The sequence below is a fragment of the Maribacter sp. R86514 genome (assembly GCF_044597005.1).
Classification (GTDB): Bacteria; Bacteroidota; Bacteroidia; order Flavobacteriales; family Flavobacteriaceae; genus Maribacter.
This window is the reverse complement of the sequence record NZ_CP138999.1, coordinates 4,159,841-4,217,511: the sequence shown is the minus strand read 5'-3', so window position 1 is coordinate 4,217,511 and position 57,671 is coordinate 4,159,841. Positions and strand designations below refer to the sequence as shown.

The 57,671-nt window shown below is 35.6% G+C and carries 49 protein-coding genes, 1 tRNA gene and 1 riboswitch (1 of these 51 cut by a window edge); of the genes, 17 read left to right on the top strand and 33 right to left on the bottom strand.

Features of this window, described 5'->3' with window-relative positions:
- The 6 genes from thrA to metK all read right to left on the bottom strand — a co-directional run.
- A protein-coding gene (gene thrA, locus SJY30_RS18290; RefSeq protein ID WP_396633531.1) for a bifunctional aspartate kinase/homoserine dehydrogenase I crosses the window boundary here: on the bottom strand, positions 1–245 show its beginning. The gene continues 3,142 nt to the left of window position 1, outside the view; the window shows 245 of its 3,387 coding nt (coding positions 1–245); its start codon is at positions 243–245; the stop codon falls past the left edge of the window.
- Positions 246–367: 122 nt separating this feature from the next.
- Positions 368–1,642: an O-acetylhomoserine aminocarboxypropyltransferase/cysteine synthase family protein gene (locus SJY30_RS18285; protein ID WP_396633530.1), complete on the bottom strand. Its 1,275-nt coding sequence runs from the start codon at positions 1,640–1,642 to the stop codon at positions 368–370.
- Between the two features lie 140 nt (positions 1,643–1,782).
- Positions 1,783–1,886: riboswitch (SAM riboswitch) on the bottom strand.
- Positions 1,887–2,001: 115 nt separating this feature from the next.
- Positions 2,002–3,429 carry a rhomboid family intramembrane serine protease gene (locus SJY30_RS18280; protein WP_396633529.1) on the bottom strand — a complete coding sequence of 476 codons (1,428 nt, stop codon included), beginning with the start codon at positions 3,427–3,429 and terminating at the stop codon, positions 2,002–2,004.
- Between the two features lie 178 nt (positions 3,430–3,607).
- Complete coding sequence (locus SJY30_RS18275) at positions 3,608–5,551, bottom strand: CocE/NonD family hydrolase (protein ID WP_396633528.1); 1,944 nt, start codon at positions 5,549–5,551, stop codon at positions 3,608–3,610.
- Between the two features lie 385 nt (positions 5,552–5,936).
- Positions 5,937–6,134, bottom strand: a complete 198-nt coding sequence (locus SJY30_RS18270; RefSeq protein WP_396633527.1) for a hypothetical protein — start codon at positions 6,132–6,134, stop codon at positions 5,937–5,939.
- Between the two features lie 346 nt (positions 6,135–6,480).
- Complete coding sequence (gene metK / locus SJY30_RS18265; protein WP_396633526.1) at positions 6,481–7,737, bottom strand: methionine adenosyltransferase; 1,257 nt, start codon at positions 7,735–7,737, stop codon at positions 6,481–6,483.
- Positions 7,738–8,186: 449 nt separating this feature from the next.
- Here metK and SJY30_RS18260 point away from each other — a divergent pair, with 449 nt between their 5' ends.
- The 3 genes from SJY30_RS18260 to SJY30_RS18250 are packed head-to-tail and all read left to right on the top strand — an operon-like array spanning position 8,187 to position 10,386.
- A complete protein-coding gene (locus SJY30_RS18260; protein ID WP_396633525.1) occupies positions 8,187–8,801 on the top strand; it encodes a deoxynucleoside kinase in 615 nt (204 codons plus the stop codon).
- A 27-nt stretch (positions 8,802–8,828) separates the two neighbouring features.
- Positions 8,829–9,803, top strand: a complete 975-nt coding sequence (locus SJY30_RS18255) for an aminodeoxychorismate synthase component I (RefSeq protein WP_396633524.1) — start codon at positions 8,829–8,831, stop codon at positions 9,801–9,803.
- Positions 9,787–10,386: an aminotransferase class IV gene (locus SJY30_RS18250; RefSeq protein ID WP_396633523.1), complete on the top strand. Its 600-nt coding sequence runs from the start codon at positions 9,787–9,789 to the stop codon at positions 10,384–10,386. The genes SJY30_RS18255 and SJY30_RS18250 overlap by 17 nt, the downstream gene beginning before the upstream one ends.
- Positions 10,387–10,389: 3 nt before the next feature.
- Here the strand turns inward: SJY30_RS18250 and SJY30_RS18245 are convergent, their stop codons facing one another.
- Positions 10,390–11,391 (bottom strand): App1 family protein, encoded by a 1,002-nt coding sequence (locus tag SJY30_RS18245; protein ID WP_396633522.1) that lies wholly within the window; start codon positions 11,389–11,391, stop codon positions 10,390–10,392.
- Positions 11,392–11,625: 234 nt separating this feature from the next.
- Between SJY30_RS18245 and SJY30_RS18240 the strand changes: the two genes are divergently transcribed.
- Complete coding sequence (locus SJY30_RS18240; RefSeq protein WP_396633521.1) at positions 11,626–12,330, top strand: energy transducer TonB; 705 nt, start codon at positions 11,626–11,628, stop codon at positions 12,328–12,330.
- A 58-nt stretch (positions 12,331–12,388) separates the two neighbouring features.
- Here SJY30_RS18240 and SJY30_RS18235 read toward each other — a convergent pair whose 3' ends face one another.
- The 4 genes from SJY30_RS18235 to SJY30_RS18220 form a co-directional block, all read right to left on the bottom strand.
- Positions 12,389–14,815 carry a sodium-translocating pyrophosphatase gene (locus SJY30_RS18235; RefSeq protein WP_396633520.1) on the bottom strand — a complete coding sequence of 809 codons (2,427 nt, stop codon included), beginning with the start codon at positions 14,813–14,815 and terminating at the stop codon, positions 12,389–12,391.
- Between the two features lie 105 nt (positions 14,816–14,920).
- Positions 14,921–15,448, bottom strand: a complete 528-nt coding sequence (locus SJY30_RS18230) for an inorganic diphosphatase (protein WP_036156327.1) — start codon at positions 15,446–15,448, stop codon at positions 14,921–14,923.
- A 72-nt stretch (positions 15,449–15,520) separates the two neighbouring features.
- Positions 15,521–18,022, bottom strand: coding sequence for a DUF5686 family protein (locus SJY30_RS18225; RefSeq protein WP_396633519.1), 2,502 nt, complete (start codon positions 18,020–18,022; stop codon positions 15,521–15,523).
- Between the two features lie 106 nt (positions 18,023–18,128).
- Positions 18,129–19,106 (bottom strand): pyruvate dehydrogenase complex E1 component subunit beta, encoded by a 978-nt coding sequence (locus SJY30_RS18220; protein WP_396633518.1) that lies wholly within the window; start codon positions 19,104–19,106, stop codon positions 18,129–18,131.
- 173 nt (positions 19,107–19,279) lie between these two features.
- Between SJY30_RS18220 and SJY30_RS18215 the strand changes: the two genes are divergently transcribed.
- From SJY30_RS18215 to egtD, 7 genes are all read left to right on the top strand, one after another.
- Positions 19,280–20,020, top strand: coding sequence for an electron transfer flavoprotein subunit beta/FixA family protein (locus SJY30_RS18215; RefSeq protein ID WP_396633517.1), 741 nt, complete (start codon positions 19,280–19,282; stop codon positions 20,018–20,020).
- 37 nt (positions 20,021–20,057) lie between these two features.
- Positions 20,058–21,026 (top strand): electron transfer flavoprotein subunit alpha/FixB family protein, encoded by a 969-nt coding sequence (locus SJY30_RS18210; protein WP_396633516.1) that lies wholly within the window; start codon positions 20,058–20,060, stop codon positions 21,024–21,026.
- An 84-nt stretch (positions 21,027–21,110) separates the two neighbouring features.
- Positions 21,111–21,740 carry a bifunctional nuclease domain-containing protein gene (locus tag SJY30_RS18205; RefSeq protein ID WP_396633515.1) on the top strand — a complete coding sequence of 210 codons (630 nt, stop codon included), beginning with the start codon at positions 21,111–21,113 and terminating at the stop codon, positions 21,738–21,740.
- Between the two features lie 17 nt (positions 21,741–21,757).
- Positions 21,758–23,218 carry a NupC/NupG family nucleoside CNT transporter gene (locus SJY30_RS18200; RefSeq protein ID WP_396633514.1) on the top strand — a complete coding sequence of 487 codons (1,461 nt, stop codon included), beginning with the start codon at positions 21,758–21,760 and terminating at the stop codon, positions 23,216–23,218.
- A gap of 169 nt (positions 23,219–23,387) precedes the next feature.
- Complete coding sequence (locus SJY30_RS18195; RefSeq protein WP_396633513.1) at positions 23,388–24,212, top strand: thymidylate synthase; 825 nt, start codon at positions 23,388–23,390, stop codon at positions 24,210–24,212.
- A 71-nt stretch (positions 24,213–24,283) separates the two neighbouring features.
- Complete coding sequence (egtB, locus tag SJY30_RS18190) at positions 24,284–25,444, top strand: ergothioneine biosynthesis protein EgtB (RefSeq protein WP_396633512.1); 1,161 nt, start codon at positions 24,284–24,286, stop codon at positions 25,442–25,444.
- A gap of 16 nt (positions 25,445–25,460) precedes the next feature.
- Positions 25,461–26,429: an L-histidine N(alpha)-methyltransferase gene (gene egtD, locus SJY30_RS18185; protein ID WP_396633511.1), complete on the top strand. Its 969-nt coding sequence runs from the start codon at positions 25,461–25,463 to the stop codon at positions 26,427–26,429.
- 77 nt (positions 26,430–26,506) lie between these two features.
- Here the strand turns inward: egtD and SJY30_RS18180 are convergent, their stop codons facing one another.
- Both SJY30_RS18180 and SJY30_RS18175 read right to left on the bottom strand, forming a co-directional pair.
- The gene (locus tag SJY30_RS18180) at positions 26,507–26,803 is read right to left on the bottom strand and encodes an isoamylase early set domain-containing protein (RefSeq protein ID WP_396633510.1); all 297 of its coding nucleotides are present in this window, start codon (positions 26,801–26,803) and stop codon (positions 26,507–26,509) included.
- 150 nt (positions 26,804–26,953) lie between these two features.
- Positions 26,954–28,036, bottom strand: coding sequence for an aminotransferase class V-fold PLP-dependent enzyme (locus SJY30_RS18175; protein ID WP_396633509.1), 1,083 nt, complete (start codon positions 28,034–28,036; stop codon positions 26,954–26,956).
- A 54-nt stretch (positions 28,037–28,090) separates the two neighbouring features.
- Between SJY30_RS18175 and SJY30_RS18170 the strand changes: the two genes are divergently transcribed.
- Both SJY30_RS18170 and SJY30_RS18165 read left to right on the top strand, forming a co-directional pair.
- The gene (locus SJY30_RS18170; protein WP_396633508.1) at positions 28,091–28,492 is read left to right on the top strand and encodes a 2TM domain-containing protein; all 402 of its coding nucleotides are present in this window, start codon (positions 28,091–28,093) and stop codon (positions 28,490–28,492) included.
- 11 nt (positions 28,493–28,503) lie between these two features.
- Entirely contained in the window at positions 28,504–29,004 is a 501-nt protein-coding gene (locus SJY30_RS18165; RefSeq protein WP_396635343.1) for a dihydrofolate reductase, read from the top strand.
- On the opposite strand, the gene murI is transcribed toward SJY30_RS18165, so the two are convergent.
- The gene (gene murI, locus SJY30_RS18160) at positions 28,991–29,779 is read right to left on the bottom strand and encodes a glutamate racemase (protein WP_396633507.1); all 789 of its coding nucleotides are present in this window, start codon (positions 29,777–29,779) and stop codon (positions 28,991–28,993) included. The genes SJY30_RS18165 and murI overlap by 14 nt on opposite strands.
- A gap of 1 nt (position 29,780) precedes the next feature.
- Entirely contained in the window at positions 29,781–31,454 is a 1,674-nt protein-coding gene (gene pafA / locus SJY30_RS18155; RefSeq protein ID WP_396633506.1) for an alkaline phosphatase PafA, read from the bottom strand.
- A 111-nt stretch (positions 31,455–31,565) separates the two neighbouring features.
- Between pafA and SJY30_RS18150 the strand changes: the two genes are divergently transcribed.
- Both SJY30_RS18150 and SJY30_RS18145 read left to right on the top strand, forming a co-directional pair.
- Positions 31,566–32,303, top strand: coding sequence for an MlaE family ABC transporter permease (locus tag SJY30_RS18150; RefSeq protein ID WP_396633505.1), 738 nt, complete (start codon positions 31,566–31,568; stop codon positions 32,301–32,303).
- Complete coding sequence (locus tag SJY30_RS18145) at positions 32,303–33,070, top strand: ABC transporter ATP-binding protein (RefSeq protein ID WP_396633504.1); 768 nt, start codon at positions 32,303–32,305, stop codon at positions 33,068–33,070. Before SJY30_RS18150 ends, SJY30_RS18145 begins: the two co-directional genes overlap by 1 nt.
- Here SJY30_RS18145 and SJY30_RS18140 read toward each other — a convergent pair.
- From SJY30_RS18140 to porV, 9 genes are all read right to left on the bottom strand, one after another.
- Positions 33,067–34,536 (bottom strand): DUF389 domain-containing protein, encoded by a 1,470-nt coding sequence (locus SJY30_RS18140; RefSeq protein WP_396633503.1) that lies wholly within the window; start codon positions 34,534–34,536, stop codon positions 33,067–33,069. The two genes, SJY30_RS18145 and SJY30_RS18140, sit on opposite strands and share 4 nt — an antisense overlap.
- Before the next feature lie 5 nt (positions 34,537–34,541).
- Positions 34,542–35,621 carry a mannose-1-phosphate guanylyltransferase gene (locus SJY30_RS18135; protein ID WP_396633502.1) on the bottom strand — a complete coding sequence of 360 codons (1,080 nt, stop codon included), beginning with the start codon at positions 35,619–35,621 and terminating at the stop codon, positions 34,542–34,544.
- A gap of 1 nt (position 35,622) precedes the next feature.
- Positions 35,623–36,225: a SprT-like domain-containing protein gene (locus SJY30_RS18130; protein WP_396633501.1), complete on the bottom strand. Its 603-nt coding sequence runs from the start codon at positions 36,223–36,225 to the stop codon at positions 35,623–35,625.
- A gap of 2 nt (positions 36,226–36,227) precedes the next feature.
- The gene (locus SJY30_RS18125) at positions 36,228–36,908 is read right to left on the bottom strand and encodes an SDR family NAD(P)-dependent oxidoreductase (RefSeq protein ID WP_396633500.1); all 681 of its coding nucleotides are present in this window, start codon (positions 36,906–36,908) and stop codon (positions 36,228–36,230) included.
- Positions 36,908–37,945, bottom strand: coding sequence for a M28 family metallopeptidase (locus SJY30_RS18120; protein WP_396633499.1), 1,038 nt, complete (start codon positions 37,943–37,945; stop codon positions 36,908–36,910). The genes SJY30_RS18125 and SJY30_RS18120 overlap by 1 nt, the downstream gene beginning before the upstream one ends.
- An 85-nt stretch (positions 37,946–38,030) precedes the next feature.
- Positions 38,031–39,671, bottom strand: a complete 1,641-nt coding sequence (locus SJY30_RS18115; RefSeq protein ID WP_396633498.1) for a 2-oxo acid dehydrogenase subunit E2 — start codon at positions 39,669–39,671, stop codon at positions 38,031–38,033.
- A 4-nt stretch (positions 39,672–39,675) separates the two neighbouring features.
- Complete coding sequence (gene pdhA, locus SJY30_RS18110; RefSeq protein ID WP_396633497.1) at positions 39,676–40,674, bottom strand: pyruvate dehydrogenase (acetyl-transferring) E1 component subunit alpha; 999 nt, start codon at positions 40,672–40,674, stop codon at positions 39,676–39,678.
- A gap of 189 nt (positions 40,675–40,863) precedes the next feature.
- Complete coding sequence (cdd, locus tag SJY30_RS18105) at positions 40,864–41,349, bottom strand: cytidine deaminase (protein ID WP_396635342.1); 486 nt, start codon at positions 41,347–41,349, stop codon at positions 40,864–40,866.
- 127 nt (positions 41,350–41,476) lie between these two features.
- Positions 41,477–42,625 (bottom strand): type IX secretion system outer membrane channel protein PorV, encoded by a 1,149-nt coding sequence (porV, locus tag SJY30_RS18100; protein WP_396633496.1) that lies wholly within the window; start codon positions 42,623–42,625, stop codon positions 41,477–41,479.
- A 438-nt stretch (positions 42,626–43,063) separates the two neighbouring features.
- Between porV and gldJ the strand changes: the two genes are divergently transcribed.
- Complete coding sequence (gldJ, locus tag SJY30_RS18095; RefSeq protein WP_396633495.1) at positions 43,064–44,731, top strand: gliding motility lipoprotein GldJ; 1,668 nt, start codon at positions 43,064–43,066, stop codon at positions 44,729–44,731.
- Between the two features lie 62 nt (positions 44,732–44,793).
- On the top strand, positions 44,794–46,071 hold the full coding sequence (murF, locus tag SJY30_RS18090) for a UDP-N-acetylmuramoyl-tripeptide--D-alanyl-D-alanine ligase (protein WP_396633494.1): 1,278 nt from the start codon (positions 44,794–44,796) through the stop codon (positions 46,069–46,071).
- 20 nt (positions 46,072–46,091) lie between these two features.
- Here the strand turns inward: murF and SJY30_RS18085 are convergent.
- The 9 genes from SJY30_RS18085 to SJY30_RS18045 all read right to left on the bottom strand — a co-directional run bounded on the left by SJY30_RS18085 (position 46,092) and on the right by SJY30_RS18045 (position 57,483).
- Positions 46,092–46,166, bottom strand: a tRNA-Val gene (locus tag SJY30_RS18085).
- A 92-nt stretch (positions 46,167–46,258) separates the two neighbouring features.
- Positions 46,259–47,530, bottom strand: coding sequence for an Nramp family divalent metal transporter (locus SJY30_RS18080; RefSeq protein WP_396633493.1), 1,272 nt, complete (start codon positions 47,528–47,530; stop codon positions 46,259–46,261).
- Positions 47,531–47,621: 91 nt separating this feature from the next.
- Complete coding sequence (locus SJY30_RS18075) at positions 47,622–48,323, bottom strand: FadR/GntR family transcriptional regulator (protein WP_396633492.1); 702 nt, start codon at positions 48,321–48,323, stop codon at positions 47,622–47,624.
- Between the two features lie 221 nt (positions 48,324–48,544).
- Complete coding sequence (locus tag SJY30_RS18070; RefSeq protein WP_396633491.1) at positions 48,545–49,522, bottom strand: polysaccharide lyase family 7 protein; 978 nt, start codon at positions 49,520–49,522, stop codon at positions 48,545–48,547.
- A gap of 10 nt (positions 49,523–49,532) precedes the next feature.
- Complete coding sequence (locus SJY30_RS18065; protein ID WP_396633490.1) at positions 49,533–50,447, bottom strand: polysaccharide lyase family 7 protein; 915 nt, start codon at positions 50,445–50,447, stop codon at positions 49,533–49,535.
- 10 nt (positions 50,448–50,457) lie between these two features.
- Positions 50,458–51,900: a hypothetical protein gene (locus tag SJY30_RS18060; protein ID WP_396633489.1), complete on the bottom strand. Its 1,443-nt coding sequence runs from the start codon at positions 51,898–51,900 to the stop codon at positions 50,458–50,460.
- 151 nt (positions 51,901–52,051) lie between these two features.
- On the bottom strand, positions 52,052–52,873 hold the full coding sequence (locus SJY30_RS18055; RefSeq protein ID WP_396633488.1) for a PKD domain-containing protein: 822 nt from the start codon (positions 52,871–52,873) through the stop codon (positions 52,052–52,054).
- Positions 52,874–52,892: 19 nt separating this feature from the next.
- Positions 52,893–54,347 (bottom strand): RagB/SusD family nutrient uptake outer membrane protein, encoded by a 1,455-nt coding sequence (locus SJY30_RS18050; protein ID WP_396633487.1) that lies wholly within the window; start codon positions 54,345–54,347, stop codon positions 52,893–52,895.
- A 19-nt stretch (positions 54,348–54,366) separates the two neighbouring features.
- A complete protein-coding gene (locus SJY30_RS18045; protein ID WP_396633486.1) occupies positions 54,367–57,483 on the bottom strand; it encodes a SusC/RagA family TonB-linked outer membrane protein in 3,117 nt (1,038 codons plus the stop codon).
- Between the last annotated feature and the right edge of the window lie 188 nt (positions 57,484–57,671).

The following is a 57,671-nucleotide window of genomic DNA, read 5'->3' as shown; positions in this document are numbered from 1 at the left end:
CCGTTACCCGGAATATTGAATGCCAGAATGGTATACTTTTGGGTATCGATACATTTTTCATCACCAATAAGTGCTGACCACCAGCCATCTTCACCAGTAACATTAGAGTTTCCGGTCAAAGCATGGTTCACCAAAATAATAGGTGCCGTGTGCAGTTCTTTACCAAATACCTGATAAGACAATTGAATATCTTGAGAGGCACCACTTAAGGTCTTGTATTTTTTAATCTGTAATTGATGTAGCATCTATTTCAAAATCAATTTATGGCTTCGACTACGCTCAGCCACCTTATATAAATTTTATAAATAATCGGACACTGAGCGGAGCCGAAGTGTATGATTGCTTCGGCTCTGCTCAGTCACCCAAATTAAAGACTTGCAAATGCCTGTTCTAAATCGGCTTTTAAATCTTCAATATCTTCTAGACCAACAGACAAACGAATTAAATCTTGACCTACACCAGCACCTTCTTGCTGCTCTGCAGTTAATTGTTGGTGTGTGGTACTTGCTGGGTGAATGATCAATGATTTGGTATCACCAATATTTGCCAACAATGAGAATATTTTGGTCGCATCGGTCAATTTTTTAGCAGCTTCAAATCCGCCTTTGACGCCAAAAGTAACCAATCCGCTTTGTCCTTTTGGCAAGTATTCTTTTGCCAAGTCGTTGTACTTATTGCTCTTCAATCCTGGGTAATTTACCCATTCCACTTCTGACCTACCTTCTAACCATGTAGCCAATTCTAATGCATTTGCACTATGCTGCTTAATACGCACAGGTAATGTTTCTAAACCTTGAATAATTTGGAATGCGTTAAACGGACTCAATGCTCCACCAAAATCACGTAAGCCTTCTAATATTAATTTAAAGGTAAATGCTGCCGCACCTAATGCTTCGCTATAGACCAAACCGTGGTATCCCGCAGATGGCTCAGTAAATTCTGGGAATTTTCCGTTGGTCCAATCAAAAGTACCGGCATCAATAATGGCACCGCCTAAGGAAGTTCCTTGTCCGCCAATATATTTTGTCAATGAATGAATTACGAGGTTCGCCCCGTGTTCTATAGGATTCAATAATGACGGAGTAGCCACCGTATTATCTACTATAAATGGTACACCTGCCGCTTTTGATTCTTTTGAAATCCCTTTTAAATCCAACACATCTAACTTAGGATTCCCTAAAGATTCTACAAAAAATGCTCTTGTATTTTCCTGTACCGCTTTTCCAAAATTCTCAGGATCAGATGCATCTACGAAGGTTGTTGTGATTCCGAATCTTGGTAAGGTTACATTCAATAAATTAAAAGTACCACCATATAAACTGCTCGATGCCACAATATGGTCACCTGCCTTTAACAATGTCAACAACCCTGTAGAGATTGCCGCTGTCCCCGATGCAAAAACCACCGCTCCAATTCCGCCTTCTACCGCAGCTAACCTGTCTTGTAGAATTTGATTGGTGGGGTTGTTTAATCTTGTATAAATGAAACCTAATTCCGCTAACGAAAATAAGTTTGCAGCATGATCTGTATCATTGAACACATAAGATGATGTTTGATAAATAGGCACTGCTCTTGTACCACCGTTGGTAGTTGTGTCGTGACCTGCGTGTAATGCGTTTGTTGCTAATTTGTGATTACTCATGATTTTGTTGTTTTTAAAAAATTAATCCTTCAGCTACGCTCAGGATGCAAAAAATTAAAAGCCAAACCTTGACCAGCATTATATGCGGGTAGGTAAAATCAAAAAGTTATAAGAAAGTAATATCGAAGAAAATTCGATTACTGTTATCCATCCCCTAAGGGTAGAATGTAGCACCTTCTTTGTATGGAACAAAGGGTTGCTAAGGTTTCAAAGGGTCTAATCCCTCCACCTTTCTTGATAACTATTCAATACGTGTTTGAACTTTGAGCTACAAATATTGGGCAGAAGTTTTTAATAACCTAAGATTTTAAGAAAAAAATATAATTTGAGGTCTTGTTGTTATTTTTCTAAAAGCGTAATTAATCATATACCGCATTTTCCCTCAAAGCCTCTTTGCCCATTAAAACAAAGATTACCCCGATGATAAACCCACTTGCAAGACCGCCTACATGAGCTGCATTATCTACTGATGCAATAGTACCAAACAACAAACTCAATCCTATGCAAAGACCTAAAAAAATCCATGTAAATCTTAGAATGAAATTTGAATAAATCTTTAAAATAGCAAAAGCCAACATTACTCCATATAATCCAAAAATTGCACCCGAAGCTCCAACACTTACTACATCCTCGTGCCAATAAAAGCTTGCTAAAGCTGCAAAAATTCCACAAACAACATAAGTCAAGATGAATTTCAAGTAGCCGATTATTTTTTCTAAAAAAACTATACTAATAGCTAAACCGAGTAAATTTTGAAACAAATGAAAAACACCACTATGAATAAAATTTGATGATAATAAGCGCCAATATTCACCATTTAAAATTTCCTGTCTCCGATTTCCTCCAATATCAAGTAACTCTTTAGCGGCAGGAGAAACAAAATCAAGACCTATAAATATCATTATTAAGAATATAATCATATTTAAAATCATAAGAATGGCTCCACCTTTATAAGTTCCTATCGGATTCAAAAATTCAAGAAAATCTTTAAAATCATCATCCCTCAATGGCTTATTTCGCTTAAATCTATTTAATTCATTAGTGTCTATTTTTGGTAAAATAATTAAAATCAAAATAATTAAAGTTCCTATTAAAAAAGCAATAATCGTATTCTTAAGTGAATCATTATTTTGATTTTTAAAGGCAACATTCTTAGGAACTAAGAATATTTGATCGTTCATATTAATTACAGGATATTCATTTTTCACTGCATTTATAAAACCATCTCTTTCTTTAGAAATAGCTAGTTTTTCAAAATAAGTAACCGAATAGAAATTATATGTATTAAATTCTTTATTAGACCTACTTAAGAAACTTGAATACTCTAAATTCTTTCTTTGCTTATTTAAATTATTACTAATAGTTCTTTTATATTCAACACAATGCCAAACCGAAGCAGAACCCCTTAGAGGTGTAGCATAAAACAGGTTGAAATTCAAACTTCCATTATATCTACCAGAGGTCCCGACAGTAACATGGGAAAGACTTGCATTATCCTCAACATCAAACGAATTCACTTTAAAATACTTTCCTTCTTTAACTTTAGGTATTTCAGATATAGAATTTACTTCAATTAAATCATAAGATATTTTATCAACATATTCCTGACTTACTACCAAAGGTGCAGCTATTGCAGCAACCATGGCAAACTGATAGCCAAAATAACCATCTCCACCTTTTCCTCTTATTCGTAATAATCTAATTCTTTTTCTTAACCATATTAAAACGGTTACCCATGGTAAAATAATCGGTATCCACAAATCAAGAATATCTTCTCTTAAGGTCAATAGACCTAATTTAATATCAAAAATCCACCGAAACAAACAATACAAAATAACCGTTCCTAATGACACAATTAGAAACGGAATATATATTTCTCGTAGTTTTATTTTTGAAGAATTCAATATTAAAATAGATAGAAACTAATCAAAGGGTTTTATTAGTCATTTTATAATAAACCCTAACTTACTCCAATACCGAAAACTCAATACTAGAATCTGTAAAAACCGTATGTGTTTGCGTTTTGAAATCGGACTCATCTGCTTTAAAGATATTATCTACATAGGTCTGCGGATTCAAATCGATTAAGGGGAACCACGTACTCTGTACTTGTACTTGTAGCTTATGCCCTTTTTTAATGGTGTGGAAAACGTCTTGTAACTTTATGTTGACATCGGTCTTTTCATTAGCCACAAATGGCTCTGGCTCTGCAAAGCTGTTTCTAAATCGCCCCCTCAATACCTCACTACGAACCATTAAATGATAATTGCTCATTTTTAAGTGGTCTTGCATTCCTTCATACGCTGGCTCATCGGCTGGGTGTACATCAATAATTTTTACGATCCAATCTGCAGCAGTACCCGTAGTGGCTACTTTCAACTTCGCTAGAATATCACCTGCCAAGGTCATATCATTTTCCATCACTTCGGTTTCAAATACCAACACATCACCACGGCGAGCCGCAAAACGCTGGTCATCTGTCATATATTTTCTTGGGGTAAATACCGTTTTAATATCTTCTGAATACGGAACCGGCTTTTTAATATCACTAATAAACTTCACTTCTTCAACTGCTTTTGGCTCAAAGGTCAATTCTTGGTCTGCGGATAAATACATATCTTTTTTAACAACTCCTGCCGGTGGCCAGGTATCATACGTTTTCCAATCTTTTTTACCGGTATCAAAAACATAGGCTTCCGGTAATCCGCTATTTTTATCCCCATCTCCTTTTAAGAAATGGTCAAAAAATTTAGTTTCAATATTTTCTTGAAAAAATTCTGAAATTCCATCACCAAAATAATAATTACCTACAATATTCTGCCCTTTTCTTCGCGCCCATCCGCCGTGATCCCATGGTCCAAAAACTAAAGTATTGTAATTATCGGCATTGTATTTTTCAATATTCTTATAGGTTTCTAAAGGTCCGTACAAATCTTCGGCATCAAACTCACCAGCAACAACCATTGTTGCCACGGTAGGCTTTACATCTTTTAAATGCTGAATCAAACCTTTACTTTGCCACATTTCATCATAGTTAGGGTGCTCTTTGAGTTCGTTCCAGAAGTAATCGTCTGTAACACCTTCTTTTGCCATACGTGGCGTATCGGCAGTTTCGTATTCAAAGAAGCGATCTAAGTTTTTCAACGGACCCTCATCTAAAAAGAACTGGTACTGATCTTCAGTAGGTAAATCAGGTAGTGAATACCACGCAGTATCTATAGGTTTATCACCATCTGGTCTTGGCGTACCAAATAATGAGGTTGCCCTAAAATAGCTCAATAAATAGGCTCCGTTATGGTGAAAATCATCAAAAAAGAAATCGGCTATACTTGCCTGAGGAGATGCTGCTTTTAATGCTGGGTGTGCATCTACAACGGCATACGTAGAATAATAACCAGGATAGGAAATACCCCATATACCCACATTGCCATTATTGTTTTCTACATTGTTTACCAACCAGTCTATGGTATCATACGTATCTGAACTTTCATCGATATCTTTTTCCGTTTTTTTATCTGGATTAAAAGCGCGCATGTTTTCATAATGACCCTCACTTAACCAACGCCCACGTACATCTTGGTAGACTACTATGTAGCCATCTTGCATCATATGAATATTGGGTGCTATTTTGGTTTTAAAATTACCTTCTCCATAGGGTTTTGAACTATATGGAGTTCGCTGCATTATAATCGGGTATTCTTTTGAGGTGTCTTTTGGGGAATATATTGTAGTGTGCAGTTTAATACCGTCACGCATGGTAATATCTACTTCTTTTTTAGTGTAATTTTCTTCCACATATGTTTCAGAAACCTCAGCTTCTGCTGTTTTGGGAGCTGTTTTTCTACAGGAAACAATCGCTGTAGCCAATAATATAAAGGCAAAAAGGTGTTTGATGGTAATCTTTGGCATATCTTAAGAATTTGAAGTCTTAAAGCTAAGAAAGTTTACTCGATTTTTGAAGGTTTATAGATAGGTAGACGCAGGAAAATGTTGCGTTATTTGATTACATGAGCAAAAGTATGCCGAATTGCATCATAGTCTAGTTACCATGCAAAACCAAATTAGATGGAAGCTGAATAAAATTTAAAAATAAACGCTGTAATAAATAATCGGAAATTGCTCATAAATGCTATCTAAAAACAGCATTTATGAAGCAATTGCGAACAAGATTATATCATGAACAACTTTCTTACAAGCATAAGTATGCCAGTAAAAAAATCACCTTTATATTCTTGAACAGTAGTTTCTTGGAGTAATTGTTTTTTCATTTGGTTAGTGTTTAGTGGCATGGAATTTAATCAGAAAAAGGAATCAATGCAACTGTTTCTTCAGATTTTTTATTTTCAAAATCCGAGGTGATTTTTACCGAACGATATTCGGTTTTTGTAGCATCTAAAACAACATACTCAGAAATTAGGTCGGTTTCTTTTGAGCAAGATTGTAGGGCTATACAAGCCATAATGGCTAAGATAATTTTGCTAGGTTTTGACATGGCATACGTAGGTTAAGTTTTTATTTAAATAGGTTAATTAAAGATTCCATATCTTTAAACAGCGTCAAAAACAAGCTGACTTTTGGGGCTTCAACTTGAACAATATGCTGTTCGTTTTTCGTTTGTACTAATACTATATATTTCATCTTTTGTAGGTGGCGAGATTTGGGATTCTCTATTTATTACACTTCAAATATATGTAATATTTTTCCTACAAAATAGATTTTGTGGTCAAACCATCTTAACTTGTTGTGAAGGGGTGTTAATTGTCTTGTGAGGTAAAATCAGTGCATAAAAAAAGCTCCTTTAAAGGAGCTTCTTATTTATTTATGGAACAGTGCTATAACTAAAGACCAAAGGCTGACTTTATATCTGCTACTTTATCTAATTTTTCCCAAGTGAACAATTCCACTTCTTTTTCTATACGCCCGTTATATGGCGATTCAAAAACCTTAGTTACCATAGTTGGCTGCTTACCCATATGACCATAGGCTGCAGTTTCCAAGTAAATTGGGTTTCTTAGCTTCAATCTATCTTCAATAGCAAAAGGTCTCATATCAAACAACTCCGCTACTTTCTTGGCAATATCACCATCACTTAAGCCTACTTTAGAAGTACCATAGGTATCGACAAAAATAGAGGTAGGTTCTACTACACCGATGGCATAACTTACTTGCACCAGAATTTCGGTTGCTACACCTGCAGCTACCAAATTCTTAGCTGCATGACGCGCTGCATAAGCGGCACTACGGTCTACTTTACTTGGATCCTTACCACTAAAAGCACCACCACCGTGAGCTCCTTTACCACCATAAGTATCAACAATAATCTTACGACCTGTTAAACCGGTATCGCCATGAGGACCACCAATCACAAACTTACCTGTTGGGTTAATATGATACTTGATCTGATCATCAAATAACTTCTGAGTTTCTGCCGGTAATTGTGCTTTTACTTTTGAGATTAAAATTGAAATAATATCAGACTTTATTTTCGCTAACATTTTCTCGTCATCCGTATCAAAAGCATCGTGTTGTGTAGATACTACAATCGTATCTATACGAATTGGCTCATTGGCATCTGAATATTCTATAGTAACCTGCGCCTTGGCATCTGGTCTTAAATATGCAATTTCATTTCCTTCACGACGTAATTCTGCTAATGTGTGCAGAATTTTGTGCGATATATCCAAAGCTAACGGCATGTAGTTCTCGGTCTCACTAGTTGCGTAACCAAACATCATACCTTGATCACCTGCACCTTGCTCTTCTTTTGAACCACGATCTACACCTTGGCTAATATCTTGAGACTGCTCGTGTATCAACGATATCACTCCACAAGAATCTCCACTAAACTGATATTCTCCTTTTGTATATCCTATTTTATTGATGACCTCACGGGCAATGTTCTGTACATCTAAATAGGTACCGCTTTTTACCTCACCTGCCAAAACAACTTGACCGGTAGTTACCAAAGTTTCACAGGCAACCTTACTTTCTGGATCAAAGGCAAGAAAATTATCTAATAACGCGTCACTGATTTGATCCGCAACTTTGTCCGGATGTCCTTCACTAACAGATTCTGATGTAAATAAATATGGCATAACAATCTTTTTATTCTACAAAGGATTTGAATGAATGCCGAAAAGAAGTGTGATGCGATACGATATCAACATCAACTGCTTTAGCATTTTTTTGCTTTATACCCTAAGGCTAAAACAGAGGTTGCAATCAGTCAAATCCCTCCTCTTTTTTTATTCAGATGCAAAAATAGAAAAAATGTTCTGTTCAATTCTTAATATGATGTTATTTATTGACTCATTTAAAAGATTCATTAAAAAATGACCCCAAAGCTTTACGTTCTAAATATCAAATAGTACTAAACAACACATATCATAGTCTTGTTTTCATCAATTTCGGTCAATAAATGCACAGAGGTAATTATTTTTATGCCATACATCAAATATGTTTTTACTTCCTGTAGTTATCTTGTATCTTGTACCATCTAATATTCTTATAGAACAAGAACACAACCATTAATCAATTTTATTCTATGCACATAGCAGTTGCCGGAAATATAGGTGCCGGGAAAACTACCCTAACCAGATTACTTGCAAAACATTATAAATGGGAACCTCATTTTGAAGATGTAGTCGAGAACCCATATTTAGATGATTTTTACAACCAAATGGAACGCTGGAGTTTTAACCTTCAGATTTACTTTTTAAATAGTAGATATAGACAAATTCTACAAATCAAAGAAAGCGGTAAGGAAATCATACAGGATAGAACCATTTACGAGGATGCACATATTTTTGCACCCAACTTACACGCCATGGGTCTAATGACCAATAGAGATTTTCAAAACTACTCTAGTTTGTTTGAACTGATGGAGACCTTAGTTGACCCACCAGATCTTCTTATCTACTTACGCAGCTCTATACCTAACTTGGTAAAGCAAATACACAAGAGAGGAAGAGAATATGAAAACACGATTTCAATTGATTACTTAAGCCGATTGAACGAGCGCTACGAAGCTTGGATACATGGGTATAACAAAGGTAATCTATTGATTATCGATGTTGACGATTTAGATTTTGTTGACAACCCTGAAGATCTAGGTAGTATACTTAATAAAATTGATGCAGAAATCAACGGTCTATTTTAAATCCACTTTCTTAAAAGCCCAAAGACATTGCAAGATTTTGAAAAAAAAGTAACACGTTTTCTTCAAGATGAAATTCCATTTTTCTTTATTATAGATTTTGAAAAAAAAGTAAAACAGGTTTATACTTTTGACGAAGCGGCAAACGAAAATATCTATTTCAATATCAAAGGTCTTGGTAATGATGAAAACCTAACCAAAACCTCACGTGAAAGCCCCAATTTCGACTTAAAACCTACATTGATTTCTAAAGAAATTTATGAGAAGGCATTTACGACCGTTAAGCACGAACTAAATACAGGCAATAGCTTTTTGCTAAATCTTACCTTTCCTACGGCACTCGACACCACTGTAGATTTAGATGATATCTATCAAAAAGCACATGCTCCGTACAAGCTGTTATACAAAGATAAGTTCGTTGTTTTTTCTCCAGAATGCTACTTAAAAGTAAAAGACGGAAATATTTTCTCATACCCAATGAAAGGCACTATCAATAGTGATGTGCCCAATGCAGAAGAACTTTTACTTTCCAATAAAAAGGAATTATACGAGCATAATACCATTGTAGACCTTATACGAAACGACCTTTCTATGATAGCTAAAAAAGTTAAGGTCAATAAATTTAGATTTGTAGATACCATTAAAAAAGGAGACCAAGAACTACTGCAAACGAGTACTGAAATACAAGGGGAACTACCTGAGAACTGGAAAAATGAATTTGCCACCTTATTATTAAAAACACTACCCGCAGGCTCTATAAGCGGAGCACCTAAAAAGAAAACCTTGGAGATTATTTCTAATGCGGAAATTGCACCAAGAGGATTCTATACCGGAATCTTTGGCGTATTTAACGGACAACAGATAGACAGTGCAGTAAGTATTCGATTTATTGAAAAAATAGATGGTAACCTAGTGTATAAAAGTGGTGGTGGAATTACCCACCTCAGCGAGATGGAAGATGAATATCAAGAACTTTTAGAAAAAATTTATGTACCCATTATTTGAATCTGTTTGTATTGAAAATAGCCAAATTAAAAATGCCGACTATCACGAAGCTAGATTTAGAAGGTCTTATATGCAACTATACAAAACCCACTCTACCTATTCTTTATTCGACGGGATACATTTGACTAATTTAGACCCTAATTTAAAATACAAATTGCGTATAGGCTACAAGCAACATGGTACACGATTCTCGTTTTCTTCATATGAAAATAGTATACCTTCTTCGCTCAAGCTAGTAAGCGATGACACCATATCTTACCATGTAAAAAGGAACAACCGTAAAAAATTGAACAATCTCTACAAGTTAAAAGAAGATTTCGATGATGTTCTAATTATTAAGAACGGACTCGTAACAGACACTTCTTATGCCAATATTCTATTTACAGATGGCAAACAAATTGTAACTCCGGCAACCCCTTTACTTGAAGGTACCTGCAGAGCTAGATTATTAGATCATAATAAGATTTCAGAAAAAAGGATATTAGAAGCTGAAATACAAAATTTTGAAAGCTTTCAATTGATTAACGCCCTCAATGACTTTGATGAAAATAGATGGATTCCCATTAAGAATATACAACGCTAGCTGTTATATAAATCCGTTTTGTTTAGCGTGCTCAATTGCTTCTTCTGTTTTATTGACCATTAGAAAGGGGATATCCTTAAAATCTGCAAATAGATTTTCAATACGTGCCATTCTTTTGCTGTGGTCGACACTACGTAAATAAATTGCTTTTATTCTACCCGGAAAAAGCATAGATATCTCTTGATAGATATCACCATCTTTTTCACCGCTATCACCAATTAATATAAAAGGTAATTCTGGATAGGACTTTAATAAATTACTGATTTCTTTTTGCTTCTGCGGCTTGTCGTCATTCTTCTTTCTCATTTTAAAACTTGCCATACTACGCAATAGAATGGGACCTTTGGGAAAATTGTTGGTCTTTAAAAAAAGTTCAAGATATCTATATAAATTCCAAGGACTATGACTCACATAAAAAATAGGGTTGGCTTCAACGCCTGTTTTGCCTTGATGAAGTTTTGTATAAAAATCGGATGCACCATCTAGTTGAGCCCGTTTAGTGGCTCTTTTAAACATCGTATTAATAATGACCTTCCATTTTAAAGAAGACACCACCCCAGTATGCAATATAGTATCATCAATATCACTGATTACGCCAAATTTGGCTTGCTTACATGGTATTAGCATTTCACCAGGAAAACGATTTTGCAGAAGTACTTCCCTTTTTAAATTAGTATTGCCAAACGAAAGCTCAAATCTTACCCAACCTTCATCATTTGCCAAATCTTGAAGTCCCTCTATATTCTTATCAATTAAATAATAACCATCACCATCGGTAGCACCTTCTACGGTTTCACCATTAGAAAATGTAATTTTTAAAGGAGCATTTTTTATTTCATCGGTTTCAAAACGCTTCCATGTATTTTTAATTAAATTAAAAAAACCTTTTTGATCCAAATCAATATTTTCATCTTCAATTGCCCTACCTCTTACATATAACCGTGTAGCATTACCGTAAGATTGAAAATTAATAATTTGAAGTTTATCTTTCTTAAAAATACCCATGGCTTAAAATTACGGTCTTTCAACAACCTTTAAAATTTTTATTTCAAGAATTATCAAATTTACCTATCATAATTCTTTAATCTACACCTGTGTTTTAAAGGAAAGTCGTTTTTACTCACCCAAAAGCAGCGTTAACTCATTGCTCGTTTTAAAACCTATAGCATAACCATAGTTTTAGACAAGCAAAAATGAATAATAACCCACTTGTGTAGGCAAGTCTAAAATTTAAACATTATGAGACCAAAAAAAAATCCACAAAAAGACCTGAACAAAAAGAGCGGAATGTTCTTTGTTATTGGACTACTATTAGTATTGGCCATGGTATATACTGCGTTGGAATGGAAAACGTTCGATTCACTTAAAGAATATGATCTAGCTTTAAATAAAACTGACACCTCAATTGAAGAAGATGCTCCTATATTTCAGTTACAAGTTACGCCACCACCAAAACCACCAGTTCTACCAACTGAAATAGAAATTATTGAAGATGATGACCCTATTGAAGAAACTGAAGTAATCGCTATCGAAGTAACACCAGATACCGAGATTGTAGACGTTAAAGATTTTGAAGTTATCGAAGAAGAGGAAGAAGTGAAAGTTATCTGGAGTACAATTGAAGAAGTACCCGTATTCCCAGGTTGTGAAAATGAAAAAGATAAAAGAGCTTGTTTTAATGACATGATGCAAAAGCATATTCGTAAAAACTTTCGTTATCCAGAATTAGCACAAGAAATGAACATTGAAGGTAGAGTGAATACAACATTTATGATTAAGAACGATGGCACTATTGGCACTATTCAAAAAAGAGGTCCGCACGATGTACTAGAAAAAGAAGCTGTTAGAATCTTATCGAAACTGCCAAAAATGACCCCTGGCAAACAAAGAGGTTCTGCTGTAAAAGTATCATTCGCAATTCCTATTACATTCAAATTACAATAACTCTAAAAACAAAAAACCATCAGCAAAGCTGATGGTTTTTTATATTTTATATATAAAATTACTGTTTATTGATTTCTACTTTTTCTATAGTTATTTCTGTAGCTGTACCTTTTTTCTCAACGGTAGCATTTTCAAAAGCTTTCAATTGAGCTTCTACTTCTGCCTTAGTACCATTATAAATTACTTCTTCCGTAACAGACTTACCATTAACAGTAGTAGAATAAGTAACAATAGCTTCCGCCAAACTTACACTTTCTACATTCATTTCTATAGTTACTTCTTTCGTATCATTGAACGATGCAACACCTTCTTCTGCATGACCACCTAATATTGGTGCAATTACCAAACCTATTAAACAAGTCAATTTAATTAAGATGTTCATCGAAGGTCCAGATGTGTCTTTAAAAGGATCACCAACAGTATCACCAGTTACAGCTGCCTTATGAGCTTCTGAGCCTTTATAGGTCATTTCGCCATTAATCTCAACACCTGCTTCAAATGATTTTTTGGCATTATCCCAAGCACCACCAGCATTGTTCTGAAAGATTGCCCACAATACACCAGATACCGTTACACCAGCCATATAACCACCTAACATCTCTGCGATGTCTAACTTGTTCATTCCAAATAACATTGGAACAAAAGCAATGATTAAAGGAAAACCAATGGTCAACAATCCTGGTAACATCATTTCTTTTAATGACGCTTGTGTAGATATCGCTACACATTTATCATATTCAGGTTTACCCGTACCTTCCATTATACCGGGTATATCCTTAAACTGACGTCTAACCTCTTGTACCATTTCCATAGCTGCTTTACCAACCGCATTCATTGCCAAGGCAGAGAATACTACTGGCACCATACCGCCAACAAATAACATTGCCAATACCGGAGCCTTAAAAATGTTGATTCCGTCAATTCCCGTAAAAGTTACATACGCCGCAAATAACGCCAAAGAAGTCAATGCCGCAGAAGCAATAGCAAAACCTTTACCAGTAGCGGCAGTGGTATTACCAACTGAATCTAAAATATCCGTTCTCTCCCTTACAATAGGTTCTTGCTCACTCATTTCGGCTATACCACCTGCATTATCGGATATTGGACCGAAGGCATCAATTGCCAATTGCATAGCCGTAGTTGCCATCATTGCAGAGGCAGCCAACGCTACACCGTAAAAACCTGCAAAAGCATAAGATGCCCAAATAGCACCTGCAAATAATAATACCGATGGGAATGTAGAAATCATACCCGTTGCCAAACCTGCAATAATATTCGTTCCTGCACCGGTACTTGATTGTTGTACTATTTTTAAGATAGGAGACTTCCCTAGCCCTGTATAATATTCGGTTACCGAAGAAATAACGGCACCTACTACCAAACCTACCAAAGTGGCATAAAAAACACGCATTGCTGAAATCTCCACTAATCCTTCACCAAAAAATTCCATTTTCATAGTTTCCGGCAGCATCCACGTTACTAAACCAAAACAAGAAACTGCAACCAAAATAATCGATGTCCAGTTTCCAATATTCAAAGCGCCCATTACTTGGGCTTCTTTTGCATCATTATTTTTAATTTTCACCAACATGGTACCGATGATCGATATAATAATACCTACCCCAGCTATTGCCATTGGTAATAAAATAGGACCTATACCACCAAAGGCATCGGTTATACTACCGCCCATATCTTTTATGACATAGTTACCTAGAACCATAGCCGCTAGAACAGTTGCCACATACGAACCAAACAAATCTGCACCCATACCAGCAACATCACCAACATTATCACCTACATTATCCGCAATAGTAGCAGGGTTACGAGGATCATCTTCAGGAATTCCCGCTTCTACCTTACCTACTAAATCAGCACCAACATCTGCAGCTTTTGTATAAATACCACCGCCCACACGTGCAAAAAGTGCAATTGACTCCGCTCCTAAAGAGAAACCTGCAAGTGTTTCAAGAACTACGGTCATATCCATAGTCGATGTCCAAACACCGCCCATGAAAAATTGAAAAAATATGATAAAAAATACGGTCAGTCCCAATACCGCCAATCCAGCAACACCTAGTCCCATTACGGTACCACCACCAAAAGATATCTTTAAGGCATTTGGCAAACTTGTACGTGCCGCTTGTGTTGTTCTTACATTCGTTTTTGTTGCTATTTTCATACCTATATTACCTGCGTATGCAGAAAATATAGCTCCAAAAATAAATGCGACCACAATTAGCATATGTGTTGTGGGCACTACAAAAGAAACGATAGCAAGCAAAACACTCACAATTACCACGAATACAGCTAAAAGCTTGTACTCTGCACTTAAAAAGGCCAAGGCGCCTTCATAAATGTAATCCGATATTTCTTTCATTTTTCCATCTCCGGCATGTTGTTTCATTACCCAAGATCTCTTTACGCCCATGTAAACTAGGCCTAGTACTGCCATAAGAATTGGCATGTAAATCATAATTGACTCCATTTAATCTATTGTTAGTTGTTAGATCAACTAATGTAGTAAATTAGAATAGAATAAAAAAAGCCACTTTTTATTATTAAAAGTGGCTTAAATGAAGTTAAATATTATTTATATCATAAAAGTGCGCTTCGCTTTGTGCTCACTGTTATCATATCTTTCAACACATTCATGGTAAATCTCTACCGCTTTCGCGGCATCGCTCCATCCGCCTGTGTCAACTTTTTTCTCTTCTAAATCTTTATATACTTGAAAGAAATGTTCTATTTCTTTTAATCTATGCGGATTTAAATCGCTAATATCATTGTTATTGCTCCAAATTGGATCAGAAACCGGTACACAGATAATTTTCTCATCTGGTCCTTTTTCATCTGTCATGTGGAAAACTCCTATTGGTTTCACCTCCATTACCGTCATTGGGTATGTAGGCTCTGTACCCATTACCAAAACATCTAATGGATCTTTATCCAATGCTAAAGTTTCAGGTATGAATCCGTAATCACCTGGATACATCATGGAGGAAAATAACATACGATCAAAACGAATTTTATGTAAATCGAAGTCGTATTCGTACTTGTTTCTGCTTCCTTTCGGAATTTCTATTAAAACATCAAAGGTCAATCCTTTTGCTGCTGCCATATTTAAAGTTGTTTAAATTCTAATTTGTTATGAAACGTTACTTATTAGTTATAATTGTAAAAATTAATCGAATTAAAAGACAAATCCAAAAGTTCCTGTAACTCCGAACTTTCTTGCATCTGGATTATCCAGATAATTTCCCCTAAAATTAAAATCTAATCTAAATACCTTAAAAATATTCCCTATACCAAAGGAGTACTCGTAATATATTTGATCAGATGGTGCGTTTAACGGTGTATTTATAGTTGCCGGGGCGCTCAATGCTATATTTTCATCAGACAAATCTCCCCACACCCCACGTATTGCAACGATTTCTCTCAAGTTATATTTTCTTAAAAAAGGAATTCTCGAGAAAAATCTTCCGTTAAAATTATGCTGCAAATGTACGGCCGCATAGGTATCAGTCACAAATTCATAGAAATCTAAATTTGGAAATGTGCCGTAATTGGAGAAAAAAGTTTGGTTACCGGGCACCACACTTAAAAGTCCTAAAGGTACTTCACCAAATGTTTTACCCAATTCTACCGTACTTAACAACCTGCCAAAACCACCTAATTGCCAAGGTTGGCTATACGAAAATTGGAGCTTACTGTAATCGAAATCACTATTCAACACTCCCTTTGTTCCCTTCGTATAATTTAACAATATAGTACTATACGTATCATTTACATCTCTACGCTCTACACCATAACCTATGGTTTTTTTACCTGGCGTATATAAGACCAATGCATTAAAATCGAATTGTCTTATCTCTGAAGAAACGCCTGTTGGAGATTCAGGATTTACATAATCTAAACTAAAATCATTTGGCAATGCCGAACTCAATGTTCTAAAGGTACCACCTACAGATAATTTTAAATTGGTCAATGGTTCTATTTCAAAATTCAGGGCGCTTAGATTAATATTTGTAAGCCTATTATTAGCACCAACGGTCAATAATGAAGAAGATGCTATACTACGGCCCAAAACATCATTCGTGGCCGTTAAACTTACGCCAAGCTGCTCAATATCCCTACGGTTTCCACCAGACACTATAAACCTGCTATTCTTGTCTAAAAGCATTTTACCGGCCAAACCATGTTTGAATTTATGGTCTTTAAAGCCGTAAGCCGTGTAACCCTCTACGCGCCAAAGGTCGTTTTGACCATAGTATGTTCTTGCCCCAAGTCGTATTCTAGCTCCTTCGGCGGTATTATACCCAAAAAAATCATAGACCGAACCCAGGTCTAAATTCCATTTATCCACTTCAACATAGCCCGATCCCAAAATGCTGACAAAATTGTAATAGTTTTTAAATTTAGGTACGGTTTTAAGCGTATCGAGCAAGCTATATATTCCTTGCTCATCTTTATTTAAGCTTTCTAGTCTATTCTTTTCCCAAAAAGCATCGTCTTTTAAAATCTGGGTAACATCTAAAGGGTTTCTATCCTTTTTATATACCTCTTTAGGTCTTACCTTATCAAACACATAGTTATCATATACAGATGTTCGCTTACCGTATAATCCACGGGATTCTTCTTTTTTATTAAAACTGAAATCACTTAACATGTAATCGCGTTTTAAAAGAAAAACAGAATCGTTCATTACCTCGAAATCTTGTTCGATGTAGATATCTTTGACCCAGTTTATATTGGCACTCTTGGTAACTTGTAAATTAATATTCTTGACCGCCCAGGTAGAATCGTTTACCCAAAAATCGCCTTTAAAGGTCAATTCATTTTTACGACGTGGATAATAGACAATATTATAACACCACTTGTTATCAATATATGCACTGTCCCTAAGGGCATAGTTATACACATCTACTCCTGTTTTTGATAGCGGACTAGTGAAACTTTTATCGAAGAACTTTAAGTAATTATTATAGACATCGTACTCTTGATACAAGTCTTGAACAAACGCTATTATTGCCTGATTGTTTTCAAAGCCAGAATTCTTATTTCCCAAAACCTCTTCTTTCTCTTCCTTCAGCTTATTATCACCATATATTTTAGAAAAAGTCTCGTTCAAGAAAATTGGTAAATAGGTTTTACCTGTTATGCGGGAAGTATCCAAATCTTGAAAAACGAACTCCAAACCTTTAAATACTTTACTTTTTATGAGTGAACTATCAATAGTATTTAAATCGAATTCTACCTTTTCATACTTATCAAAAGCATATTGGTTAAACTGACGTACCCCATTCTGACGCTTCTTTGACCAAATTTTGCGTAGAATATCAACAGCAGGATTATTCTTTTTTGACTGTTTACCGGCTATTAAAACTACCTCGTTCAACTGCTCGGCAGCTTCAACCATGGTTATTTTTAAATCATAGGCGACTTTAGCATCTAACTGAAGTTCGTAATCAGTATAACCAATAAAAGAAATGATAACCGTACTATATTCATTTTCAGACTCTAAATAAAACCTACCATCGTCATTAGTAATGGTACCCTCAGTAGAATTTTTGAAGAATACATTGGCAAAGGAAACGGGATCGCCTTGCTCGTCAATGACCATACCACCTATTTTGGTCTGACCTTGAGCTATGAAAAAGCATAAACTTAAGAATGTAAATAGTATCCCTCTCATTAGAAATAGTCGTTCAACAGAAAATCTTTTAGTAAATAACATACCAATAAAAAAAGCTTCTCCAGACTTGGTCGGAGAAGCTAAGGTACTTTACAAAAGTAAACTTTTATTTGTATAAAACTTTTTTAACAGCTTTTACTACATCTTTATGGTTAGGCAACCACTCTTCCAATAATACAGGAGAATATGGAGCCGGTGTATCTGCTGTGTTGATCTTAACAATAGGAGCATCTAAATAATCAAATGCATGTGCTTGTATATGATAAGTGATTTCAGTTGCCACGTTACCAAATGGCCAGGCTTCTTCCAGAACCACTAATCGGTTTGTTTTCTTAACGGATTTTAAAACAGCTTCATAATCCAAAGGTTTTACCGTACGTAAATCAATGATCTCACAGCTGATCCCTTCTTTCTCCAATTCATCTGCAGCTTTGTCAGCCTCTTTTATAATTTTACCAAAAGAAACGATAGTAACATCTTTACCTTCTCTACGAATGTCTGCCACCCCTAATGGAATAGTGTAATCACCCTCTGGCACTTCACCCTTATCACCATACATTTGTTCAGACTCCATAAATATTACAGGATCATTATCACGTATAGCTGCTTTCAACAAACCTTTCGCATCTGCCGGATTAGAAGGTACAACCACTTTTAACCCCGGACAGTTAGCGTACCAACTCTCAAAAGCTTGTGAGTGCGTTGCCGCCAATTGACCTGCTGATGCCGTAGGACCTCTAAATACTATAGGACAAGGAAATTGCCCCCCAGACATTTGTCTGATCTTCGCCGCATTGTTTATAATTTGATCTATACCTACCAACGCAAAGTTGAAAGTCATGAATTCTATAATAGGTCTATTACCGGTCATAGTAGAACCAACACCTATACCCGCAAAACCAAGTTCAGATATTGGAGTATCGATTACCCTCTTAGGACCAAACTCGTCCAACATCCCTTTAGAAGCCTTATATGCGCCATTATATTCCGCTACCTCTTCACCCATTAAATAGATAGATTCATCCTTCCTCATTTCTTCGGACATGGCCTCGGCTATTGCTTGCCTAAATTGTAGTGTTTTCATGTATGGTAATTATTAATCTTTGTTATATGCTAGAAAGCAAGCAAAAATAGGAAATATAATATCAAAAAATAGAATGCGATATTTAAAAAAAGTTATAAAATTTACTATGCATGCATAGTAAATTCGGATTTTATTAGCTATCTTCGTCACCATTGATATAAAGTTTTTTAAACATGAAGATATTAGTTTGCATAAGTAATGTACCAGACACAACGTCTAAGATAAATTTCACGGATGGCGATACAAAATTTGACACCAATGGTGTACAGTTTGTAATTAACCCGAACGATGAATTCGGATTAACAAGAGCTATGTGGTTTAAAGAAAAACAAGGCGCTACAGTGCATATTGCCACTGTTGGCGGACCAACTGTTGAACCAACAATGCGTAAAGCACTTGCTATTGGCGCAGATGAAGCTTTTAGAATCAACACAGAACCTACAGACGGATTTTCTGTTGCCCAACAGTTAGCGGCAGTCGTTAAAGATGGTGGGTACGACCTAGTTATTGGCGGTAGAGAATCTATTGACTATAATGGAGGAATGGTACCTGGAATTTTAGCTTCTTTAACAAATATGAATTTCATCAACTCTTGTATTAGCCTTGAGATCGACGGAAACAATGTTACCGCAGTTAGAGAAATAGATGGAGGAAAAGAAAAGTTGAGCAGCTCTCTACCTTTAGTAGTAGGTGGTCAAAAAGGTCTTGTTGAAGAAAGTGATCTTCGTATTCCAAATATGCGCGGTATTATGATGGCGAGAAAGAAAGCATTAACGGTTGTTGAACCTGTTGATGCTATTAAAGCTACCGAAGACAAAAAATTCGACAAACCGGCTCCAAAAGGTCAAGTTAAACTTGCCGACAGTGTAGATCAATTGGTTGATCTGCTACATAATGAAGCCAAAGTAATTTAATAACCTATATAATAGGTAGTAATTAAAAACAAAAAAGATGTCAGTTTTAGTATATACAGAATCAGAACAAGGAAAATTTAAAAAGAATGCGTTCGAGGTTGCCTCTTACGCTTCTGCAGTTGCCCAAATGATGGGTACAACTGTTACCGCTATTGCTTTCAATAGCACTGAGAACGAATCGCTGGGTGAATACGGAGTTTCAAAAGTAATAAACGTAAAGGATGATGCTCTAGCAACTTTCAATGCTGGGTCATATGCCTCTTCTATTGCTGAAGCCGTTAAGAGCACAGATGCAAAAGTGGTTATTTTAAGCTCTAGCACAGACACAAAGTATTTGGCACCATTGTTATCGGCAAAATTATCTGCAGGTTACGCACCTAATGTAGTTCAGGCTCCAGATAGCACATCGCCATTTACAGTAAAGAGAACGGCTTTCAGTAACAAAGGTTTTGCACACACGCAAATAGATACCGATATTAAAATAGTAGGTGTATCTAACAATGCATTTGGTGCTCATGAAAACAAAGCGGATATTTCTGTCGAAGAAATAGGCGCAGCTTCTGATGCAGCTACAAATGACACCAAATCTGTTGAAGTCGATAAAGTTGTTGGTAAGGCCACTATTGCCGATGCCGATATCGTCGTTTCTGCCGGTAGAGGAATGAAAGGTCCAGAAAACTGGGGAATGATCGAAGAATTAGCAGATGTTCTAGGCGCTGCAACTGCATGTTCCAAACCTGTATCCGACCTTGGATGGAGACCTCACGGTGAGCACGTAGGACAAACAGGAAAGCCCGTAGCAAGTAATCTTTACATCGCTATCGGTATTTCTGGAGCAATTCAACATTTAGCAGGCGTAAGTGCTTCTAAAACCAAAGTCGTGATCAATAATGACCCTGAAGCTCCTTTCTTTAAAGCAGCTGATTATGGAATTGTTGGAGACGCCTTCGAAGTTGTTCCTCAATTGATTGAAAAATTAAAGGATTTTAAAGCGCAAAACGGCTAATTTTTTGTTATTTTGTGCCCCTTAAAGGGCTGTTCGAATAGTTGGAGCCCAAGTATTCGAGCAGCCTTTTTTAGTTGAAAATCTATGAGTCTAGTACGATTAAAAATAAAAGGTATCTCTTACAGCCAAACTCAGAACGGTGCATACGCTCTAATTTTGAACGAGGTTGAAGGCGATAGAAAATTACCTATTGTTATTGGCGCTTTTGAAGCGCAGTCTATTGCAATTGCTTTAGAGAAAGAGATCAAACCCCCAAGACCACTTACACATGACCTCTTTAAAAATTTCTCTGACCGATTCGATATCGTTGTCAAACAAGTAATAATTCACAAATTGGTAGATGGTGTATTTTACTCTAGCATTATCTGCGAAAGAGATGGTATCGAAGAAATCATAGATGCAAGAACTAGTGATGCCATTGCTTTGGCATTACGTTTCAATGCTCCGATTTTTACTTATAAAACGATATTGGACAAAGCCGGTATTTTCTTGAAATTCTCTTCTAAAGAGAAAGACCAAAAAGATAACGATGACAGTATTATGGTCGATGAAATTTTGCAAGAAGGGGAAACTATAGAAATAGAATCGGGTGCAACCGATGGGTATACCGAGCTTACTATAGATGAATTGGAAGCAGAATTAAAAAAGGCAGTCACCAACGAAGACTACGAAAAGGCGGCAAAATTGAGAGACGAAATCTCAAAACGCAACTAAATTTTAAATTACAGTTTATGAAAAAGGGCAAATGGTTGCTATTTTTTGCACTAATTCTTACCTCAATTACTTTTGCTCAAGACGTAGACGTAAATATTCCTATAGAAAATACAACTGATACTACTTTGGTTGAAGATGTAGCCACTGCAGGCGTAATGGGTATGGAAACCAGTGAAGGCTTTTCCATCAATAGCCTTGGAAGAGGTATTCTTGGCATGGCAGTCTTACTACTTTTGGCATTTTTATTTAGCTCTAACAGAAGGGCCATCAATTGGAAAACAGTTGGTATAGGCCTAGCGTTACAATTGGTAATTGCCATAGGCGTTCTTAAAATACCTTTTGTACAATTGGTTTTTGAGCAAATAGGAAAAATCTTCGTTAGTATTTTAGAGTTTACACGCGCAGGTAGTAAATTCCTTTTTGAAGGCTTAGTTGTAGACACTGGCACATTTGGATATATATTTGCCTTTCAAGTATTACCTACCATCATATTTTTCTCTGCCCTAACTTCATTATTATTTTATTTAGGACTGATACAGAAAGTGGTAAAATGGCTTGCTTGGGCACTTTCTAAAACTTTAGGCATCTCAGGACCGGAAAGCCTCTCGGTTGCCGGGAATATCTTTCTTGGACAAACGGAAGCTCCTCTACTTATAAAGGCATACCTAGAAAAAATGACCAAATCAGAAATTCTATTGGTTATGATCGGTGGCATGGCTACAGTTGCCGGTGCAGTACTAGCGGCCTACATTGGTTTCTTAGGTGGTGAAGATGAATTGCTACAACTCATTTTTGCCAAACATTTATTAGCAGCATCTGTAATGGCTGCCCCAGGAGCAATAGTTATTTCTAAAATATTATATCCACAGACCGAAGAAGTAAATAGTGATGTGCACGTTTCTTCTGAAAAAATCGGTGCCAATGTATTGGATGCTATTGCAAACGGAACCACAGAAGGTTTAAAATTAGCAGTAAACGTTGGCGCAATGTTATTGGTTTTCGTTGCCATTATAGCAATGGTAAACGGTATTTTAGAGTGGACGGGAGACCTAACTCACTTAAACAGCTGGATAGCGGACAACACTTCTTATTCCAAATTTTCCCTTGAAGCAATCTTAGGAACCGTATTTGCTCCATTAATGTGGTTAATTGGTGTTGCCAACGAAGATATTATGCTTATGGGGCAATTACTGGGTATTAAATTGGTAGCAAGTGAATTCGTAGGCTATATACAATTGGCAGAACTTAAAGACCTTAGCACCTTACCACATTTAAAGTTTAATAAGTCGGTTATTATGGCAACTTATATGTTATGTGGCTTTGCAAACTTTGCTTCTATTGGTATTCAAATTGGAGGTATTGGGTCTCTTGCTCCAGGGCAAAGAAAAACGTTATCTGAATTTGGAATGAAAGCTGTTCTTGGTGGCTCTTTAGCATCTCTACTTTCTGCAACTATTGCAGGTATGATCTTAGGGTAAAAAGCCCCTTAGACCCCAAAATGGGAACACTAATTATTTAGTTGATAATTATTGATAACTGAGAAGTTATTCCTCTGTTTTACATATCATCTTTCTTTATTTTTGAAGCAACAAAAATCATTACTCTGTAAAAGTTCTATGCATAGGGCTTTGCAGGAGCTCTATTCTTATGAAACAATACCACGACTTACTTAATCACGTATTAGCTGAAGGAAATCAAAAAGGTGACCGTACAGGTACAGGAACCAAAAGTGTTTTTGGGTATCAAATGCGTTTTGACCTCAGCGAAGGTTTTCCCATGGTAACCACCAAAAAATTACATTTAAAATCTATAGTGTATGAATTACTTTGGTTTTTAAAAGGGGATACCAATATTAAGTATTTACAAGAGAACGGTGTTCGTATTTGGAACGAATGGGCAGATGAAAACGGAGATCTTGGTCCGGTTTACGGGCATCAATGGCGTAATTGGAACGATGATGAAATCGATCAAATAAAAGAGGTAATTCATTCTTTAAAAACGAATCCTAACAGCAGAAGAATGTTAGTTTCCGCTTGGAACCCTAGTGTTTTACCAGATACATCCAAGTCTTTTTCAGAGAACGTAGCTAACGGCAAAGCTGCTTTACCACCCTGCCATGCATTCTTTCAGTTTTATGTTGCAGACGGCAAATTATCTTGCCAATTATACCAACGTAGTGCAGATATCTTTTTAGGAGTACCTTTCAATATTGCATCTTACGCCTTGTTTACTATGATGATGGCACAAGTATGTGGTTATGAAGCTGGAGATTTCATTCACACTTTCGGTGATGCCCATATCTACAACAACCATATGGAGCAGGTTGAATTACAATTAAGTAGAGAACCTAGAGCATTGCCAAAAATGAAAATAAATCCGGATGTGAAAGATATTTTCGATTTTAAATTTGAGGACTTTTCATTAGAGAATTATAATCCGCATCCTCATATAAAAGGGGAAGTAGCTGTTTAGTATCAATTTCTTAATTTATCAGGTTAAAACCGGTTGCTCAATTTTATTTATCTTTCAATAAAATTGTTCTTATGGTTAGTACTGATACGCTCATAGATTTCTTTTTAGAAACTAGAGCGCATACCGAGGTTATTTGCAAACCTCTTGAAATTGAAGATTATGTGGTACAACCTATCATAGACGTCTCACCACCAAAATGGCACTTAGGGCATACTACCTGGTTCTTTGAAGAATTCATTTTAAAAAACTACGATACAACTTACCAGATATTTGATGAAGATTTTTCTTTTGTATTCAATAGCTACTATGAAACCGTTGGTAAACGAGTTGTACGTGCCGACCGTGGCAACCTTTCTAGACCTTCAGTAAAAAAGGTTTATGAATACCGTAGCTACGTAACCCAAGCAATGAACAAATTACTAGAATCAAATAATGACCAAACACTATTAGAAGTTCTTGAAATAGGGATTCACCACGAAAAACAACACCAAGAATTATTACTGACGGATATTAAATATATTCTAGGCAACAATCCGCTTTTACCGAAATACAGGGACTCTTTTGAGGAATATACTATTGAGAAAGACCCTCAACGTTGGATAGCCATGAGCGAAGGTATTTATGAAATAGGTCATGATTCAACAGAATTCTGTTTTGACAATGAATTAGGAAGACACAAGGTATACCTACATGATTATCAAATATCAAACAAACTAGTTACCAATGCAGAATATATAGAATTCATAAAATCGGATGGTTACAAACGTTTTGACCTTTGGCATGCCGCTGGATGGGATTGGGTTCAGCAAAATCAAGTAAACGCGCCATTGTACTGGCACGAAATTGATGGAGTTTGGCATTATTATAGTCTCAAAGGATTGACTGAAGTTGATTTGCAAGCCCCTGTTACCCATATTTCTTATTTTGAAGCATTTGCCTTTGCTCAATTTAAAGGATGTCGCCTGCCTACCGAATTTGAATGGGAAGCCGCACAGAATCTTTTCAATTGGGGACAACGATGGGAATGGACCGAAAGTGCGTACCTACCCTACCCTAATTACAAAAAAGTAGATGGGGCATTAGGCGAATACAACGGCAAGTTCATGGTCAACCAGAAAGTTCTTAGAGGAAGCTCCATAGCCACACCTAGTAAACATGCTAGACATACCTATCGCAATTTTTTCCCAACAGATTTAAAATGGCAGTTTACCGGAATAAGGTTAGCCAAATAATTACGACATACTAATTATGCAAGACACTAAAACAGTACCGGTTGTTTCAACTGAATTTGAAAAAGAGGTTTATTCTGGATTAACCGATTCCCCTAAACACCTCTCCTCAAAATATTTTTACGATAAGAAAGGTGATAAGCTTTTTCAAGACATTATGGCGATGCCAACTTACTATCTTACTGATTGTGAGTATGAAATCCTTGAAAGTAATAAAGAAGAAATTACCGAATTGTTCACCGGTTTTGGTTCCTTTGATTTAATAGAACTTGGAGCAGGAGATGGTAAAAAGACTAAAATTTTACTGAAAGAATTCAGCAACAAGAATATAGATTTCACATATGTGCCTATAGATATTAGTGACAATGCGTTGAACCAACTTCATAATTCTATTGAAAAAGAATTACCAAAAATTAATGTTCAGCCTTTTCAAGGCACCTACTTTGAAGCGCTAAAAGAAATTAATAACCGTAAGAACAGAAAAATCATTTTATTCTTAGGGTCTAATATTGGTAATTTAGAACACGATCAAGCAGTTGGTTTCATGAATAATATTCAAAAACTAATGCAATCGAACGATTTACTTTTTATGGGGTTTGACCAAAAGAAAAATCCGCAGACCATATTAGATGCATATAACGACCAAGAAGGTGTTACTGCAGCATTCAATAAAAATGTTCTTGCTAGAATAAATACAGAGCTTAATGCAGATTTTAACTTAGACCATTTTTTACATTGGGAAGTGTACAACCCAGAAACAGGATCTGCTAAAAGTTACTTAGTCTCTAAGATTGAACAAACAGTAAAAATTGACAAACTTGATTTAACGGTTAATTTCAACCAATGGGAAACCATACACACAGAAATTTCACAAAAATATGATGACGAAATCATTTCATGGTTAGCCAATGAATCTGGACTGCAAATGACCACAGAGTACGAATCTAAAGCGCATGGATATAAAAATTGTGTATTTAAAAAATCTTGATTTTTAGATACATAAATCTCATAAAAAAACCTGCTATTTTTAATAGCAGGCTTTTGTTTTATATCAGTATGATTATTCTACAATTCTAAAACAGCATTTTCAGAACCAGCAAAATCATTCCATTGGTAACGATCAGCTTCACCATCATTTACATACTCACCATCTACAATATATTTAAACTCAAAAGAATTCTCTTTTGGCAGATCAAATGTTCCTTTGAAAGTACCGTTCTTTTGTTTTTTTAAAGCGCTCTTCTTAGCATTCCAATTGTTGAAATCGCCTACTACAGCTACTTTCTTTGCATCGTCTGTAGCCACTGTAAAAGTAACCTTACAAACTGGCTTAGTCTTTAAATATTTTTTTGCAATTGCCATGATATTAAATTTAATATTTTAAGCAAAATTAGCACAATAAAACACTCATTTACAATACTTAAGGCATTTTTATCAAATCCTTAATAATTATCCTTTTTATAGATGCACAACAAAATTTAAGGATAAAAAAATTCTTTATTACGAATACCGTTAGCTTGTTTTTAAAATTTTAACAATGGCATCTATCTCTGCTTCCGTATTGTAGAAATGAAAACTTAACCTTACACCATTACCACGTTGTGCACAAAATACATCGTTATCTTTCAATTTTTGAAAAGTAGCGTCATCCGCTTTAATATTGAAAATGGTACTATGTTCTTTTCTATTTTTAATTTCATCAGATAACAGACCTAATTTTTCAAATTCAGACTTTGCCTTCTTTGCCAACCTACGGTTATGTGTCGTAATCTTATCCATCCCTATTCTTTCAAAGAAATCAATAGAATACTTTAAGCTTCCAAAAATCAATGAAGATAAATGACCAGGTTCAAATTTCTTGGCAAACCTAATTTCATCCTTTTTACCGAAATCACCATCTGCCGCATTAAAACCTATATTATTTATGGCAAATTCATTCTTAACTTGATCTGAGAATAACATAAAACCATTACCATAACCAGCCAATAACCATTTATACGCACTAGCTCCCAGAACGTCAATTCCAGAATTATCAAAATCAAAACTAGCACTACCACAAAACTGGGTACCATCTACCATGATAATTAATTTGGGATTATCTTTTTTTAATTCCTTCAAGAAATCCAAATCAATTGTAAATCCGTCTAACCACTGCACCAAGCTCAAGGCAAGGACATCAATTTTTTGATTGGATACGGCTTCTTTAATTCGCTCTTCTAAATCAGTTGTCTGTGCTATATAAGACACCTCAAAATCTCTATTTTCAAAACTCCAATTAAGAGAAGGATAATCATTCTCTACAAGTAATACCTTTTTATCCTCATCCAATCCTTCTAGCAAAATATTGAGTCCTGATGAAAAATTACTGACTAATGCAACATTCTGTCGTTTGCAATTAAAAAACTTACCAATGGTAGAACGTGTATCTGATATTACTTTTAAAGACTTTTCGCGCATATCGCTACCATCTATAAGAAAATCTAAATCATGCTCTTGACGCCATTCTAATAAAGAATCATATAGCAAACCATACACTGCGGTGTTCGCATAAATACCTTTTCGTAATACTGGGAATTCCTTTCTAATTTTTTCCATTGGTTATAGGGTATACTACAATTGCTGTATATTTATACCAAAGATAGGCAGCGAATGTTTTCTAGAAACAAAAACACCTCCAAATTAGATTTAGAACAGCATGAGCTTTTAGAGAACGCTCAAAAAAGAGTGAAACAAAAGAAACGTCTTTATACGCATTTTGTAGTCTTTTTGGTAGGTAGCGTCTTCTTGGTCCTTATCAATAAAATATTAAAATACGGACAAGAATATAATTGGTTCGTTTGGGCAATTACCTTTTGGGGCTTTTTATTTGTGCTTCATATTTTCAATGTTTTTATTACCAATAAATTCATGGGCACCGATTGGGAGCGCGCTCAACGAGAGAAATTGGTTGAGAAGCAAAAAAAACGCATTGCCGAAATGGAGAAAGAAATTGAACAAGAAATAACACCACCTTTATCAATTAAGGAAGAACCTAAAAATAAATTGCTTTGAGAACACTTATAATGATAGCGGCCGCTGCAGAAAATAATGCATTAGGCAAAGACAATGATCTACTTTGGCATTTACCAGATGATTTTAAAAGGTTTAAAAAATTAACCTCTGGGCACAAAATTATAATGGGTAGAAAAACATATGAGAGTTTTCCAAAGCCGTTACCAAACAGAACACACATAATTATTACCAGAGACAAGGACTACAGTGTTGAATTCGATGAATGTATAGTGGTTCATTCTCTTGACGAAGCTATAGATTTAGTTGAAAACGAAATTGCATTTATAATTGGAGGTGGAGAAATATATAAGCAAGGTGAAAAAGAATCTGACAAAATTGAGCTTACCAGAGTTCATGGTTCTTTTGAAGATGCCGATACTTTCTTTCCCGAAATAGATGAGAATTATTGGATGCTTACCAAACAAGAATTTCATCCAACAGATGAAAAGCATAAGCTTTCTTTCACCTATTTAACATACTTAAAAAAAGAAACAGCCCTTAAAAATCTTTAAAGGATACAGAATGTTTGACTTTTGCCGGACTTAAAATGGAAGCTAGCACTCTCTCATCCCCATTAGTGAAAAATTGATGCGTACCCAACTCGTTGGAATTGGTTAATAAATTATTTTGCTCCAGCACTGATTTAGTCTGTCTTGCCACTGCCTGACCTGAGTCTATTATAGTAACATTTTCTGGCAACATTTTTTTCAATAACGGAATAAGATATGGGTAGTGCGTACAGCCTAATACCAGATAATCCATTCCTTTTTCTAGCATTGGCATCATATAACTTTCTAAGAGAAGGTACAATTCTTCACTTTCAAGATGACCGTTTTCAATCATTTCAACCAAGCCTGTGCCTCGCTGCTCCAATATGGTAATACCTGCTGCATGATTTTTAGAAGTACTATGAAATAAACTACTTGACAAGGTTCCTTTTGTAGCCAATACACCTACAATCTTGGATTTTGAATTTATAGCCGCAGGTTTTATTGCAGGTTCTATACCTATAAAGGGAACGTTGTAATTTTCCCTTAAATAATCTATTGCATTGGTCGTTGCCGTATTACAGGCAACGACTATTAATTTACAACCCTTGCTCAACAAGAATTCAGTATTCTTTATACTGAGCGCTAGAATTTTTTCTCCTGGTTTTTCTCCATAAGGTGCATTCTTGCTATCTGCCAAATAAATACAATTCTCTAAGGGTAAAAGTTCTTGAATTTCTCCCCAAATAGATGTTCCTCCAATACCTGAGTCAAAAATACCTATGCGCCTGTCATCCATATTATTTTATCACCTCGGTTATAGGTTTGCCAGTTGTACCATTTGGAAAAGATATACCCAACAAAGCCGAAATAGTTGGCGCGATATCTGGTATTTCTGTTCTGTTAACCGTTGACCCAGATTTTACACCCTTACCATAAAACAATAACGGTGCATGCGTATCATATATTTGAGGGGATCCATGTGTAGAACCCGTTGTACCGTATGTAATATAACCTGGTTTTAAAACTACCAACACGTCACCAGATCTCTTTTGATTATACCCATTCTGAAGTATATAAGGAATACCTGATGTATATTCATTGCTCCACATTTGACTTGCAGTATACACCCTATCTATTGCATCATAACCCAAAACTTCTTGAGCTATTTCAACTTGTACGTCTGCCAAACTAAGATCTAAATTCTTTACTATTTTATGGTCCAAGAATATTTGATCATTAGAATAGTTTTTAATAATATCTTCAGTACCATATTTATACTGTAAAAACTCGTTTAATCTTTTTTTATTAGCAGCTGTGTCCACATATCCAGAAGGTATTTTTTCACTTTTTAGATAGGTTGGCACCTCTACAGCACCATGATCCGCAGTTAAGAACAGGGTATACTCCCCTTCGCCCACATTCTTATCCAATGCCTTGAACAGTCTTGCCAAGTCAGCATCTAATCTCAAGTAGGTGTCTTGAATCTCTTTTGAGTTTACACCGAACATATGCCCTACGTAATCTGTACTTGAAAAACTTACTGCAAGAAAATCTGTAATATCATCCTTACCCAAATTCTCTTGCTTCAATGCTTCAATAGCAAAATCAGCAGTTAACGAATTTCCATAAGGTGTTGCCTTAATGATATCAAAACTTTTATTTTTATCTAAAAGTTCTGCAGGGTTATGGGGAAAGGTAGTGGTTGCTTCTCCCTCAAATTTACCTTCAAACAAATTATTATCGGTTCCACTCTCTTTATACTCTTTTATATCTTTTAAAGTATTCCAAACCTTTTTGTATGATTGGGCTGTGCCTGATGAATTAAAATCATTTACCCATTTAGGCAATTGCGTCATATAAAATGAACTTGTTATCCAATTACCTTCATCTGCGCCATGAAACCAATATGCAGCGTTAGCTGTATGTCCACCAGGCAACACTGCACCTCTATCCTTTAACGCAATAGCAATAGTTTTGCCTTTCTTTTGGTTACTTAAACGCACTTCATCCGTTATGGTCGTAACACCCATACGATGTGGAGACATTTTACCCGCATCTGCAGTTGTACCAACAGAAGTATATGTATCGTCACTTGCGCAATATACACTGGCATCTAATTTCTTATCATACCAATAATTACCAATAATACCATGTACCGCAGGCGTAGTACCTGTATACACCGAAGTGTGCCCAGGCCCTGTACTAGTTGGTGCGTAGTTGAAATGATTATTCTTACAATTAAAACCTTGCTCAACAAGTCTTTTAAATCCGTCGTTTCCAAAGTGATTATAAAAACGAGTTAAATAATCATAACGCATTTGATCTACAACAATACCTACCACCATTTTAGGCTTTACCCTTAAAAGATTGTCATTGCCGGTTTGCTTATTTTTCTTTTGAGCGCTTAATACGCCTACAAATAACATGGTGCTTACTAACAAAGAAGCAACAAAATAATTTTTCATTTTCATTGAGATAGGATTGTAGCACAAATGTAAATAATTTACACCTTTAAAGATTAAACCGAGGTTAAATCAAGTCCTTTATTGTTATTTTTACGGTAAGAATTTTATTTTTAATAAATGAACTATTTAGCATCTGTAGGAAGCTATGCAATTATGATCCGTGAGGTTTTCAAAAAACCTACCAAATGGAGAATAATGAAGTCACTTATATTCAAGGAAATAGACGAGTTGATTTTTAGCTCATTAGGTATTATCATATTTATCTCCTTTTTTATTGGTGCCGTTGTAGCCATACAAACAGCACTTAACCTTACCAACCCGTTAATACCAAGAGACTTAATTGGTTTCGCAACGCGCCAGTCGGTTATTCTGGAGTTTGCACCAACTTTCGTTTCTATTATCATGGCAGGTAAGGTAGGCTCTTATATTACTTCTAGTATTGGTACAATGCGTGTTACAGAGCAAATAGATGCTTTGGAGGTTATGGGCGTAAACTCATTGAACTATTTAGTTTTTCCTAAAATCATCGCCATGTTATTTTATCCTTTTGCCATTGCCATTTCTATGTATGTAGGAATATTTGGTGGATGGATGGCCGGCGTTTTCGGCGGATTCTTAACCAGTGAGGACTTTGCTATGGGACTACAATCAGATTTTGTTCCATTTCATATTGCATACGCGTTCGTAAAAACCTTAATATTCGCCTTTGTTATTGCTACTGTACCTTCTTTTCATGGTTTTTATATGAAAGGTGGCGCATTAGAGGTAGGTAAGGCAAGTACAACTTCATTTGTTTGGACGAGTGTTGTAATCATCATTCTTAATTATATTTTAACTCAACTTTTACTAGGATAATGATAGAGGTACGAGACATACACAAATCTTTTGGCGAGGCTCATATTCTCAAGGGCATTACCACCACCTTTGAAAAAGGAAAAACCAATTTAGTAATCGGACAAAGTGGCTCAGGTAAGACCGTTTTTCTCAAATGTCTATTAGGTCTTTTCGTACCTGAAGATGGTGGCATTGCATACGATGGTAAGCTCTACTCGGAACATACGGATGATGAAAAGCGCGATTTGCGTCAAGAAATGGGTATGGTATTTCAAGGTAGTGCGCTATTTGATAGCATGACTGTGGAAGGAAACGTTATGTTCCCTCTAGAAATGTTTACCAAGCAGTCTAAATCAGAGATGAAAGACCGTGTAAATGCTGTTTTAAAAAGAGTAAATCTAGTTGATGCACATCATAAGTTTCCTTCCGAAATTTCTGGTGGTATGCAAAAACGTGTAGCTATTGCCCGTGCAATTGTGATGAATCCGAAATATCTATTTTGTGATGAACCAAATTCTGGATTAGACCCTAAAACAGCGATTGTCATTGACGACCTCATTAAAGAAATTACCGAAGAATACAATATAACCACCGTTATAAATACTCATGACATGAATTCTGTAATGCAAATTGGGGAAAAAATTATTTTCCTTAAAGATGGGCTTTTAGAATGGGAAGGCACTAAAAATGAAATCTTTAAAACCGATAACGAAGCGGTAACCAATTTTGTGTATTCATCTGACCTTTTTAAGAAAGTACGCCAAATGTATATACAAGAACAAAATTAATCTTTAGGCATTTCCTTAATTTGAATATTCTTATTATTCAATCTAAGTCTCAACCATTCTTGCATCTTAGCCATATCCTTAACAGTTTCGGCTCTTTTAGCTTCCTTTTTCCAAGTGACCTCAAACAAGGGAATACTATCCGTCTTTGTAAAATCTGTCGAAATTAAATATGCATATCCAATTCGATCTAAGTTTTCGTAGTTGGTCTTTGCTTCAAGACTAATCTCTTTAAAAGGGATTTGATTGGATGAAATTTGATTTAAACGCATTAGCTCAGTCTCTAAAACCTGTATTTTCTCATCTTTACTGGTCAGAATACTTTTCTGAGATTCATATAACTCATTTACGTATTTAAGTTCATTTGCCTCATCGCTTCTAGAACCCTGTACAACGGCAAGTTCAGTACCATTTAATTGTTTATAATCTGCCATCTGTGTACGCCACGTAGCAATTACATTTTCTGGTATACCCTCATTACCCATAAAGAACAATTCAATTTTAGAATTACCTTCATCATCATAAACCACCTCACTAAAATCTCTTAGAAACTTACCTTCTCCGGTAAATTGATATGGTTCTATTTTCTCTGTAATAAATGATTCTGCATCTCTATTAAATAACGATTTTTTAAAAACGCTATAAAATGTAAATCCTGCTGGTATCATTACCAGTACAGCCAATAAAGAAGCCAACCTAGCAATTAACTTTCTTCGTTGCGAATTTACATAACGAACCATAGGGAATTTTAAGAGCTTAATCACCAAAAACGTCGCTAAGGCTATAAAAATAGTATTGATAATAAACAGGTACATTGCCCCTGTAGCATACTCAAAATTACCAATGGCCAAACCGAAACCTACGGTACATAAAGGCGGCATTAACGCTGTTGCAATTGCAACACCAAATATAACACTGGCTATAGTACCCTTTTTAGCACGGGCTATTACTAATGCCAAACCACCAAAAAATGCTATTAAAACATCTCTAATATCTGGCTCTGTTCTAGCTAAAAGCTCTGAAGACTCATCTCTAAGCGGGAAAAAACGATAAAATAAATATGCGGTAATGACACTAAGTACCACCATTACCGCAAAATTCTTTAATGATCTTTTTAAGGTATCTATATCATTGATTGCCACAGACATCCCTATGCCTAAAATAGGTCCCATTAATGGCGATATTAACATTGCGCCGATTACTACAGCTGTAGAATTGGCATTAAGACCAATAGATGCAATAAAAATAGAACATATCAAAATCCAAGAAGTATGCCCCTTAAAAGGAATATCGGCTATAATAGCTTCTTTAGTTGCTTGCTGATCTGTATTGGTTCTAATATCCAATAGCTCAGAGAGGAACTTTTTTACACTACCTAAAAGACCTTGAAAATCTTTCTTTACTTCTTCACTACCTCCAACTTCATTACTAGTAGGGGTAATATTATCTTGATTAAGATTGTTCTCCATATTTATTAAGCGAATTCATCACCAAAGGTATCTTTCACCTTATTTAAAACCTGTTTGATATCTTGTTCTTTCGTCTTTGGATAGATCAAAAGTACTTCATCTTTATCAACTATGATATAATCATTAAGACCATCTACAACAACAACCTTACCGGCTTTAGACCTTATCATGTTACCACTAGCATCTTGCGATAACACTTTCGCATTTACTACAGCATTTTTATTGTCGTCCTTATCTAACTTATCATATAACGATCCCCAAGTACCTAAATCATTCCAATCAAACGTAGCCTCTTTAACGTAAATAGCTTTCGAATTTTCTAAAATGGCATAATCAATAGAAATGTTTTCAGCCTTTGGATAGTTCTCAGAGATAAACTTCTTTTCATCGTCTGTATTATAACATACTAGACCATCTCTAAATAGTGCATACTGCTTTGGCTGAAAATTTTGAAATGCATTGACTATCGTTTTTGCACTCCACATAAATATCCCTGCATTCCACAAAAAGTTACCTTGAGCAAGGAAATCTTTTGCAGTTTCATAATCAGGTTTTTCTCTAAACTGATTTACTTTTTTAATTGAAGCAGTATCCGTTTTATTAGACTCTATATACCCAAAACCGGTATTTGGAAAAGAAGGCTTAATACCTAACGTACACAAAACATCTTCTTTTTCACACTTTTTAAAACACGCCGTTACATCTTTTGCAAATGCATCTTCATCTTCGATCCAGTGATCACTTGGTGCCACAATCATAACCGCATCTTCATTCATTTTCTGAATTTTCATAGCAGCATATAAAATACATGGTGCTGTATTTCTCATGGCAGGCTCAAGAACTACTTGCTCTTGTTTCACCAAAGGTAATTGCTCTAAGACTAAATCATTATAACGCTCGTTGGTAAGAATTAAAATATTCTCGGTAGGTACAAATTTATTCAACCTTTGAAACGTTTTCTGAATAAGGGTATCACCTGTACCCAACATATCATGAAATTGTTTCGGGTTTTCGCTTGTACTGATTGGCCAGAATCTCGATCCTACTCCTCCTGCCATTAAAACGGCATAATAATTTTTATTCATGTCAGCTTTTTATTAATTCTACTTCAGCATTTGGTTGAAATAAAAACATCCTTCCTGTAGATATTTCTATACATTCATAACGCTTGGTTCGTTTATTTCCTTTTTTAAATAATTTTCCACTATAAATGCGAAAAACGCACCCTATGGGTAATTCGTAAACGTAAGTTTTTTCCGATTGTTGTTCATCGAATTGTTTTAAAGCAATAGATAACTGAGCATCAGTACTACTACTAGCCTTTGGATTCTTAAAATGTCTAGCTAATAACGGTAATAACTGCGATGGAAAAATCTCTGGTCTAATAAACGGAATCATTAAATGTTGAAATGTTTTTTTCCATTCTAGGCCATGTGGCTTTATACCATGACCATATTTCTCAAATGCGATTAAATGGGCGATTTCGTGAATTAAAGTAATTAAGAACCTATATTTATTTAAAGACGCATTTACCGTTATTTGATGATTACCGTCTTTTCTTCTTCTATAATCTCCATGCCTAGTTACACGCTCATTAACGATTTTTAAATGCACCTGAGTATCCTTAATTAGTTCAAAACAAGGACTAACCGCTAACTCTGGAAGATATTTAGCTAATGTCTGCTGCATTATTATGGCGTACTACTACTAACCTGCAATATTTTACCGTTATACATTTTCTGTCCCTTTAATGCAAAGTCCATTACATATTCTGCCATTTCTGTTGCACTTACCGGAGCTTCATAACCCGGGAATGCCTCTTCTAACATTTCTGTTTGTACCGCCCCTAAAGCCAATGCGTTAAATGACGGACCAGTTTCTTTAAATTCTTCAGCCAATAATTCCGTCAAAGTCAATACCGCTCCTTTACTAGAACTGTAAGCTGAAAGCCCCGGAAATTTAGCACTACCCTGAATACCGCCCATTGAACTAATGGTAAGAACATGACCGCTTTTACTCATGAAAGGAATAACAAGTCTTGTAACAGCGGCCACGCCAAATACATTTACATCATATACCGCCTTAAATTCCTCTTCTGTTATTTCTAGAAATGGCTTATTTATAAGCTTACCTGCATTATTTATAAGCGCTAACACACTAGCACTTTTATCTTTTAAAAACTTAGAAAGTTGATCTCTACTTTCTTTAGCGGAAACATCAAAAGAAAATGCCTCAATATTTTTATGATCAAGATTCTTAATCGGTCCTGCATTTCTAGAAAGCGCTAAAACCTTATACCCAGCGTCAGCCAATAATTTGCTTAGCTCAAATCCTATTCCTCTACTGGTACCTGTTACTATAATGTATTCCATTAGTTATACTTTACTTCTTTTATCGGTGCATTGATAATACCTTCTAGCATTGGTACAGTTTCACTTACAATTGTAGCCATAAAATCATAATCCATTAACGATGCTTCATCACCTACCTTATGATACTCACCAAAATTGGTAAAATCAAAGGAACTATAGGTTTGGGAAGGCACATTAAACTCATCATGAAATGGCGCATTGTCCGAACGTCTGAATAAATTAAATTCTTTTGCCTTTGGAAGAAACCCTACCAAATTTTTATTGGCATATCCATTACTGATTTCTGCTAAATTAGATAATTCATAACCTGTTAAATACAGATTATGATCTTTGTTTATCATTGGCACACCAACCATTTCAAAATTTAGCATGGTATACAAATTAATATTCTGATCTTTTAATGTTTTAGCTAAATGCTTAGAACCCACCAATCCTTTTTCTTCTGCAGTGAATAGTGCGAAAATTATGCTGCGTTTGTTTTTTTTATGTTCACCAAAATATTTAGCAAATTCCAAAACAGTAGTAGTACCTGATGCATTGTCATTGGCACCATTTGCTATAGTATCATCTCCGCCTCCGCTAATCAAGCCTATATGATCATAATGTGCGCCAATGACCACGAACTCATTTTTAAGTTCTGGATCTGTCCCAGGTAGAAAACCTACTATATTATAAGCTACACCGTCATTATAATTCTCTAATGTATCTTTATATGATGTGAAATAAGGCAGAATGTTATTGTTCTTGAACATATTTTGAATATAATCCGCAGCCTTTTCAATTCCCTCACTCCCAGTATCTCTACCCTTTAATTCATCTGACGTCAAGAAAATCATGGTTGCTTCTATATCAACGGACAAAGCCTTGGCAGAAACTTTTGACTTTACCCTTTCCAATTCAGCATCTTTCGATACAGGCAGAACCGAACCCTTAACACCTTTTGGATTCGTAGGATTCAACACCGTTGACTGATTCACTTTTGCGCTTCCACAACTTAAAAGTAAAAAGCTAAAAAAAGCTACATATATATGTTTCATTATATTATCCATTTTAGAATATAAAGATAAAAAAAAGCATCCCTATGAAAGGATGCTTTTCTAATTCTATTTTTAAATCAATGTTCTACGCTAACATAGTAACAGGATTTTCTACATAATATCTCAATGTCTGAAGAAATTGTGCTCCGACAGCACCATCCACTGTTCTATGATCACAAGCAAGAGTCAACTTCATAGTATTACCTACTACTATTTCCCCATTTTTAACAACTGGTTTTTCTACAATTGCTCCAACGGAAAGTATAGCTGAATTTGGCTGATTGATGATACTTGTAAACTCAAGAATACCGAACATACCTAAGTTAGAAACGGTAAAAGTACTACCCTCCATTTCAGATGGAGCAATCTTCTTGTTTCTTGCCTTACCCGCTAAATCTTTTACAGCACTACCTATTTGTGTTAAGCCCAATAAATCAGCATGTTTTACAACTGGTACAACTAGACCTTCATCTACTGCCACAGCAACACCCATATGAATATGCTTGTGAAATTTTGTAGCATCAGCACTCCAAGTAGTATTTACCTGTGGATGCTTCTTCAGTGCCATTGCACAAGCTTTCAATACCATATCATTAAATGATACTTTGGTATCAGGCAAACTATTTATTTGTGCACGTGAAGCTTTTGCATTATCCATATCCACCTCTATTGTAAGATAGAAATGCGGTGCATTAAATTTAGAATTACCCAATGCTTTGGCAATAGCCTTACGCATATTAGAATTCTTAACTTCTTCAGTACCTTCCTCACCAGATGGCAAAGCCATAGAAACCGGCTGAGAAGCAATTGCATTATCAGCCTTTGCACTAGATGAAGCAACAGGAGCTGCAGCTGTACTTGGCGTATAATTTTCTATATCTTTTTTAGTAATTCTGCCATTATCCCCAGAACCGGAAACATTAGCCAAATCTATACCTTTATCCGCTGCTATTTTTTTAGCTAAAGGAGATGCAAAAATACGTTCACCATCTGCAACCGATTTAGAAACTTCTTTCTTATCAGTAGTATCGGCAGATTTTTCATCTTCTTTTTTATCCTCGGTAGCAGAGCTCTTTTTGCTTCCGCCAGATTTATTACTTAAAACGGCATCAACATCTGTTCCTTCTGGACCTATAACCGCTAAAACTGCATCTACAGGAGAAGACTCACCTTCTTGAATACCTATATATAGCAATTTACCGTTATAGAAAGACTCAAATTCCATTGTAGCCTTGTCGGTTTCTATCTCTGCAAGAATATCGCCTTCTTCAACATCATCACCAACTTTCTTCAACCAGCTAGCCACAGTACCTTCTTCCATGGTGTCACTTAAACGAGGCATCTTTACGATTTCAACTCCTTCAGGAATTTCGCCAGAACCTGGAGCTTCTGCATCGTCAGAAGAGTTCTCAGCAACAGGCTCTTCAGCAGATTCCTCTTCTGAAGCAGTTGCACCGCCGCCATTGATCAAAGCAGAAATATCTTCTCCATCGTCACCGATAATCGCCAAAAGACTATCTACTGGAGCAGTATCACCTTCTTGAATACCAATATGCAACAAAGTACCTTCATTAAAAGATTCGAATTCCATCGTCGCCTTATCGGTTTCGATTTCAGCCAATATATCTCCTTCTTCTATTTTATCACCAACGCTTTTTAACCATTTAGCTACGGTACCTTCTTCCATGGTATCGCTTAAACGGGGCATGTTTACTACTATAGCCATCTAATTATAATTTATGTTGAACAAATGGAAAATCCTCTTGTTCGTAAACCATATCGTACAATTGGTTTACTGGTGGATAATCTGATTCTTCCGCAAACTTTTCACATTCCTTAACCATAGATTTAACCTTCTTGTCAATATCTTTGATCTCAGCTTCAGTAGCGTATTTATTTTCTTTGATTATATCCAATACCTGAGTAATTGGATCGATTTTTTTGTATTCTTCAACTTCGTCTTTGGTTCTATAATGCTGAGCATCAGACATTGAATGACCTCTGTATCTGTAAGTCTTCATTTCTAAGAAAGTTGGTCCACCACCAGTACGGGCTCTTTCAATAGCTTTACTCATTTCTTGAGCAACTGTAACAGGATTCATACCATCAACAGGTCCACAAGGCATTTCATAACCTAAACCTAACTTCCATATTTCTGTAGAAAAAGAAGTTCTTTCAACTGAAGTACCCATTGCATAACCGTTATTCTCACAAATGAAAACAACAGGTAACTGCCACAACATAGCCAAGTTAAATGTCTCATGCAAAGACCCTTGCCTTACAGCACCATCACCCATATAACACAAGGTAACATTATCTCTACCCGCATACTTATCACCAAAGGCCATACCGGCACCAAGAGGAATCTGCCCTCCTACAATACCATGACCACCATGAAAGCGATGCTCTTTAGAGAATATATGCATAGATCCACCCATACCTTTTGAAGTACCGGTTACTTTTCCATAAAGCTCGGCCATTACCATTTTTGGATCAACACCCATACCAATTGGCTGAACGTGATTTCTATATGCAGTTATCATTCGGTCTTTGGTCAGATCCATTGCATGAAGAGCACCCGCCAAAACAGCTTCTTGCCCATTATACAAATGAAGAAATCCTCTTACCTTTTGCTGAATGTACACAGCAGCCAATTTATCCTCAAATTTTCTCCAAAACAGCATGTCCGCATACCATTTCAAATACGTTTCCTTGGTGATTTTTTTCATCAATTTTAACTAAAGGTTTAACATCTTTATTATGATAACTGAGGTATTATGACCTAGGTATCCAAGAAGAACAAAAATACACATATAAATGAATCGATAAAAATAATAGAAGTAAATCCATCCAGAAATTATATGCTTAACAAATAAACCATATAACGTGTTTATTTACAATACTTTTTGCAGATTTTCTTAATTTAAAAAACTACTATTAAAGCCAAGAGGCAGTAAATCTGAGAGAGAATCACACTCCACTATACTACCAGTCTCGCCCATAAGCAAGATTTTAATAGGTTCTTGTTGCCGAAATTCATATTCAGAAATTGCCTGTCTACAGTTACCACAGGGTGCAGCGGGTTCTTTAACTTCATGATTCAATGATGCTGCGGTAATTGCAATTGCCTTAATTTTCATACCAGGATATTTAGCCCCGGCATAAAAAATAGCCACCCTTTCTGCACACAGCCCAGATGGATAAGATGCATTTTCTTGATTGTTGCCTTCTATAATTTCGCCGTTTTCCAACAAAACGGCGGCGCCAACATTAAAACTAGAGTAAGGAGCATAAGCCCTACTCCTAGCTTCTACGGCTGCTGACATTAGATTTTGATCATCATTACTTAATTCGATTACCGAATCATACACTGTTATTTCAAAGCTTATCTTCTTTTGACTGATCATATCTTGTTTTATTTTTCAATCTACAAATATATACTTGACACTAATAATAATTGAACAAAAATAGTTAACGCATAAAAAAACCTGCTTAAAGCAGGTTTTTTTTAAAATATATCTATATCAAGTCTTAATCGTTGTAAAACTCTTCACCTAAATTAAATGTAAGAGCAAAACGAAGAGTATTTTCTAAAGGATTTCTCACTTGAGATGTTGAGAACAAGTAAGATAAATCTACTTGTGCCGCTTTAAATTTAAAACCTGCACCAAGTGTAAAAAACTTTCTTGATCCCTTTTCTTCACTTTCATTAAAGTAACCTGTTCTAAGCATGAATGCATCTTGATACGTATATTCAGCCCCTAATGCCCAAGTAAATTCTTTTAACTCTTCACTAAAACCATCTGGAGCATCAGTAAAAGAATTAAAAATACCACTAAATCCGCTTTCATTTTGATAGATATCATTATCAGCGGCATCAACATCTCCATCATTATCAAAATCTTGCGGTGTTGGCACTAACAACTTAGTAAATTCCGTTGTTATACCTATTACATTGTCTTGATCTAAAATAAAGTCGAAACCACCACCAACACTTAACTTACTAGGCAAGAAGTTCTCCTGCCCCCCTTCATCGTACTGAATTTTACCTCCAATATTTGAAAGATTAAAACCAGCTCTCCATCTACCATCGAAACTATTATACGCTATTTCGCGTGATCTATAGAAACCAGCAACATCTACAGCAAATGAACCTGCAGCCTGAGAATCTTCACTTCCGTTTTGTGGTAATTTAAGATTTGATCTTATATATCTTCCTCCAACGGCCATTGAGAAAGTCGGACTTAACTTTAAAGAATAAGAACCGTCCAAGGCTAATTCGTTCGGTTTTGCAATGGTACCTGGGTCATTGGCAAATTGCCTTAATTCAATTTCACCCAAAGTAAAATATCTTAAACTAACGGCAAAAGCGCTCTGCTCATCTAATTTATTGTAAAAACTGGCATTCAACAAAGAAATATCAGTGATAATACTTTCTAGATATGGAGTATAACTCACACCAATACCCATTTTTTGTTCTGCGAAAGCGAATTTAGCAGGGTTCCATTGTTGAGAAAAAGCATCTGTAGAAGTTGCTACACCCATATCTCCCATACCTGCAGACCTAGCATCTGCCGCAATGGTTAAAAACGGTACCGCCGTGGTAATTACACGCTGATCTTCTTGCGAAAAAACTTTACCGATTATTAATGCAAAGAAAATTATTGAAATTTTTCTCATTTTAGAATAGTTCTTTTAATTTTTGAAGCTGAAATATAAGGATTACCTTATTTCAGGCTTCAATATTTTACATGTAAACGCACATTTTCCCGTTATCTTGCATGAATCTAAAGTTTTTTACAACATTTTATGATTCCAATATCGATACTAACATCTTCGGCATATTAATTCCTAACAGATACCTGTTAATTATCGTTATTAAAAGATTTACTAAAAACCATACTAATTAGTTGTTTTAAGCGTTTACCTAATAAAGCGAGCTTAAAATTATTGACTGTTCGCCATGAGAATTTTAAAATTATTTTCAATTGTAAAATAATCTCACAAAAACACCGTTCTATTGAGCGAAAGTGACAAACAAATTAAAAGAAATTACAGTATCACATCTATAGTTACCAAACTTCTATAGTGTGTGTAAATTGAACTCAAGTCCTAATTATGAAGAAACATTTAATAAAAGTTGTACTCTCATGCACGGTATTAGTAGGAGGTTTTACAGTAAGTAGCTGTTCTAAATCCTCATCTGGAAAAAATACGTCTAGAGCTACAGGTTGGAAGATAAATGCCAAGGAAGGTGGTTTTCAATACAATACCGACTTTAAAGAGCAAGAAACCGCTCCTGGATTGGTATTTGTTGAAGGTGGTACATTTACCAAAGGCAAAGTACAAGATGATGTAATGCATGATTGGAACAATACTCCTACAGCACAGCATGTTCAATCTTTTTATATGGATGAAACCGAGGTTACCAATGTAATGTATTTGGAATACCTAGATTATCTAAAAAGTGTCTACCCTCCAGAGAACCCAAAGTACACTAACATTTATGTAGGCGCTTTACCTGATACTTTGGTTTGGAGAAACAGATTAGGTTTCAATGAAACCATGACAAATAACTACCTGAGACACCCGGCATATGCAGAGTATCCTGTAGTTGGTGTAAACTGGATCCAGGCTACTCAATTTGCAGAATGGAGAACCGACCGTGTAAACGAAGTTATGTTAGAAAGAGAAGGATACTTATCTGAAGACGCTAAATATCAAGCAGCTACAGGAGAGGTTCAAGGTACTTTCAGTACTGAAGCTTACTTAAACAGACCAGAATCTGTATATAACGGACAAATTGATTCTTTACAAGGAAAACAGAAAAAAGATAGTACATCTACTTTCGCAAAAAGAAGTAGTGGTATTATAATGCCAGAATATAGATTACCTACCGAAACTGAATGGGAATATGCTGCTCAGGCTCAAGTTGGACAAAGAGAATACAACAATTACAGAGGTAGAAAAAAATATCCTTGGGAAGGTGATTACACTCGTAACGGACAACGTGTTGGTAGAGGTGATCAATTAGCAAACTTTAAACAAGGTAAAGGTGATTATGGCGGAATCGCAGGTTGGTCTGATGATGGTGCTGATATCACTGCTCAGGTTATGTCTTACAAGCCAAACGATTTAGGTCTTTACGACATGGCTGGAAACGTTGCAGAATGGGTAGCTGATGTTTACAGACCAATAGTTGACGATGAAGTAAGTGATTTCAACTACTACAGAGGTAACATATACATGAAAACTGCAATTGGTGAAGACGGTAAAGTGAATATTCTTAGAGATTCTATAGTTTATGATACGTTACCAAACGGAAAAGTAGTTGCCGTAAACTTACCAGGTGAAATTAAAATGGTACCCGTTGATGAAGAGGAAACATATTTAAGAACCAACTTCTCTTCCAGTGATAATAGAGGATATAGAGATGGTGACCCAGGTTCTTCTAGATTCTATGATAGATTCAACGATGGTGAAGAGGAAGATGAAAGCAAAAAAATGTATAACTCGCCTAAACATTCTGTTGAAAGAGATTCATTAGGAAATCTTGTTAAAGGGTACGACTCTTCTAACAACAGAACTACTTTAATCAATGATGAAGTAAGAGTTTACAAAGGTGGTTCTTGGAGAGATAGAGCTTACTGGTTAGACCCAGCACAAAGAAGATACTTGCCACAATATATGGCTACCGATTATATTGGTTTTAGATGTGCAATGTCTAGAGTTGGTTCTAAATCGAAAACAAAAAACAAAACAGTTAGAGGAAAGAAAGCAAAATAATTCTCTTCCTTACAAATTAAAAAAGCCCCTTATTTAAGGGGCTTTTTTTTATCTTCGATTTTATGAACATTCAAGAATTACATTCAGCTTTCCTAGCAAACCCTTCAGTAAGTACAGATACTAGAAAAATTAAAGAAAATGATATTTTCTTTGCTTTGAAGGGAGAGAATTTTAACGGTAACACTTATGCTCAAAAAGCACTTGACTGCGGAGCAAGTTTGGTCATTATAGATGAGGAAGAATACTATATCGATAACAGAACAGTAATCGTAGATGATGTTTTAACCACTTTACAGCAGCTATCCAATTATCACAGAAAACAATGCAAAGCACAAGTTATAAGTCTTACCGGTAGTAATGGAAAAACAACTACCAAAGAACTAATAAATGGCGTTTTAAGTACTACCTACAAAACGATTGCGACCAAAGGCAATCTCAACAATCATATCGGTGTACCCCTAACATTATTAAGTATTAAGCCAGATACTGAAATTGCCATTGTAGAAATGGGAGCCAACCACCAGAAAGAGATCAGCTTTTTATGCTCTATTGCCGAACCTGATTTTGGTTACATCACTAATTTTGGCAAAGCACATTTAGAAGGTTTTGGCGGCGTTGATGGTGTTATAAAAGGTAAGAGCGAATTATATGATTATTTAATTTCAAATAAAAAGTCGATATTCTTAAATGCCGATGATTCCATACAATTAAAAAAACTTGCTACGTACATCAAAAAATATGGTTTCAGTATTGAAAATTCCAAATATTATAACATAAAGTTAGTAGAAGCCCAACCGTTCGTTACAATCGAAGCTGATGGGGTAATTTTAAAATCTAACCTTATTGGCACATATAATTTTACAAACTGTTGCGCCGCAATCATTATTGGAAAATATTTTAATGTAGATTTAAGCGAAATTAAAAAAGCAATCGAAAGCTACACGCCAGACAATAACAGATCTCAGATAATAGACAAAAACGGACATTACATAATTCTTGACGCTTATAATGCAAACCCCTCAAGTATGAAGGTGGCATTAGAAAACTTTGCCACCTTAAAAAAAGATAAAAAAGTTTTAATCCTTGGCGATATGTTTGAATTGGGAGGCTCTGCTATGGAAGAACATCAACATATTGCCGATTTGGCTTTAGACCTAAGTTTTGAAAAAATAATATTAGTAGGTGAAAATTTTAATACAACTAGTACTAAATCTATAAAGTTGAAAAACTTTGATGATTTGAAAGTTTACTTAACAGAGAGTAAAATAAAACCAAAATCAAGTATTCTAATAAAAGGCTCTAGAGGTATGGCTCTAGAACGTGTTTTGGATATTATTTAATCTTACATCGATTAAAACTGTGGGATATACTGGATTCGAACCGGTGACCTCTGCCCTGTCAAGGCAGCGCTCTAAACCAACTGAGCTAATATCCCATTATAATTCTTTAAAAGGGGACAAAGATACTATTAATCTTATTTTAAAATGATTCGATAAATTGAAAAGTGATACCTACATTACCTGAAGTTTAAAAATAATCCAATAATGCTACTATTCCATTATAAGAAATTACGCAAGAAAAGAAAAGAGCTGCAAACAAACCCAAATTAAGCCATATACCCGCCTTGTACTTCGTCATAAGTTTTTTGTTGTTAATAAGGAGGATTATACCAAATATCACTAATGGTAAAACAAATACATTAAAAACCTGTGACAGTATTTGCATTTGAATAGGATTAGCTCCATATATTGGAACAATAAGAGCAAACAGACAAGCTATGGCCGTTATGATTCTAAATTGTTTTGAATTCGTATCCAATTCACCTGATTGATAATCTGCCAACAAAATAGGTGCAATTAACAAACACGGAAATATAGATGATAAGCCTGCACTTAACGTACCGAAAAAGAAGAGTGTAAGGGCAAATTTACCAGCCACAGGCTCTAAAGTATTCACCATATCCAACACCTTCGTCACTGGTTGTCCCTGATGAAATAAGGCGCCGCAGGCTACAGCCATTACAGAAGCGCTTATGAAAAATACAAGTGTTGCTGCTATTATCGCATCTTTCTTTTGTTGGGGGCGGTTTATAATTGTCCATCCTTTTCCTTTTACAAAAAGCGGTCTAGAAAGAAACGTAGCCGCGGCCATTGTTGTACCAACAAATGCAGCAACCATCATTTGCCCACCCTCAACTTTTGGAATAGTTGGAATCAATCCTTTTATAACCTCTATCGGCAAAGGGTTAACCATAAACAGTGAGATAATGAAGGACAGTCCCATTATAGTTACGAAAATGACTAATATCTTTTCAAAAAAAGCATATTTACCTACCAGCAACAGTCCATAAAACAAAACAATAACAGTTATAGCTATTACTAAAACAGACTCATATTTTAAATTCGCAAGGCTAGGAAAATAGATCAAGAATATCTCATAAATGATATTTGCTGAAATACCTAGAATTCCCATTAATGAATTCCACTGACCAAAAGAAATACCTAGTATTATTAGAATAGCAATCAACTTACCCCATTTTAAATGCTTTTTAAAAGCATACAAAGCAGTTTCACCAGTAACCAAAGCAAAATTTCCGTAAGCATACATTAATAAGCCAGAAAAAATACAACTTAAGAGTAGCACCCATAAAAGTTGCATACCATAGGTACTACCGGCCACAATCATTGAAGTAACACTCCCCGTACCAATTGTATAACCAATAGCAAAGATACCCGGGCCAAATGCTAATACTAACGCCAATATTTTTTTCCAAATTGATAGCTTGGGCTCTTTATCCATTTTAATTGTTCATTAGGTAAATAATAATAACGTATAAATTTTAGCTCTTAAATATTGAGTTAAGTATTTAGTTTTAAATAGAATTTTTCTACTAAATATTATAGCAAAACTGGTATAAATTCTTAAAATGAACTTTCATTTTTGCTTTTGCCAATTGAGGGTCTTGTTTTTCAATAGCATTAAAAATATCTTGATGCTCTTCAATACCCCTAAATGCCATGTCTTTATCACAGACATGATATTTTTCAAAATTTGTAAGTATTTCAGGAGTAATTATCAACATAAACGTGTTCATTGTACTATTGCCACTAGCTCTGGCGATTGCCAAATGAAACAATAAATCTTCTTGAACAGCGTCTTCGCCATTTTCAGCTTTTGCACGGTAAGCATCTAAAGCGCTTTTCATTAATTTTAAATCATCCTCGGTTCTTTTTGTAGCTGCCAACTTTACTGTTTTCAGTTCCAACAAAATTCTCGTTTCTACCAAAGATTTAAAATCTGGCTCATCCAATCTTAAAATATCGTTTACCATACCATTCATAGCTACCTGACCAATATCCGCTACAAATGTTCCACTTTGAGGTTTTGACACCAAAATACCGTAAAATTCTAATTTTTGAATTGCTTCCCGAACACTGCTTCTACTTACGCCAAATTTATCTGACAACATTCTTTCTGATGGTAATTTATCACCAGGCTCCAGATTTTTGTTGTTCATTAAATCTCTAAGCTGCTCTATAATCCCATTTTGTATTTCCTGATTTTCTGTCCTTGTGAGGATTTCTATTTTCATATATATCTTGTTTTAAAGGAAAATTGTCCCCTGCATTTGTTTACCAAAAATGTTATATTAACACGCTAAAATAAGAAGTTTTATTTTCAACGATAATCACATGCCTTAATTAACCTATTTTAATGAAGATTACCAGCCCTAAAAAAGACTGGCAAACTCATTTTCAACAAATTTAAATCAAACAACTCTCTTACTTATACTAGGTATATTTATCTTACAAACTAATGTGTAACTTCTAATTCGTAATATTTAACTATGGCAGATGCCCCGGCATCTAAGGTTTGTAAATAGTTACCCGCTTTAAAATAATTTTCGAAAACGCTCCACTTTTGCATATGAATATCTTCATAAACAACCGTATCAGTTTCGTTTAAAATAACCTCTAACCTACCGTGGGAAGCAATGATTTCTAAATTAAATGTATCAGTTCCAATAACTTCAGGAAAGGTGTACCCTTCATTATCCTCCCAAGCATTTGTATACAGTATTTCCTCTTCGGGGGCATCAACATCTTTTAATTTCTTAGTTAGCACCCTAATTTGGTCTTTCTGCCAATATATCTTAAGTACCGGAGGAGCATTATTATCATCTTCGCCTATTAAATCTCGTTGTTCATTAGTTAGCCTACCATGAATCTGCATAACCAATGTTCTATGAGAATTACCGCCTGCATCTGAAGAAATTTCAGGCACTGATAATGTACCCTTCATCCGACCTCCTTCCGTAAAAGTCCAATTTGTGCTATTACTACCTGGTACCATTTGCTCTCTTAATTCTGTACGTGAATAGGAAGAATTAGCTGTAGACGAACCAGGCGTTGTGTAAAACACCAAGGAACCATCTGTAGAATCATTGTACATGTAAGGCATTAATCTTTCATCAGTAGCATAATCAATAATTTCTGGTGGCTCTACCTCATCTGGGCTACCAATGGGCAATGTAACTTTCCAATTACTTAAATCAATATTCGGCAAAAAAAAGTCTACACCTTCAATTTGTTCTTCTTCAACCACAACTTCCTCTTCGGTCTCGGTATTTTCTTCAACCTCTTTTTCTTCGATTACTTCTTCTACAACTATTTCCTCTTCAGGTACTTCTGCATCATTACTACAGCTTGTTGCAGCGAGCATTACAATAAATGCAAAAAAGCAATTTAATACTACTGGTTTACCGAAAAGTAACTTATAATTTACAATCATAAAATTCTTATTAATGCTTTACTTCAAGTTCGTAAAAACTGACCTTGGCAAATGAACCTTCATCTCTACTTTGAAAATAATTACCTGCTTTGAAGTAATTTTCGAAAACACCCCATCTTTTCATATTAAAATCATCGTAGACGGCGTATTCTGTTTTATTCATCGAAACTACCATTTTGCCATCTGTAACTTTAATTTCAATCTGAAACTTACCGAAGCCTACCTCTTGTTCAAAATTGAAACCTTCATCATCTGTCCAAGCCTCTTCATGCAATATGCCGATAGCATTTACATCGGTAAATTTCAACTTCTTTGTTTTGACTCTAATTTTCCCATTCTGCCAATATATTTTTAATACCGGCGGTGCGTTATTATCTTTTTGTTTTATTAAATCTTTTTGTTCATTCGTCAATCGACCATGAATCTGTAAAATAATTACTTTATGGTATTTACCATTTTTATCTCTAGAAACTTCATCAACCGATAGTTTTGCCCTTAAAGTACCACCTTGCTCAAATGTCCAATTAACATTGTCATCGCCCGGAACCATTTGTTCTCTTAGTTCTGACCTAGAATATTTCGTATTAGCCGTGGTTGCCGAAGTTGGGTATGCATAGAAAGTGAGGGCTCCTTTTGTAGAATCATTGTACATAAAAGGTTTTAGCTCCTTATTTGTGGCATAATTTAATATTTCTGGCGGCGCTACACTTATGGCCCCTCCTTTACCACTACCTTCTGGTATAGTAACCTTCCAATTACTTAAATCGATTTGAGGTAACTTGACCTTCTTTTTCTTACTTTTTTTCGATTTTTTTAGTTCCACATCCGATTCTGAAACGCTACTTTTCTGATTTTGAGAAGTAGCGCTTACAGATAGAAATAGTAATACTAAAAATACCAATATTCCTTTTCGGGTGTTTTGCATAAATTACAAATTATGGGTTCACTGAACGAACCTTTACATTATCTATGTATGCGTCTTTTGGTGTTACGGCGTAGAACATTACAGCGACTTCACCACTGTCATTTGCTGTAAAAGGAATTTGTACTAATGTACCGGCACCATCTGTAGTATCCGAAAACTTACCTTCTGCAACATAGCCTTCTTTAAAACCTAAATTATTACTCAAATTATCTACCGCGTCAGCACCATCTTCATAATGCGCATCTAAAATTAGACCTACCACCTTTCTTCCGCCCAAAGGATCGGTACCACTGTCATCTTTTATAGCATATTGGTATTCCAAAACATAATCTGCACCAGGTGTTAAATTTAATTCTTGGTATGCATATCTAGAACTTTCCGTTCTAAAATCACCACCAGATTGACTTGAAGACCACTTTGCCCCCCTTGTTTTACTACCTTGATTAACGCCATCATAGTCTATATTCGAACCATCTGAACTTGATCCGAAAGGGTTTGTATTTCCATCGGTAAATGTTGACCACTTCCAAAAGTCTTGACCATCTTCAAAATCACCATTTAAAATAGTGGAACCGGTCATTCTTGTCATGTAAATATTATCTACAGTTATGGTGGCGTGATCATTTGCCGTACCCGAACTACCTAATTCAAAAAGTATAGTCTCGAATTGAGAAACCGGTGATGAAAAATCAGTAGCCAAATCAAAATCAAAACCTGTCCATTCACCATTGGTCAAATCCAAGTCATCAATTATATGACTAGTTCCATTTGTATTATCCACCAAAGTTATTTTCAACTTATCTATACCAGTGGCAAATTCAGAATACACATCAAAATGAATATCATTTGAACTAACACCAGTATAAAATGCATCTGCCGCAACTACTTCATCACTTAATGCAAATTCACCAACATCGCTATGAAGTCTTGAAAATTCCAATAAGTTGTTTCCTGATTCTAAAACTATAGCTTTTCCTCCAGTACCAGCAGTACCCACAGAACTTGCATCTGTATATATGTTCAAAAGATTATATCTTTTAAAATCTGGTGATGTAGGTGCAGTATCAATAGAAGGTACGGTATGTTCTACCGTAATATCTTCAGCTTTGACAAGATCAGTTTGACCTGAAGCCTTTGTAGTAACTGTTATCGTATAGTCTGCTGACGCTTCTACATTAGAATAGTCATATGTTGCAGATTCTCCTTGTAATGCGGTTAAAGGTTCACTACCGTCACCAAAATCAATTACGTACGAATCTACACCTACCGTTAAAGGCTTTACGGTAACAATAGTTCCATCACCACTAGCGGATACGTCAAAACTTGAAAAAACACTTCCAATAGAACCACCAGATGAATCTACAGGCTCAATTGGCTCATAACCATCTTCATCACACGACATGATCAGACCAGCTATCAAAAGGGCACTAATTCCTTTTTTTATTAAACTCATAATATTATAATTTTTTAAATTTTTGTTAGATGCTTCTTAAACATTTGAAATTTCAGTTTAAGAATATACATGATGTCTTGAAAGATAATTTAAAAATGAAATCGCAATTAATAGCAATAACCTATCTAAACTATCTTTTCAAGAACTATCATTAATTTAGCCTATCAATACTAATTTTAGAGAACCTACATTCTGTGCCCGCATACTCGATGTTAAATCTCATATTCTCAGTTTCATCACCTGTAGCAAACGTAAAAGATGTTTCTACATATGAAGAAGCTTGATCAGTTAACGGAATTTCTTGCAAAAGAAAATCATCGCCTGTATCTGCATCTTCTATCAACAATGTACCTGCAGAAGTACCGGTAGTTTTACTTACATACCAGAACGTTATTTCATAAGTTGCACCAGAAACCACACGAATACTTTGATCCAAAAAGTTAGAACTACTACTTAATTTAGCCGCTCCGTTACCTTCTGGCGGTGTAGGGGAAGAGCTTGCAGAGTAAGAACTTGTAGTACCTCTATCCACACCAGCCCATGGTGTTCTTGGACTACATAAAAAATCTGGACATTGAAATGCAGCGATCAATTCATCAACTACTACAACATCTAACGTTATGGTAGATGTAACACCATTACCATCACTGGAAACCAAGGTTACAGGAAATGTACCCTCACCAGGAAATTGAAATGTAGGATCGCGATCAGTTGATGTTTCACCACCTCCAAAATCCCATAAATAGGAAGATGCCTCTGTTGAAAGATCCGTAAAATTTATTATCGTAAAATCTTCTTGATCAGCTGTATAATCAAAATTAGCTTCTGGAAATATCGTATCTGCCTTAGAATTTGAATCTGGCAAATCATCTCTAAAAGTATCTGAACCAACACAACCAACAAAAGAACTTGCCAGCACTACAGTAAATAGCAGCAGCGTTGTTTTTCGGAAAATATTTTGTTTAATTTTCATAGTTTAAAAGTTTTAAATTTTAATATCCCGGGTTTTGTGTTAAAAGTCCGCCGCTTATATTTATTTCTCTTGCCGGTATTGGCAACAATAATTTTCTAGCATCAAAAACATAACCCATTTCAGCTGAATGTGCACTTAAAACAGCTTCTGCTACACCGAACCTCAACAAATCGAACCAACGTTGGTTCTCAAAGGCCAACTCTACTCTTCTTTCTGTTAAAAGTTCTTCTTTGGTAATACTTGAAACCGCGGTAGTTAAACCAGCTCTATCTCTTACAGCTTGAAATGATGCCAAAGCAGCAGCATCTGTAGTAGATGCAGAACCTGCCAGTATTGCTTCAACATGCATTAAAAGTACATCTGCATAACGTAATGCTATATAATCATTACCGGCATTACGGGCATTAGGACCGTATGCTGGCTCAGCAGACGAATCAAAACCATCTGGAAAAAACTTTGCCACCTCATTTCTATCATCTAAAAGCGAACCATTCAAATCAGTAATTGAAGTTTCCGTTCTATTTCCTCCAAAGGCCACGAAATCTAATCTTAAATTATCATTGACAATGTTTTGACCGTCTTCTGATCCTGCACGTATAGAAGATGTAAACTCAGCTGAAAAACTTTGACTTTCTGCGCTGTTACCAGGTATATATTGAATTGCGAAAATAATTTCGTTGTTCAATTCATCATAAAAAACATCATGAAAATCACTCATTAAGTTAAAATTTCCACTATTAACTATTGCTTCGCACAATTGCTGCGCAGCACCATAATCTGGGGATGATAATGATAAATACACCTTTGCCAAAATACCTTGAGCCGCAGCTTTTGATGCTCTTGATTTAGATGAATTATCTAAAACATCAACCGCTTCTTGTAAATCGGCGATGATTTGACCATAAATTTGCTCCTCTGGAATTCTGGTAAACAATGCTTCATTATCCGTAGGGCCCACGACTGAAGTTACTAATGGTACGGCACCAAACATTCTTACCAACTTAAAGTATGCATAAGCTCTTAAAAATTTAGCCTCTGCAGCATATTCAGCTTGATTATTTTCATCTGCCACATCTATAAAATCCAAGATATTGTTAGCTCTAAAAATTACTTCATACATAGAAGCGTAATAATCTTCAGATTCTACATTATTGGCATTTACAACGTATCTGTGAAAATCAGCTTTAGACCCTTCAAGGGTTGCATTTCTAGTATTATCTGTTCTATGCTCTGTTAACAGGTGTTCGAATTGTACACCTCTATTGAAGTTTCCTATATTAGATTCGGTATTACTATTTACACCTTGTAAGGCATCATATATACCGTATATACCAGATAACACATCTGCATCTGATTGAAAGAACCCGTCTACCGCTACAGCCGTATCTGGTAAAGGATTCAAAAACTCTTCAGTATCACAGGAAACAAATACGGATACCGTCACTGCAATTATTAAATATTTTATATGTTTCATCGTTTGTTTGTTTTTTAGATTAAAAATCAACGTTAAGACCAACCGTAACCGTTCTAAATATTGGTGTACCTGCTCTTTGAGAACCATAAGCTCTTGGATTACTACCATCTATATGCTCTGGATTGAAACCATGATAATCATCTGCAGTGATATATAGTAAATTCTGAGCAGTAGCATAAACTCTTAAGCCACTTACGCCTATACGTTCTGCTACATCATTTGAAAAATTATAACCAAGATTAACATTACGTAAAGAGAAATAATCTGCGCTTGCAATGACATCACTTGTCAATACCTTTTCTTGAATGAAAGAAACATCAGATACTAGACCATTGGCCACAGCTTCCAACTCACCACCACTTCTTGTTCTATTACCGAACCAGTTGTAGAAATATTGATCTCCAATATTATTGACTTGAGCACCTAAGCTACCTTGTACCATGAAAGAAAAATCAAAGTCACCGAACTTAAATTCGTTGGTAAAACTATAAACCAAATCAGGATAAGGACTACCTAAAATAGTTTTATCTTCTTCAGTAATCAATCCATCACCATTTAAATCTTTTACTATAGTGTCATCAGACTGACCATTAATTCTATTCCAAGGACTATCTACATAAGTAGTTCTAAATGAAGTTTCATCAAAAGCCTCTTCATCTACAACGTAACCCCAGAAAGAAGAAATCGGCTCACCAATTCTATTAATCCATTGAGAGTTTCTTCCGTAAGTATCTTCAATGAGAGCATTATTAGAATCACCAAAACTTAAAAGTTCATTTTGGTTGGTTGAAGCAATTAATGTTGAATTCCATGAGAATTTTTCGTTTGAAACATTCCTTGTTCTAATTTCAAGTTCCAAACCTTTATTCTGGACTTCGCCCAAATTTACTATACCACTGTTAAAACCAGATATATAAGAAACAGGATTATTCAATAATAATTCATCACTTGTTCTTTCATAATAATCAATAGAACCAGAAATTCTATTATTGAAAAAACCATAATCCAAACCAACAGTAAATTCCTTTGAAGCTTCCCATTGCAATAATGTGTTAGCAATATTTAATGGAGATACACCAGCTGCAATACTACCATCATCTATAGAATTTGAATTCTGCAATAATGCCAAGTAAGGCCAAGCATTAACAATAGCATCGCCAACATTAAAGTTTTCAGCCCCTGTAAGACCATAACTAGCTCTGAATTTTAAAGTATTAACAGCATCGCTGTCTAATAAAAAGTTTTCTTTGGCAACATTCCACCCTAATGAAACTGCAGGGAAATTACCCCATTTAGAATCAACACCGAATACAGAACTACCATCTCGTCTAAAAGATGCGTTTACCAAATACTTTCCTTTGTAAGCATAGTTTACACGAGCAAAGTAACCTATTTTCTTAAGCTCTGTATTAATTTCCGTAGGAAGATCCACTACAGTTGCTCCTTGAAAGTTTTTTAACAAATCGTTTGAAAATCCACTACCCTCAGCAATACTTTCCTCTGATTTTCTTTTTTGAATGGTAGCCCCTGCCAATACATTTAAATCATGGTCATCACCAAAGGTCTTGTTATAATTTAAGGTATTATCGGAAATTATTCTTGTTCTAAATCTATTTGCTAGATAATATGCAGATCTAGCCGCACCACTGGCATGATGTTTTGTACCGTCATATCTAGTTCTCTTTCTCTGCTCTAACGTAACCCCTAACTGGGTTTTAGCTGTAAGACCGTCTAAAAGCTCATAGCTTAAATATGTAGACCCAAATAATTTAGTGTTATATTCAAAATGTTCTCTTTCTACATATTGCGCATATGGATTAGAATCTCCAGATGTACGAGGTCTACTATCACTACCATCTCCGTTTATATCCAATTCTACCAGATGATTTTCAAAGAAATAATCCCCTACACCAACATCAGCATACTGCCCATTACCTGACTCTCTGTCTATAAACTGAAGTGATTCTTCTGTGTGATAAATAGGTAACCATGGAGATTGACGTGTAGGATTGTGAATAGAAGTTGGCAATCTTCTTTGTTTTGTATAGGAAGGTGTTGCCCTGATTCCAAATCTTGCTTTTTCGCCAATTTTAGAATCTACTTTCATGTTAGCCGAAAACAACTTAAAATCATCTGTAATAACCACACCTTCATCATGAAGGTACCTTAAAGAAGTACTGAACTTTGTATCTTCTGATCCACCCCTTGCAGATAATGAGTGACTAGTAATAGCCCCTCCATCAAAGAACACATCTTGCCAATCTCTATCAACGCCTGTAGCTTGAACTAATAATTGAGCATATTGAGTTTCATTAGAAAGCGTACCGGTTGCCGCTTGTTCTATTTTAGCCCACTCAGATACACTTTTTCTGTAATCATCACTACCATGTGCACTTTTAATACCTGTGTAAGTCTGGTAGCTGAATTTAGTTTTACCGGCTTTACCGCTTTTGGTGGTAATTAAAATTACACCGTTAGAACCCTCACTACCATAAATAGCAGCAGAAGCAGCATCTTTTAATACTTCAAAAGACTCAACATCATTCATATCAAGGTTGCCCAAAAATTCTGAACTTACCACTACTCCATCAATCACTAATGCAGGACCAGAATCAGCAGTTACAGAACCAACACCCCTAATTGTAATGGTTGGTGCCCCACCTGCCTCTGCATTGGTAGCCTGAATGTTTACACCTGAAACCTGACCTATTAATGCATCATCTACCCTTGATACCGCAATTTGATCCAGCGTTTCGTTAGTCACTTTAGAAATTGAACCAGTTACGGTAGATTTTTTCTGGGTTCCGTAACCTACCACAACAACTTCATCAAGTTGACTGGCATCTTCATTTAAAGTAACACTCACTGTTTTTTGAGAAACAATTGCTACTGTCTCGGTAGTGTATCCTATATAAGAAAAACGTAAAATATCCCCGCTGGTGACCTGAATGGTAAAATTTCCATCAAAATCACTTTGAGTTCCTCTTGTTGTATTTGCAACAACAATATTAGCACCTGGTATAGGCACATTATTTGCATCTACCACCGTACCCGTTAAGTCATAGGAGTCTTGTGCAAATAATTGAATGTTGACCAGCAACATTACAACCATAAAAATTTTTAGTTTAAAATTCATCTGTGTTAAATTAAGTTAGTTCTATTGAATTGGCTTTTGCCATCTTTATGATCTACTTAAAATGCGTTTACTTATTTCGCATCATGATCTTCAATTCACCAATACACTGCTTTCATTCTTAAATCAATGAAAATTCCTATTTTTACAGGAAATGTGTATTTAGCAATACTTACATGTTTGTTCTTTAC

Bases quoted from the DNA above. Each gene is read 5' to 3' on its own strand.
- SJY30_RS18130 (WP_396633501.1), bottom strand. From the start codon at position 36,225: ATGCAGCAGACATTAGCTAAATATCTTCCAGAGTTAGCGGTTAGTCCT.
- SJY30_RS18195 (WP_396633513.1), top strand. From the start codon at position 23,388: ATGAAACAATACCACGACTTACTTAATCACGTATTAGCTGAAGGAAAT.
- SJY30_RS18150 (WP_396633505.1), top strand. From the start codon at position 31,566: ATGAACTATTTAGCATCTGTAGGAAGCTATGCAATTATGATCCGTGAG.
- SJY30_RS18060 (WP_396633489.1), bottom strand. From the start codon at position 51,900: ATGAGTTTAATAAAAAAAGGAATTAGTGCCCTTTTGATAGCTGGTCTG.
- SJY30_RS18070 (WP_396633491.1), bottom strand. From the start codon at position 49,522: ATGATTGTAAATTATAAGTTACTTTTCGGTAAACCAGTAGTATTAAAT.
- SJY30_RS18275 (WP_396633528.1), bottom strand. From the start codon at position 5,551: ATGCCAAAGATTACCATCAAACACCTTTTTGCCTTTATATTATTGGCT.
- SJY30_RS18165 (WP_396635343.1), top strand. From the start codon at position 28,504: ATGATAGCGGCCGCTGCAGAAAATAATGCATTAGGCAAAGACAATGAT.
- SJY30_RS18135 (WP_396633502.1), bottom strand. From the start codon at position 35,621: ATGAATAAAAATTATTATGCCGTTTTAATGGCAGGAGGAGTAGGATCG.
- SJY30_RS18050 (WP_396633487.1), bottom strand. From the start codon at position 54,347: ATGAAACATATAAAATATTTAATAATTGCAGTGACGGTATCCGTATTT.
- SJY30_RS18250 (WP_396633523.1), top strand. From the start codon at position 9,787: ATGTACCCATTATTTGAATCTGTTTGTATTGAAAATAGCCAAATTAAA.
- SJY30_RS18075 (WP_396633492.1), bottom strand. From the start codon at position 48,323: ATGAAAATAGAAATCCTCACAAGGACAGAAAATCAGGAAATACAAAAT.
- pafA (WP_396633506.1), bottom strand. From the start codon at position 31,454: ATGAAAATGAAAAATTATTTTGTTGCTTCTTTGTTAGTAAGCACCATG.
- SJY30_RS18045 (WP_396633486.1), bottom strand. From the start codon at position 57,483: ATGAATTTTAAACTAAAAATTTTTATGGTTGTAATGTTGCTGGTCAAC.
- SJY30_RS18180 (WP_396633510.1), bottom strand. From the start codon at position 26,803: ATGGCAATTGCAAAAAAATATTTAAAGACTAAGCCAGTTTGTAAGGTT.
- SJY30_RS18260 (WP_396633525.1), top strand. From the start codon at position 8,187: ATGCACATAGCAGTTGCCGGAAATATAGGTGCCGGGAAAACTACCCTA.
- SJY30_RS18125 (WP_396633500.1), bottom strand. From the start codon at position 36,908: ATGGAATACATTATAGTAACAGGTACCAGTAGAGGAATAGGATTTGAG.
- SJY30_RS18145 (WP_396633504.1), top strand. From the start codon at position 32,303: ATGATAGAGGTACGAGACATACACAAATCTTTTGGCGAGGCTCATATT.
- SJY30_RS18065 (WP_396633490.1), bottom strand. From the start codon at position 50,447: ATGCAAAACACCCGAAAAGGAATATTGGTATTTTTAGTATTACTATTT.
- SJY30_RS18205 (WP_396633515.1), top strand. From the start codon at position 21,111: ATGAGTCTAGTACGATTAAAAATAAAAGGTATCTCTTACAGCCAAACT.
- SJY30_RS18200 (WP_396633514.1), top strand. From the start codon at position 21,758: ATGAAAAAGGGCAAATGGTTGCTATTTTTTGCACTAATTCTTACCTCA.
- SJY30_RS18055 (WP_396633488.1), bottom strand. From the start codon at position 52,873: ATGAAAATTAAACAAAATATTTTCCGAAAAACAACGCTGCTGCTATTT.
- SJY30_RS18235 (WP_396633520.1), bottom strand. From the start codon at position 14,815: ATGGAGTCAATTATGATTTACATGCCAATTCTTATGGCAGTACTAGGC.
- SJY30_RS18245 (WP_396633522.1), bottom strand. From the start codon at position 11,391: ATGGGTATTTTTAAGAAAGATAAACTTCAAATTATTAATTTTCAATCT.
- SJY30_RS18115 (WP_396633498.1), bottom strand. From the start codon at position 39,671: ATGGCTATAGTAGTAAACATGCCCCGTTTAAGCGATACCATGGAAGAA.
- SJY30_RS18120 (WP_396633499.1), bottom strand. From the start codon at position 37,945: ATGAAACATATATATGTAGCTTTTTTTAGCTTTTTACTTTTAAGTTGT.
- SJY30_RS18270 (WP_396633527.1), bottom strand. From the start codon at position 6,134: ATGTCAAAACCTAGCAAAATTATCTTAGCCATTATGGCTTGTATAGCC.
- SJY30_RS18220 (WP_396633518.1), bottom strand. From the start codon at position 19,106: ATGAAAACACTACAATTTAGGCAAGCAATAGCCGAGGCCATGTCCGAA.
- SJY30_RS18240 (WP_396633521.1), top strand. From the start codon at position 11,626: ATGAGACCAAAAAAAAATCCACAAAAAGACCTGAACAAAAAGAGCGGA.
- murI (WP_396633507.1), bottom strand. From the start codon at position 29,779: ATGGATGACAGGCGCATAGGTATTTTTGACTCAGGTATTGGAGGAACA.
- SJY30_RS18225 (WP_396633519.1), bottom strand. From the start codon at position 18,022: ATGAGAGGGATACTATTTACATTCTTAAGTTTATGCTTTTTCATAGCT.
- SJY30_RS18210 (WP_396633516.1), top strand. From the start codon at position 20,058: ATGTCAGTTTTAGTATATACAGAATCAGAACAAGGAAAATTTAAAAAG.
- egtB (WP_396633512.1), top strand. From the start codon at position 24,284: ATGGTTAGTACTGATACGCTCATAGATTTCTTTTTAGAAACTAGAGCG.
- SJY30_RS18215 (WP_396633517.1), top strand. From the start codon at position 19,280: ATGAAGATATTAGTTTGCATAAGTAATGTACCAGACACAACGTCTAAG.
- egtD (WP_396633511.1), top strand. From the start codon at position 25,461: ATGCAAGACACTAAAACAGTACCGGTTGTTTCAACTGAATTTGAAAAA.
- gldJ (WP_396633495.1), top strand. From the start codon at position 43,064: ATGAAGAAACATTTAATAAAAGTTGTACTCTCATGCACGGTATTAGTA.
- SJY30_RS18230 (WP_036156327.1), bottom strand. From the start codon at position 15,448: ATGGCAGCAGCAAAAGGATTGACCTTTGATGTTTTAATAGAAATTCCG.
- porV (WP_396633496.1), bottom strand. From the start codon at position 42,625: ATGAGAAAAATTTCAATAATTTTCTTTGCATTAATAATCGGTAAAGTT.
- SJY30_RS18080 (WP_396633493.1), bottom strand. From the start codon at position 47,530: ATGGATAAAGAGCCCAAGCTATCAATTTGGAAAAAAATATTGGCGTTA.
- metK (WP_396633526.1), bottom strand. From the start codon at position 7,737: ATGCCATATTTATTTACATCAGAATCTGTTAGTGAAGGACATCCGGAC.
- murF (WP_396633494.1), top strand. From the start codon at position 44,794: ATGAACATTCAAGAATTACATTCAGCTTTCCTAGCAAACCCTTCAGTA.
- SJY30_RS18140 (WP_396633503.1), bottom strand. From the start codon at position 34,536: ATGGAGAACAATCTTAATCAAGATAATATTACCCCTACTAGTAATGAA.
- pdhA (WP_396633497.1), bottom strand. From the start codon at position 40,674: ATGAAAAAAATCACCAAGGAAACGTATTTGAAATGGTATGCGGACATG.
- SJY30_RS18175 (WP_396633509.1), bottom strand. From the start codon at position 28,036: ATGGAAAAAATTAGAAAGGAATTCCCAGTATTACGAAAAGGTATTTAT.
- SJY30_RS18170 (WP_396633508.1), top strand. From the start codon at position 28,091: ATGTTTTCTAGAAACAAAAACACCTCCAAATTAGATTTAGAACAGCAT.
- SJY30_RS18285 (WP_396633530.1), bottom strand. From the start codon at position 1,642: ATGAGTAATCACAAATTAGCAACAAACGCATTACACGCAGGTCACGAC.